Here is a 57,671-nt window from a genome sequence, read left to right on the forward strand (position 1 = left end):
TCAGCGTCAATCTCGCGAGCACCCCCATCGAGGTACTCGCTTACGCACCCAGCCGGGAACGGGTGAAGCGCGACGGAATGTGACGGGACTCCATAGCCGCCCCGGATGAGGCATGCTGGCTTCGTGGATGCAGGCGCCCCTGTGGAACGAGTCGATCCCATGGCAGGGCCTCCTCAGCCGGAGGAGGCACGGGACGCCGCGGAGCTGGTGGCGGCGCTACGCCGATTGCGGTTGTGGTCCGGGCTGACGTACCGCCAGCTGGAGGCTAAGGCTGCTGCGGCTGGCGCGGTGCTTCCGAGCAGCACGATCGCCACCGCCCTGGGCCGCCCCACCCTGCCCCGCGAACAGCTTGTCGAGATGCTGGTCAGGGCCTGCGGTCTCGGCAAGGCCGAGGTGGACCGGTGGCTCGCCGCACGCAAGCGCATCGCGATGCTGGACGAGGGCTCCCCACAGGCGGACGCCCAGACCGTGGCGATGAAGCCGACCGAGCCGTGGCCTGCTCTCTCGTCGACGCCTTCCGAATCTGGTACGTCGCGCGTCCGCCGATCACGTAAGCCGGTGCTCTTGACGCTTGTCGGGGCCCTGTTCCTGGTCGGACTGGGCATCGGCGGGTACGCGTCGGCCACCGATGACGACCGGCCGGCGACCGCGCGGACTCCGGCTGCCGGCGTCTCGGCGGCTGGGATGGGCCCGCCCATCGGCGATGCTGGCAGTTTCGTCCAGATCCGTGCGGCGCGATCCCCTGAGCTGTGCCTCAGCGAGGGGCGCGACGAGCGGGGCCGCTACCCGACCGCGGTCGCCGCCCTCCGGCCCTGCCCGGCCGCGCCCCCGCGCACCTTCCTGGAACCGGTCGGTGCCGAACTGGTGTTCATCAAGTGGCACAGTCCCACGGAGGGGATCGGCTGCCTCACGCTGCTCAGCGACGGCGTCGCCGAGGACATGCTCGAGCCGTGGAACGACTGCAGCGAGGCCCGTCTCCAACAGCTGTTCCGGTTCGAGCGGCTCGATCGGGGTCCGGTCGACCATTACCGGCTACGGTCCGCGTACAGCGGGCGGTGCATCGGTCTGCTCGACGGCACCGCCGCAGCGGGCAGGACAGCGGTGCAGGAAGACTGCACGGAAGGCCCTGAGCAGGAGTTCCTGATCGACCTGTTGCCGCCGGCCTGAGCCCGGGCCGGCACTGCCCGGGCCCGGTCTCGCGATCAACCGCACCTGCTGGTGTAGCCGGATCTGCTGTAGGACGTGCCATCGCTCAACGTGACCGTCACAGTCCAACTGGCCCCGCTACCACCGACGAACTCCCAGCCGGACCTGCTAGGGAAGTTGCCGGTGAAGGAGCGCCCGCTTGTGCTCAGCGAAACGGTGCCCGATGGCGATCCATAGCTCGGGTCGACACCGCTCGCGGAGTACGACACGTACGCGCTGCTGATGTTCAGCGTCGTATCCGCGATGCTGCCGCTGACATAGACCCCCCAACCGCCTGGATAGCCGGTTGCCTCACAGAAGCCGGAGGCGCTCACCACGGGGGTCGGCGCCGGCACCGGCGGACTGCCCTTGATCTGCCCGACCTCGCTGGCGGTGGCGGCATGATCCAGGACGTGCACGTCGTCGACCTCCCCCTTCCACCAGTACATCGGCGCTCCGTAGCCGCTGCCGAACTCGCGGCCCACGATGAATGCCCGGTCGGCGAACCAGGTCGCCCGGTAGCTGGTCGATCCCACCAACGAACCGTTGACGTAGAGCTTCAGGGTTCCGGCCGAATGGTCATACACCCCCGCCAGATGTGTCCACCCGCCTGCCTGTGGGGTTCCGCCCCGGGCAGCGGCGTACTCGTCGCTGGTCCGGCTGTCCTGTTTGGCCATGCGGAACGACCATGCGTTCGCGCTCTTGTCATAGAGCAGGCTGAACCCGCTGTCGTTGATCCCATCCTGGCTCAGTAGTGTGGCGGAGGCGTTCAGGTTGTCCAGGCGCCCCCAGCCCGCGACGGTGAAGCTGCGGCCCGCGGGGACGACCGGCCCGCCGGTTCGACCGTGCGCGCCGTCGTACACCCAGTCCGGTCTGGTCTGCCCCTCCAGGCGCAGTGCCTTGCCGGACGGGACGTCGATCCGGCTCGCGCGGTCGACCAGGGCCAGCGTGTGGTCGTTGTCGCTCACGTCGGTCGCCACCATGCCGCTGGCCTCGTCGAAGGTCCAGCGCGCGTTGGGACCCCACTTGGGCCAGTCCATCCACGTCTTGATCTCGGGAGCGGACAGGGCTTGTTGCGTCACGTGGACGTCGTCAATCGTTCCGGGCCAGGTGCCGACCCGGAAACCCTCGTCCTGCCAGCGCCCGAACACCAGCGAGCTGACGGCGGGTTGGGCGTTGGCGAACGGCGCGGTCCCGCTGAGCCGGCCGTTGACGTAGAGCCGGATCTGTCCCGCGGCCTGGTCGTACACACCGGCCAGGTGGGTCCAGACACCGACCTGCTCCGCGATGTCGCTCTGGACCCAGGCGGGCTGACTACCAGCGACACGATCGTCGGGAGTGTCGGCGGCGTTCGCCGCGAACACCCACCCGTTGGGCATGTCCCAGCCGCGGGAGACGCCGAGCTTGAACCGGCTGTCCCAGCGGCCGTCCTGGCTGACCGCGATGTACTGGTCCTGTACTGGCAGCCGGTCGAGTTTGACCCAGGCGGAAACCGTGTAGCCGGCGTTGGGTTCGATCACCGCACCGTCCGTGTGCGCCCAGCCGCCGTCGAACCGGGCCCCGCCGCCGTGCCGAGCGCTCGTCCAAGAGGCCTGGGAGTACAGCACCGCGGTGTGGCGGTTTCCGGAGCTGTCGGCCGCGGCGATGCCGCTGTTCTCGTCGAGTCGCCAGTGCCCTTCGTTGCCGGGCCGCTCCAGCCAGCCCATGTCGTTGCGGATCATCGCCTCGGACACCGCCGTGTCGAAGACAGTCACCTCGTCGAGGTCGCCGACCCACGCCGGGCTGTCGTGCAACGGCCCAATCCGGAAGGGCCCACTGGCCGTCCAGGGGGTGGTGAATGGCGCGGTGCCGCTGAGCCTGCCGTTGACGTACAAGCGGATCTGGCCGGAGGCCGGGTCGTGCACGCCGGCCAGGTGAGCCCACACGCCAACCTGCGCGATGGTGTCGGATGTCGCGACCACCTCCGGCGCATCGGCCGCCGGCCCCGTTCGCATGGTGAACTGCCAGTGCTTGCCGATCTTCTGGTATCGCATGGCGAAGCCGGTGCTGGAGTGGCCCACAAGGTTGAGGGCCGCACCGTTGTCGGTGTCGTCGGAGAGCAGCCGTACCCATGCCATGACCGTGAAGCTCTGCGCCGTGTCGACGGCGCTCTGCGCGGCCACACCACCAACGCCGGGCCCGTCCAGGTGTATGCCCTGCGTGTCGTGCCCGTCCGCCCAGGACACCCCTGGGGTGAGCGTCAGCGTGCCGTCGGCGCCGGTCGAGGAGGAGTCCGACGCCGTGTCTCCTGATGGGTCATCGGCGAAGTGCAGGTCGACGACGGCCGGCAGATCCTTGACCCGAAACTGGTATCGCGGGTTTCTCGGGCCCCGGTTGCCCGCGGCGTCCACGCACCACACCCATATCTCGTACATCGTCGACAGTCCGCCAACCAGCGGCCGGTAGGACAGCGAAGCGGCGGCACCCGGTGACGGGGCCATGACCCGCCCCTGTACCGGGGTCTGCTTGGGCACCCGGATCTCGTAGTCGTACCCGGCCACGTCCGGATCACCGCCTGCGCCGAAGGTGAACTGGCCGACCTGGTCGACCCGGATACCGTACTGGGCCTGTCCGGGTTTGACCTGGATGAAGTGCTGGGACGTGACGGTCGGCGCCCTGGCCGGCCCGGTGACATCCACGGTGAACGGGCACCACGGGCTGTACGGGCCGGTGTCGACGCTGTCGCTGGCTCGCGCCCGCCACTCGTACCGGCCGCCATCGACCAGCACCCCGTCGGGCATGTCGTCGTACACGTACGTGCCGGGCACGGTCCGCGGTGGGGTGTGGAACGGCGACGCGGCACCGGCCGTGCGGATTTCGAAATCGATGCCGTGGCGGTCGCCGGTGTCGGCGTCGGCGACCGTCACCGACAGCTCGGGGGTCAGCGTGGTGACCCACATCGCCGGTGTGCCGGCGCATCCGGGCATGGTCGTGGTCGGCCGCAGGACGGGTGCTTCCGGCACCGAGTTGTACACCACACCGATGCCGGGCACCTTGTAGTCGTAGCGGGCGTCGTTTTCGAAGACCTTGCCGCCCACGCCGGCCTCGTCGGCCGCGAGTGCCAGGGTGACGTGCTGCCATGACTGCGCGGCGGCCGTGGTGACCAGTGAGGTGGCGTCGAACTCGGCCACCGGCGTGCCCGGGCAGGCCTCGTGGCCGGCCTTGATGGTGGTGACCGGGGCACCCACCTGTGCGATTTTGTTCGGCGCGTTGCTCCAGGTGGTACCGGAGTTGATCGTGCCGGTGTGCCACAGATAGACCGGTTCGGCGGCGCAGCTGTGGGAGTACAGCAGCGTGGCCCGGAAGGTCGCGCTGATGATGTGTTTGCCGGCGGCGAAGGACGTGTCGAGCTCGAAGTAGGAGCGCCATCGGCCGCCGGCCGGATCGGCCGGGTCGGCACCCACCTGCGCGTGCCATGACGTGTTGTAGTAGCTCTGGTCGGGCAGCGCCGACCACACCATCGCCCAGTGCGGGCGGGGCGTCGGCACCTCGGGATCCAGGTACAGCGGGTAGACCAGGTCCGGGTCGGACAGCACCGCTGGATCCGGGACGACGGTCAGGCTGTCCCGGCCGGCCGCCACCTTCATGGGGTGCTTGCGGGCCCGCGGCGACGAGTCCCACATGAAGGCGGGCAGCCGATCGCCGGTCAGCGTCCAGTTCTCGGTACGCAGGCCGAACCGGATCCGCGACACCGCCGGATGCCGTGCGGCCTCGGGTGTGTGTACCACCAGCTTCTCCGTGAACCCGGTGGGCGTGGCGGTGACGACGAGGTCGACACCGGGCAGCACGGCCGGATACGTCGCGGAGTCACCGGCCAGGCGCGGCCCGGGAAGGCGGCCAGGCCAGCTCAGCTCGACCCGCCGGGCGCCGTCGGTGAGGCTGGCGAACGGGCCGTCACCGCCGGTGGAGAAGCGTACGTCCGCGGGGGACGCCTTCGGTGCGATGAAGCCGCCCGCCTGTCGCATCAGGGTGGTGTCGATGGGCGCCCAGCCGTTGCCCCGCCTGACCCGCACGGGGCTCGTCTTCACCTCGGCGTACATGGTGCCGTCGGGGCGGGCGAAGACCTGCCTGGTCGGGGTGGTCAACGCGGTCACCTCTACCGGGCGGCCGGTGCGGCGGGCGGTCGCCAGACCGACGACCTCCCCGACCGGGCCGGGTTCCTGGCCCGCGACCGGCTCGCGGGCCGGAGGGGATCCGGCGGGCGCGGTGCCGCCGGAGCCAGGGACGGTAAGGATGCCCAGGACAACGAGACCCGACAGGGCCGCCGCCACACCACGGTTCACGACGCGCCGCCTACCGGTGACGAAGCAACGACGACCCGAGACCGGGTAGCGATCCGATGCCCGGCAACGTACCGGAGTGGCGTGGCGGGTCCCAGATCATCGACGGCCATCGGCCCAGCGATACCGAGGTGACGGGGCGGAGGCTACCCCAGCTCGATCCCGAGGAGGACGAGGACGCGGAGGGGGACCACGACGAGAACGAGGACGAGTAGCCGATGACGGAGGTCCCGATGTGTGTCCCCGAGGACGACGAGGAAGTCCCGATGCGCGTCGCCGGGGACGACGAGACCGCAGTCGCGTCGCCGTAGTCGGCCACCCACCCGTACGGCCGCGGCGTCACGCACTGGCCGCCCCATCCCCCGCAGTCGGTCTGCTGGTAGGTGTACCGGACCTGCGGCTCGTCGTAGGTGTCGTCGTCGTAGCCGCCGAAGTCCCAGATGGTGTCGCCGTAGTACTCCCAGCCGCAGCCCTCGCACACGAAGTAGTCGTCGTACGGCTGGCTCAGGAGGCTGTCGATCACTATGCCGCGCAGCTTGTCCGAGACCTTCTTCGAGATGAGCGACGTCGACTGCTTGGCCTTGAGCCCGTCCGGGTCCGACATCGTCACCGGGCTGCCGTTGGCATAGGAGTAGCCGTGCATCTGCTGCGGGTCGGCGGTGTCGACGACCGGATCGGCGGAGAGGAAGCGGCCGATCGCCGGGTCGTACTCGCGCGCGCCCAGGTGAACCAGCCCGGCCGGTCCGGCGGTGCCGCCGACGAATCCCCGTTCGCCGTCCCACCAGGCGGGCGTGGTGCCGCGGGTGGCGCCGAACGGAAGCTGGTAGCGGCGGGCGGTGGGCTGGCCGGCCTGGTCGGCGACCGCGGTCGTGGCCGTGCCCTGGTGGTCGTCGACCAGCCAGCTCAGCCGTGACGGTGTGCGTACCGCGACGACACTGTCGCCCTGCCGGTAGTAGCGCGTGGCCGTGACCGACCCGGACGCGGCCCGATGCACCTCCGTGTCGGTGAGATAGACGGTGGTGCCGGTCGCGTCACGCCGGATGAGCCGGTTGCCGTCGGCGTCGTACACGGCGGTCTCGGTACCGCTGCTGGCCAGCCGTCCCTCGGCGTCCCAGGTGAGGGTCTGCCCGGGCCGTGAGGTGGTGTTGCCGGACGCGTCGTAGCCGTAGTTCGCGGTCGCGGACCCGGTGGTCACCGACCGCACCAGGTGCGGCTGGGTCGCCTGGTAGGCGTAGGTCCGCGTGGTGTCGCCGGCCGCTTCGTGCCGCACCTCGCCGAGCCGGTTGCCGATCCGGTCGTAGCTGTAGTCGTGCCAGTACGGCGCGGGGCCGTCGAGACCACCGGTCGTCGGCGCAGCGGTGCAGTCACCGGCCGGCGTCCAGGCCTGAACGAGCCGTTGGAGATGGTCGTACCGGAAGCACTGGCGGTCGGTGGTGTCGTCCAGGCTGTCCGTGATGGAGGTGACGTTACCCGCGGCGTCGTAGGTGTAAGCCCGATCGGCCAGCCTCGGCTGCGTCGCCACGTCGCGGTACGCCGCCGCGTACGACAGCCGTCGGGTGGCCGGATCCCAGCTGTAGTACCGGGAGACCTGCCGCTCGGTGGGACCGGACGAGCGCGAGTAGAGCTCAGCCAATTCGTCATAGGCCGTGTCGGCGACGTAGGGCGCGAGCCCGGTCAGCGTCGTCGGGTTGCCCAGCGTGTCGTAGCCGTGGGTCAGGGTTTCCTGCGGCAGGCCGCCGACCGCCGGCAACGTGGTGGTGGCGGGCTGGTCGTCCTCGTGGTAGGTGAACGTCGTGGTGTACGTGTCGGCCAGCCCGGTCTCGATCGCCGGAATGGCCACGGCCACGCCCTTGCGCCGGCCCCGCTCGTCGTAGCCGGTGACGGCCGAGACGTACGCCGCGTTGCCGGAGTACCGCGTCGACGACGCGAGCAGCCCCTTGCCGCCCGGCGCGGTGTCGTAGACCCACTCGGCCAGCGTGGTGCTGCCCTCGCGGACAGCGGTGCGCCGGTCCAGGTCGTCGTAGGCGTACGTGACGGTCCGGCCGCGTGCGTCCCTGCGGGAGACGAGCCGGTCGGCGTCGTCGTAGCCCAGGACGACCGCGCCGGTGTCCGGCGCTTCGGCCCTGATCTGACGCCCACGGCTGTCGTAGGTGTTGCGCCGTACGTTGCCGGCCGGATCGGTGATCGACTCGAGCTGGCCCAGCTTCGTGTACGTGTACCGGGTGGCGTCGTACGCGCCGGTCGGCGCGCCACCGGCATACTGCCGCAGCTCGACGGTCCGGCCGTGTCCGTCCAGCACGGCGGTCGTCGCTGTCCCACCCTGCGGCGGGTCGACGTCCACCCGGTCGCCACCGTACGCGGTCGTGGTACGCCACTGCTGCGCCCCACCCGAGTAGAGGGCTTCGACGATGACCCGCCCCGCCCCGTCATAGGTGTACCGCGTTTCCCGACCCGGGGCCTTGGGCGCGGCCAGCAGGCTCGTCCCCGGCGCCCCGGCGTCCCAATGATCGTCGATGTCCCGGGACGTCTGGCCGGCGCTGTCATAGATGGTGTCGCTGACGATGCGGCCGCCGCTCGGGGAGCTTGTCTGAGTCTGCGCCGGGCGCAGCAGGCCGTCGTACAGTTCGTGGCTGACCGGGCCGATCAACGGGCGGGTGGTCACTACCGACGGCCCGCTCGCGCGGACCAGGTACTCGTATCGCACGTTGGGGGTCGCCGTGGTGGCCCGACCCGGCCGCCAGACCGCCACGAGCCGGCCCAGCGAGTCGTAAGCGGTGCGCGTGACGTTGCCGTTGGCGTCCGCGGTGGCCGAGACGGACCCGCGCAACGGCTCGAAGTCGGTGGTCACGGTGTGGCCCGCCGGATTGGTCACCACGGAACGGGTCACCGGGCCACCGCTCGCCGGCGTGTACGTGGTCCGTGTGACATGGCCCAGCGCGTCGTGCTGCTCCAGTGGGCGGCCGTAGCGGTCGGGAACGGTACGGGAGGCGGTGACGAAGCCGGTACCGTTCCACTCCTCGACCTTGGTGAGATCACCGACGTCGCTGTAGGTGTTCTTGACATCAGTCAGCGTCGGTGCGGTCGCGTCGCACGCCGCGTCGAGGGTCTCCACCCGGCCGACGGTGTTGATGATCCAGGTCGTCGTGTTCTCCGTGTAGGTGTTGCGCACGCAGGTGTCGTCAGCCGTGGTCGAGGTGTCGCCGAGGTCGCTGGTGTGCAGCAGCCGGCCCCGGCTGTCGTAGCCGAAGCGCTTCTCCACGGTGCGGGTTCCCCCGCCCGTGAGCGTGATGACTCTGCGCACCGACACCTCGTCGGCCAGCGTCGCCTCCAGCGTGCCAGAGGCGCGCACCCGGGTCGCGGTGGTACCCATGAGCAGCGGCTGGGACGTGGTACGGCTGACTACGTTGGCCCCGTCGAACACGGTGGTCTGCCGGGCCATCCCGCTGAACGCCGCCCGGTCGTCGACGCCGTCCACCGTGATCAGTCGCCGGCTTCCGTCCGCCTTCTTGTCGTCGTACAGGCCGCGCAGGAACACATACTCGGTGGCCGACTGGCCGGTGCGCACCCGCACCCGCTGGTACCCGCGCCACTGCCCCCAGGACTGCCGCGTGGTGGGCAGGATCTCGGAGTCATCGTGACTCCACAGCACGGCCCCGGGATCGAGGTACTCGTACCGGGTGACCTTCGCCGCACGCCCTGCGACCAGGTCCTCCTCGACCACCTCGTTGACCACGTACTTGTGGAACCAGTCCAGCGCGGGCCCGGTGCCGCCGGGGCTCCAGAACGCGGGGAAACACCTGCGTACGTTGGCATCCGGACTCGGGGTGCTGCCCACACAGTCGACCAGGGAGTAGTTGATTTCGACCTGCCCACCGGTCTCGTTGATGATGCCCTGAACTCGGTACTTGTTCAGGGGGACCTTGCCGTCGATCGCCTCGAGGCGGTTGGGCTGCATCGTTCCCGCGAACCGGACAGGCGGGAGCGTGACGGTGCCGCCGACGTGCCCCGCATGGACGATCGACTCCAGCCACAGCGCGGGGGCCGCGTCGGCACCACCGCCGCCGGTGTCCGGGAACGAGTGGGTCAGCGTCCACGAGTCGACGTCGCGGAAGCCGCTGCCATCGTTGACCTGCGTGGTGATCTTCGCCAGGCGCTTCGTGGACCAGAACGTCGGCGCGGTGTACGCGCAACTGCTGGTGCCGCACTCCTGGTCGTAGGGGACGTCGGGAAAGTTAGCCGGCTCACTGCCGGCACAGGTCGACCCGGGCAGGCATCGACCGGCCGGGGTGAACACCACCCGGGCCGCACCACCGCCGTACTCGACACCGACCGGGTGACCACTTCGCACGTACGGGGTGATCACTCCGCCCCGGCGATAGTTGTTGGTCTCCTTCTCGTACGTGTAGGTGATGGCGTCACCGTGCGGGTCGACGACCTTGTCCAGCATCCACCGGTAGCCCTGCTGGCACCAGGAACCGGCAAACGTCGACTGGTGGCAGGGCTCGCCGCCGTCATCACCGTAGACCGGCACCGTCCAGGCCGAGCTGGCGGCGGCGCTGCTGCCGAAGAAGTACTGCACGCCACCGGGCGAGGTCAGCCGCCAGTACTCGCCGTCGTTGTCCCCGTTGGCCGCGCCGAACAGCTGCTCGATCCGCCACCCGCTCTCGCGCTGCGTCGCCCACTTGCCGGTCGCCTCATCGCGCACCAGCTCACCGGTCAGATCGGGCAGCACCGCGACGGCGTTGTGCGACAGATAGCACAGGTCAGCGACGCCGGCCTGGCCGTCCTGGTCACAGGAGTGGTAGGAGCGCTCGATGTAGCCGGTGCGCAGATCGAACCCCTCGCCGACCAGCGACGGCTGATTGTTGGTCGACCCGACGCGCCCGTCGACGGCGCCGGAATTGTAGGAGAGGCTCAGGTCCGGGACCGGGCCCGGCAGCTGGGGCACCGTGATCGGGTACGACCAGGTGAAGTCGCCCGAACCCAGGCCCACCTGCCAGGTCGCCGAAGGCGCCAGGCTCGTCGCCCGGTAGCTGCCCGCGCTGCTGTCGGACGCGGCGGCGAGCGCGTAGACGCCGTCGGCGCCGGTCGTGGTGACCCGGCCCCGGGCCGGGTCGTTGCGGCTGCTGACCGGCTGGCCGTCGAGGCGTACGAGCTTGAGGCGCGCCGCGTAGTCGCCGCCAAAGGCGTGCCGGAAACCGGTGTAGTCCACCTCGATCGGCGCTCGCCCGCGCAGGCCGGCAACGCTGAAGACGAGGCCGGAATCCTTGCCGGAGCGCATCAGCCGCACGGTCGCCGACCGCCCGAGCCAGATCGGCAACGCCCCGGCGCGGGCCAGCTTCGGAGCCTCCGCGTCGACCTTCTCGACGTCACGCGTGGGCACCTCGACCTTCGCCACGCCGGGCGCCGGCCAGGCGACCGGGGGCGCCTTGCGCCACGCGTTCCTGCTGGCCGGATCGTCCATCGGCGCCCGGGCGGACACGCCCGGTCCAGGTTTCCCACTCAGCGCCGGACGGCCGACCGGCTCGGTGGGCGCCGCCTGCGCGGGAAGGGGTTGCGCCATGAGGGATACGGCGCACAGCAGGATCAAGCCGAGACGTCGCACAGCCAGCCTCCATCAACGAGTAGCCCCGCTCCTGGAACGGGCGGCTACAGCGTCGCTAGGTGCCGCACATCACGGCGCACACCACGGCGCACACGGAGGATTGCCGCTGGTGGTGAATGGCGCGAGACCCAACAACAGCAGCGCGGTGGCGTGAGAACCGACGCCACCGCGCTGCTGTTGATGTGAGTAGCTACCTACCGGGTCGAGTTATTCTGTCCACCCACTTGAACGAGGCCCACAGGGCGAGTTGTGGCGCCGCTGCCCCACCCACGTCATTGACGAAAGCCAAGGCCGACGTCGCACAATCCTCACCCCGATCGCACGCGTCCCACGCGATGAAGGCTCCAGAACCGATTTGGGCGGCGGCGCCGGCCTTGCTGACTTGTGCGGCTGCGGCGGCGCAAGCATGCAATTGCCAGTACAGGCACCCGCCAGCGACAGCCGCGCCACCCCAGTTCGCTACGCCACCGATCTCGTGGACCCATTTCGCCGCGTTGACCCAGTCCTTACGGGTCGGTCCGCCCGAGTCGCCGCCCTTCTTCGGTGCCGGAGTCGTCGACTTCGTGCTCTTCGGTTTTGGCGTTTTGGTCGTTGGCTTGGTGCTCTTCTTCGGCGGCTTCACGCGCCCCTTGGCGACGTCCTCCTTGTCGTACCGTTCGTTCTTCCGCTTCCGCGCGGCCTCGTCGTCGCGGTTGCGCTTGCCGTAGACCTTGTCCTCCTTGTCCTGCCGTTCGTTCTTCCGCTTCCGTGCGGCCTCGGCATCGCGGTTGCGCTTGCCGTAAACCTGGTCTTCCTTGTCCACCCGCGGCCGCGATGCCTTCTTCGCCTGGGCCTCGCGCTTCTTCTTCTGAGCCGCCTCCCACTTCTTGCGCTTGGCCGCGTCCGCCTTCTGCTTCGCGGCGCTGCCGTCGCACTGGCGCGGGTTGGAGCACTTGTACTTCAGCCCGTCCGGGTCGGAGAACGTGACCGGAGAGTTGTTCGCGTATGCGTACCCGTGCATCTGCTGTGGGTCGGTGTCGTCGATGATCGGGTCGATCGAGATGAACCGGCCGATGTCCGGGTCGTACTCCCGTGCGCCGAGATGCACCAGCCCGGTCGACGGATCGTTGGTCCCGCCGACGAAGCCGCGCTGCGACGGCCAACTCACCGAGGTGCCGCGTGACTGACCGAACGGGGTCTGGTACCGCCTGGTCACCGACAGGTCCGACGCCTTGATGGCGATGTTGGCGGTGCCCTGGTGGTCGGAAACCAGCCAGGTCAACCCGGCCGAGGTGCGTACGGCGGAGTTGCCGTAGTAGCGGGTCGAGGAGAGGCTCCCGGTGGTACCGCGGTGGATTTCCAGCCCGCCGAGATAGAGGGTGGCGCCGGAGGCGTCGCGACGAATCAGCCGGTTGCCGTCGGCGTCGTAGAGAAACGAGGTGTTCCCGACCTTTTCGAGGTGCCCCTCCGCGTCCCAGGTGAGGTTCTGGCCCTGGCGGGTCAGCATGTTGCCGGTGCTGTCATAGGTGTAGGTGTCGGTCTTCGACCCTCCGGGGCCGGTGGTGGTCACCGATTTGAGGGTGTGCGGCTGCGCCGACCCCGCCGTGGGATAGGTGTACGCCCGGGTGGTGTCCCCACCCGCCGCGTGGCGGACCTCCGACAGCCGGTTCCCGGTCTTGTCGTAGGTGAACGAGTGCCAATAGGGTGCGGGTCCGTCCAGCGCCGACGCGGATCGCGCGTCGCCGCAGTCGCCGGACGACGGAGTCCAGGCGTCGGTCAGCCGGGTCAGGTAGTCGTAGCCGAAGCACTGCTGGTCGCCGGAGACGGCGTCCTCACTCGACAACACGTTGCCGACCGGGTCGTAGAGGTAGGTCACCGCCGACACGCTCGGGTCGTTGTCGTCCTGGCGGTCCATCGAGGCGAACTCCAGCCGCCCGGTCACCGGGTCGAACCCGAACCTGGACCAGACCTGGTGCTCTTCCGCGCCGTACGCGGTGCCGATCACGCGGCCAAATTCGTCGTAGGACGTGTCGCTGATGTAGCTGTCCAGCCCCGACAAGCTCTGCGACAGGTCGAGGTCGTTGTACCGGTGGGTGAGGGTCTCGTCGCGTAGTCCCGGAGCCGCCGGCAGCCCGGTCATGCTGAGCAGCCCGAACGCGTCGTAGGTCAGGCTGGTGGAGTAGGTACCGGCCAGGCCCTCTTCCGACTCGGGGATGGTGACCTTCGATCCCAGCGGGCGGCCCGTCCCCTGCTGGTACCCCGCGACCTCGCTGGAGTAGGCGTTTCCGTCGACGTACCGGATCGAGGCGACCGGCAGCCCCTTGCCGTTGGGGAGCGTGTCGTACGTCCACGCCGCCAGCTTCGTCTGTCCGTGGAGCTGGCCGGTCTTGCGACCCAACGCGTCGTAGGTGGTGGTCAGCGTGCTGCCGCGGGAGTCGGTGCTGGAGACGAGCTGGTCCTCGTCGTCGTAGGTGCGGACCGTCACCCCGGAGTCCGGGTCCTCGTCGCGGATCAGGCGACCGCGCAGGTCGTAGAAGGAGCGCCAGACGTTTCCGGCGGAGTCGGTCACACTCGCCTTCTGCCCGGTCTTGTTGTAGGTGTACCTCGTCGCGTCGTAGGCGCCGGTCGGCGAGTCGCCGTGGAACTGCCGCAGCTCGACGGTGCGACCTTCGAGATCGAAGACCTCCATGGTCGCCGTGCCGCCCGCGGGCGTGTCGATCGCCGTCCAGTTCGGGCCGTACGAAGTCCTGGTTCGCCACTTCTCGACGCCCTCCGACAGGAGGATCTCGTCGGTCTCCCGCCCCGCGGCGTCGAAGAGATACCGCGTCTGCGCCAGCACGTCGGTGTCCGACACCAGGAACAACGAGGTCGCGGGGGCGGAGTCGGCATTCCAATAGTCGTCGTTGGTTCTAAAGACACGGCCCTGGCTGTCGTAGAACGTGTCGGTGATGACCCGCCCGCCGTATGGCGACGGGCTCTGCGTCTGGCGCAGCCGCAGGAACCCGTCGAAGAGGTTCCGGCTGACCAGGTACGAACCGTTGGACAGCAGCGTGCTGCTGGTGACGACCGAGGGCGCGTTGCCGCGCACCAGGTAGGAGAAGGTCGCCGAAGGTGACTGCCCGGCTGACTTGCTGCGGCCGGGAGCCCAGCCCGCGGTGAGCCGGCCCAGCGGGTCGTAGGTCATGTCGGTCCGTACCCCGTTGGCATCGACCGTGGACCGGACGGTGCCCAGCAACGGATCGACCGAGGTGGTGTTGGTGTGCCCGAGGGCGTTGGTTTCCGCGACCGACGTCACTGGCCCCCCGGTCTCCGGGGTGTAGGTCACCGTGCCCTTGTCACCGGACGGATCCGTTGCCTCGATCGGGCGGCCGTGCACGTCGTACCGCGTAGCACCCGTCGACACGTAGACGCCCGGTTCGGACGCCTCCTCCGACTTCGTCAGATCGCCCTTCACCGGGGGTGTGGTGATGCTGGTCGCACCGTCGTAGTAGTGGCGCTGGTCGCCGATGAGGTCAGCGCCTTTCGGCGTCACGTCGCAGCCCACGCTGACCGTCTCCAGCCTGGCCACCGTATCGATGATCCACGAGGTGAGGTTCTGGGTGTACGACGTTCGCGCACACGTGTCGTCGTCCGGGTTCGATACGTCTCCGCGATCGTGGGTCTGGATCACCCGGCCGTAGTCGTCGTACGAGTAGAGGGTTTCGGTGACCCACACCCCGCCCGGATGCTTGGTGTACTCGCGCTCGGACCGCTCCTCGGTCAGGTACGCCTCCAGCGGCCCGACCGGCCGGTTGCGGGTGGCCGTCTTGCGGATCTCCAACGGTTCGGAGATGGTCTTGCTGAGCCAGTCGGTGCCGTTGAAGGCGGTCACCTCGCGGGTGAAGCCCCGCCGCACCGGCTTGTCCTCGATGGTGCCGCCCTGCGAGTCGCTCACCCACACGTCACGGCGTGCACCGCTGGACAGGAGGTCGTTGTCCATGCCCCGCAGGAACAGGTGCTCCTCGACGCTCTGCGTCCCGGTCAGCGGATCGCCGTGCTTGACCCGGGTGCGCTGGTAGCCACGGAACTGTCCCCATGACTTGAACCGGGCCGGTGTCAGCTCACCCGTGTCGTGGGTCCATCCGGCACCGCCGAGGTATTCGTATTCCGTGACCTCCGCCGCCTTGGTGCTGCCGGTCATGTCCCGCTCGACGACCCGGGTGACGACGCTCTTGTGGAACCAGTCCAGTGTCGGCTCGGTGGAGCCGCCCATCAGCCAGTACCCGGGATAGCAGGCCATCGCGTTGCTGTCGGGCACGGGGAGGCTCGATCGATGACAGTCAGGCTCCGCGTACGTGACCTCGATTCGGCCACCGGTCTCGTTGGTGATGGTGTTCAGGCGCCACTTGGCGAACGGGCGTGCCATGTCGAGCCCGTCGACCCGGTTGTCGCGCGGCTCCCCGTCGAACTGCACCGGCGGCATGGTCACCGTCCCGCCGACGTGCCCGGCGTGGACGATCGACTCCAACCACAACCCGGGAGCGGTGCCGTCGCCGTTCGCCGGAAACTCGTGGTTGAGCGTCCACGACGCCACATCGCGGTACCCGGAGTCGTGATGGACCTGCGTGGTTATCTTTGCCAGCCGCTTGGTCGTCCAGAACGTCGGGGTCGTGATGTCGCACGTCGTGCTCGTGCACTGCTGGTCGAACGGCACGTCGGGGAAGTTCTGCGGGTTGGTCGCCGGGTCGCAGACCGTGCCGGGGATGCAGCGCGGCACCGTGGTGAAGGTGACCCGGCCCGGAGCGGGGGCGGTCGAGCCGTCCCGGAAGCCGTACTCGATCCGGTTCAACTGCCCTGCGCGCACGTACTGGGCGCGGCTGTAGTAGTTGGTTTCGGTGTCGTAGTAGTACGCCATCGCGTCGCCGTGGGTGTCGACGACGTAGTCGAGGTTCCATCGGTACGCCTGGGTGCACCACGCGCTGGCGAACACCGACTGGTGGCACGGCTCGCCCGCGTCGTCGCCGAAGACCGGCACCGTCCATGCCGACTTCGCCGCCGCCGACCGGCCGAAGAAGTACTGCGTGCCATCCGGGGAGGTCAGCCGCCAGTACTCACCGTCGTTGTCGCCGTTCGGTGCGCCGGTGAGCAGCTCCACGCGCCATCCGCTGTCCTCCTCGGATTTCCAGACGCCGGTCGCGTCGTCGCGTACCAGCTCGCCGCTGATGCCGGGCAGCGCGACCGTCGCGTTCTGGGAGGCGAAGCACAACTCCTGCGAGGTGGCCTGCCCGTCCTCCTTGCACGACTGGTAGGAGCGCTCGATGAAACCGGCCTGCGAGTCGAAGCCCTCACCGATGATCGACGGTTGGTTGTTCGTCGCGGCCATCCGCCCGTCGACGCTGCCGGAGGAGTAGTTGAGGCCCAGGTCGGGGGTCAATCCGGGAAGGTCGGGCACCCCCATCGGGTACGACCAGCCGAAGTCACCGGAGTTCAGTCCGACCTGCCAGCTCAGCGACGGCGACAGGGTCGTGGCCTGGAAGCTGCCGTTGGGACCGCTGGATGCGGCGGTCACCGCGAACAGACTCGCTTGGGCGAAAGTCGGATCGTCATCCGCAGGCTGCCCGCTCGGCACGCGATACTTGGCCGGCAGCGGCAGCTCGGCCCGCAGCTTTCCGTTTCTCAGATCGTTACGGCCCGGGAACACCTTGCCGTCGTGGACCCGCACGAACTGCAGGCGCGAGGCCCAGTCACCGCCGTAAGCGTGCCTCAGCCCGCGGTAGTCGACCTCGACAGACGCGGTCTTGGCATTGTCGCTGGAGACTCGCAGGAGCAGGCCCTTGACGCCGGCACGGGTGGCGGTGGCGCGGTCGAGCACCTCCGCTCGTACCCCTGTGGGCGCGGCGACCGTGGCCTGCCAGGTCGCGCCCGGCGAGGTGCGAAGGAACCTGGCCTCCTCGCGACCCGGCCTGTGTCCGGCGGTCTGAGCGGCACTGGTGCCCGGCGTCGACGCCGGCTTGGGCAGGTCAGGACGGAGCGGGCGATCCGGTTTGGCCTGCGCCGGCACGGCCAGCAGCGTCGCTGCCAATACCGCCCCGGTCGCCGACGCCACAACCGCACGCCATCTCGTTACTCGTTTTCTCATGCGGGTAGGGTTGGTCGGTGCCGCACGCCTGTGCGCATTTCGGAGCGCACACCGCGCCGGTGTCCCGCCGCCAACCGCCTTGGTAGTGCGGCGCCGGACCAGACCCGAGCCGTACCTGCGGATCTCCGCGCAGGATGGCCCCGTACAGCGACGTCAACAGCGGGCTCGGCCGCGCTTTGAGATCGTTGGCCAGATAGCCACAGGCGCGCCGGTACGCGTCAACGGCGGCCGCGACATCGCCGCTGCTGCTACAGGCCACCATGAGGTGACCCCAGGCCCGCTCGCGATATGGCTGGCGGCCGAGAAAGGAATGCAACAGCAGGCGTGCACGATCAGGCTCGCCCGCCTCGATCAGCAGTTCGGCGTACTCCTCCATGGCGGACTGCCACAGGACGAGCAGGGCCTGCGCGTATCCGAACAGGGCCGGACCCTGCGGCACGTCGAGCATCGGGGAGTCGCGGTACAGCGAAACCGCATCAGCAAAAAACCTGATAGCCGAGGCCCCGTCCCCGGCGCGCCGCGCAGCACGACCTTCGTCGATCATGGCCTGGAACCGCAGAGCATCGACACTGCCCGCGATGGTCAACGACCAGCCGTAACGGCCCTGGAACAGTTGACCGCCCAGGTCCATCACCCACAGCCGCAACTCGGCAAGATAGCTGCGGAAGTTCGAAGCGGCCGAGGCAGGCACGGAGTCACCCCATAATTCGGTATAGGCCGTCGCCCGACGTAGCGTGCGCTCCCGATCAAGCAGCAGCATCGCCAGTAGGGTGCGCGCTTTCCCGGTCGGAATGGGTACCAGGCGACCTCGCTGCCGCACCTCCAGTGGGCCCAGCAAGTTCACCGCCAACTGCTCCATGGGAAAGATCGTCAATTCGTCGGGCGCCGGATGTCCACGGTCCCGAACGTGCCCGAACAAGCCCGAACAGCCAGGGCGAGCTCCGGACTACCGGGCCGTCGTGTGCCGCGTCGAAAGCCACGCGGCGCACGACGGCCCGATGCGTCAGATCTTCGGTGAGATGGTCGTAATGTCGCCGGGCACCTCGGCGGCGTTCGCCGCGGTGATCAGCTCGTCGAGCGTCATGTCGTGGGTGGTCGCGTCACACGGGTCCCAGACCTTGAAGGTGCTGGTGTACTTACCCGTCGCACCGGCGCTGCTGTCGACCGATCCATACCCATAGATCATCACGTAGTGGCGGAGCAGGCCGCTGCCGCCGGATGTACCCCAGGGCAGCAGCTGCGGCTTGACCAGCAGGATCGACGGCTGGCCCTGCTTGATGCCACGGCGGACCCGGTCGATGCCGTACTCCAGCGGCAGGTTGCTGTCGCCGAACGAGTACCACCCGTACAGGTCGTAGCCCATGCCGATCGGGGTGTGACCCGACAGGGTGGACGCCATGTCCGACGGCAGTGTGCCGGTGAAGCTGGTGTGGGACGCGGAGACAAACAACGAGAGGCGGTCGCCACCTTGAGGAGATGGTCACAATCGCCGCTGGCACCCTGAAGCGGCCGGAACCGGGGCAGGCCGACGGTCAGGGCCTGGCCAGGTCAGCGCAAAACTGCCGCGGAAAGGCCGGCTCCACGGCGAGAACCGTTCCGCAGCCGGCCTCCGTCGAGCTGGTGATCGTGGCCCACCCCTGCTGACCTGCCCAGCGGAGGAAGTAGCGGCGCACATTGACCGCCGGGTTGCAGCCCGGCCGCGCCTCGGCACCGCACGGCACCGGATCGAACGGCACTGTCATGACGAGCCACGTACCATCGCATCCCTCTGGCGAGCCGACGGAGTGCCGGGACACGTCCATCCCCCGAACCGCGACATCGATCCAGGCACGGGCACAGTGGTCCGCCGGCATCGGATCACAACCGAACGTGTCGTCGCAGCGGTGGTAATTCTCTCCGTCGCGTTTCCACGGCTCCTGGTTCAGCACGACGATCCGGCCGTCGATCGGCCCGGGCGCGGTCAGGTTCACCTCGCCCGGCGTGCGGGTGGGGCAGGCCCCGACCACCCCCGACAGGCGCGAGTCCTGCACCACGTTGGCGAAGATGCGGTTGTTCTCCTCGACGAAGTAGGTGATGCGCGGATCGCGAGAGCAACCATCGGCGTCCCCGAGCAGCGCCAGGATCAGCACGAGAGAGCGCGGGTCGTCGCTGACGCGTACGGCGGTGACGTCGGCCTGGTAGGTGGCCCAGCGGGTGTCCTCGGCGGAGCCGGGCGCCGCGGGCGCGGTCCCTGGCTTGGCGCAGCTGACGAGCGCGGCCAGGCACACCAGGGCGGTAGCGAGTCGACGCATGGCAATGAGTATGGCCGGCGTCCGACCCCTCACAACCGTACGGATACTCAGCCCGGACGCCTCAGACGCCGACGCGCTGCTCTGGGATCGAGAGGCCGTAGAGGGCCATCAGTTCGGGGCTGTCGATCCGGCTGCCGTCGGCCACCGAGTCGCAGGAGATGTCGACGATCTGGTCCTTGTGCGCCAGCAGGTACGGCCGGGCCCCGACGTCGGCGCTGGCCAGGGTCGCGATCCCGGACCAGTGCCGGCGACCGAACACCATCGGATAGCCACGCAGTCCGTCGTAGGTGGCGCAGACCAGCACGTCCGGGTACGGCAGGGCGGCCACCCGGCGGACCGCGCCGGTGGTGAGCCCGGGCATGTCCACCGGCACCACCACGACCGCCTCGATCCCCTCGTCGGTCAGCGCGGCCAGCCCGGCCCGGATCGAGGAGCCCACCCCGGTCCCCCAGGCCCGGTTGACCACCACCGTGGCCGCGGTCAGGTCCGCCGTCTCGCGGACCTGGTCGGCCGCCGCGCCCAGCACGACCACGACCTGCTCGCAGCCCGCCTCGCGCATCGTGTCGACCAGCTGGCTCAGCAGGGGTTTCTCCCCCTGGTGCAGCAACGCCTCGGGTCCGCCGATCCGACGGCCCCCACCAGCGGCGATGATCATTCCTGCGATCCGGTTCAGCGGTGCCCCCTCGACCAGGGGGACGGACCGAGGGCAGCCGCGCCCGGTCCGTCCCGTCGTACGCACACCGGACCAACGAGCGCCACCGGGAGCGGGTAGCGGGGCAAAACGGAAATTTGTGGTGACTATGCCGCGTCGGCGTAACAGTCAACGATGGACAGGTCGAGCGGAAACCGGACCGGGGTGTCCCCGAAGAGCAGCCCGGCGGCCCGGGCGCCCGCAGCGGTGACCGCCGCCGCCACCGTCTCAGCCTGCTCGGCCGGGCAGTGCACCATCACCTCGTCGTGCTGGAAGAACACCAGCTCGGCCCCGGTGCCGGCCAGCGCGGTGCGCAGGGTGGCCAGCAACGTGGCCGCCCACTCGGCGGCGGTGGCCTGGATGACGAAGTTGCGGGTGAACCGGCCCCGGGACCGGGCCGCCCGGGCCCGGGGACCCTGCGGGTCCGCCCCGGCGTCCGGGTCCGCCTCCTCCCCGTCGCCGAAGCCCACCGACCCCGGCGGGCAGGTACGCCCCAACCACGACCGCACCAGCCCGCCCGCCTCACCGGTGCGGGCCGCCGCCTCGACGTATCCGAACGCCGTCGGGTAGTTGCGCTTGAGCACCGCGAGGGCGGGCACCGCCGCGCCACCGGTCTGCCCATACATGGCGCCGAGCAGGGCCACCTTGGCGCGGGCCCGGTCACCGGCGAAGGCGTCCCGGGCCAGGGCGGCGTAGAGGTCCCCGGCGCCACCGGCGGCGGCCAGCCGGTCGTCCCCAGAGACCGCGGCGAGCACCCGAGGTTCGAGCTGCCCCGCGTCGGCCACCACGAACGCCCAGCCCGGGTCGGCCACCACCGCACGCCGGATCACCTTCGGGATCTGCAACGCGCCGCCGCCCCGGGTAGCCCAGCGGCCGGAGACCACCCCACCGGGCACGTACTCGGGATGGAACCGGCCACCGGAGACCCAGGCGTCCCGCCACGCCCAGCCGTGCGCCGTCCAGATCCGGTAGAGCTCCTTGTACTCGAGCACCAGCGGCACCGCCGGGTGCTCCACCCCGCGCAGCACCCAGGCCCGCGTGTTCGGCAGCTCCACGCCGGCCCGAGCGAACGCCTTCAACAGCTCGGCCGGGGAGTCGGCGTGCAACTGACGGACGCCGAACGCGTCGGCGATCCGGGCGGCCAGCTCGGCCAGCCGGCGGGGCGGCCCGCCGACCGGCGACGCCTCGCCGAGCAGGTCGGCGAGGATCGCGTCGTGCACGTCGGCGCGCCACGGCAGGCCGGCCGCCCCCATCTCGGCGGCGATCAGCGCACCGGCCGACTCGGCGGCGACCAGCAGCCGGAACCGGCCGGGCTGCGCAGTCGCCGCGATCCGGTCGAGCTGGTCCGCGTACACCCGGGTCAACGCCTCGATGCCCGGACCGGGCGGGCCGGACGGCGGGTCGAAGAGCGCGCCCTGGCCGTGACCGGGGGGTTCCGCCGGGCGGGGCGCCGGGTCAGGCGGCACCGGCGCGCCGGTGAGCCGGGCCCAGGCGGCGGCGAGCGACCGGGGCTCGCCCCAGCGGCCCGCGTAGCCGAGCAGCAGCGACTCGGTGAGCTCGACGTCGTGGCAGCGGTCCAGCCGTACGCCGGCGCGCAGCAGCGCCGGGTAGAGCGAGGCGCCGGTGGCCCAGACCCAGCGGGGGCGGTCGGCGGCCTCCCGGGCAGCCACCGCGGCGGCGAGGTCGGCGACCGGCTCGGCCGGGCCGGCTGGTCGGCCGGCAGGGTCGAGGGGTTGCAGCACTCCCCCGCCCCGCTCGTCCGACATCAGCGCCACCAGCACGGACGCGATTCTGCCTCGCCCCTCCGACACTCGCCGCGCCCCGCTCGGTCCCGGGCGCGGCGCGCCGCATGCATGGCCGCCGGACGCGCCCCACCGCCGCGGGTCGCCGCCGGAGCGCGTCGCAAGCCCGAGGGCCCTCCGTCACGGAAAGAGTGGCCATCCGACTCGGAATGGCCACTCCTTCCATGCATCCCCCTCGCCCAGCGGGAACGGGACGCCCGGGGAGGGGGCGGCGGCTTACTTGCCGACGCCGGCGGTGAGGCCGGACTGGACCTGACGCTGGAACACGATGTACACGATCAGGACCGGCAGCATGGCCATGGTGACGCCGGCGAAGAGGCCGGACCAGTCGGACTTGTAGCCCTGGTTGACGGAGAGTTCGATCAGCCCCTGGGAGAGCACCTGATGCTTCGGTTCGCCGGCCACCGACTGCATGAGCAGGGTCGGCAGATACCACTGGTTCCACTGGCCGAGCACGTTGAAGATGCCGATGCTGATCAGGCCCGGCTTGGCCATCGGCAGCATCACGCTGAAGAAGGCCCGGGTGTGCGAGGCCCCGTCGACCATGGCCGCCTCGGCGATCGAGTCGGGCAGCGTCCGGAAGAACGAGTGCATGAAGAAGATCGTGAACGACAGCGACCAGGCGACGTAGACCACGATCAGCATGAGGTGCTTGTTCGGGCCGAGCAGCGGGAAGGTGCTTCCCATGTTGTAGACGCCCTTGAACAGCGGCACCGCGGCCAGGTAGATCGGCAGGGTCAGGCCGGAGAGGAACATGTAGTAGATCAGCCGGTTGCCGCGGAACTCGTAGCGCGCCAGGGCGTAGGCGGCCATCGAGCCGAGCAGCATGGTCAGCGTGACGCTGCCGGCCAGCACCAGCACCGTGTTGAGGAAGAACGACCCGAGGTGCCCCTCGGTCCAGGCCCGGGCGAAGTTGTCCCAGTGCAGCTTGCTCGGGATCAGGGAGAGCGGCTCGCGGATGACCTCCGAGTCGTTCTTGAGTGCCGACATCACCACCCACACCAGCGGGTAGACCACCATCAGGGCCCAGACCACCAGGAACAGGTGGGAGAAGCCGTTGAAGATCCGGGCACCCACGCCGGCCCGGCGGGCGTCGGCCCGCCGTACGGGCGCCGGGCGGGACGGGCTGGCCTGGTCGGCCCGGCCGAGACCGTGCGTCGCCGTGCTCATCGTCGCGCCTCCTTCAGTACTCGATGCGGTCACGACGGGTGATCCTCAGCTGCAGCGCGGCGAGCAGGATCGTGAAGATGGCCAGCGCGACACCCATCGCGCAGGCGTAGCCGTACTGGCCCTTCTGGAACGCGGTGAAGTTGAGCACCGACGCGAAGATCTCGCTGGCATGGTTCGGGCCGCCCTGGCTCGGGGTCATGACGAAGACCAGGGCGTACATGTCCAGCGCGATGAAGCCCAGGTAGACCCAGGCGACCGAGATGGTGTCCCGCAGCAGCGGCAGGGTGACCCGGAAGAAGGTGTGGAACCGGTTCGCGCCGTCCAGGATCGCCGCCTCAAAGATGTCCTTCGGGATCGACTGCATCGCCGCGGAGAAGAGCACCATGTAGAAACCGGCCCCGCTCCACACCGCGATGAGCAGCAGCCACCACAGCACCGCCGGTACGCCGAGGAAGGGCGCCGGATCGGCGGTGAACGCGATCGGATTGTCCGCGTCGACCAGTCCGATCTTGATGAGCATCCCGTTGATCAGGCCCTGCCCGTCGGTCCGGTAGATCTGCTGCCACATGACGGCGATGACCACCAGCGACAGCACCTGCGGGAAGAAGAAGATGATTTTGTAGAGGCCGGAGCCGAACACCCCGCGGATGCCGGCCCTGTCCTCGCGTCCGCCCACATTGAGCAGGAACGCGAGGAACAGGGCCAGCGCGATGGTGAACAGCGGCACGGTGACCAGGAAGAAGACGTTGTGCCAGAACGCCTTCCGGATCAGCTCGTCGGAGAGCAGCCGGACATAGTTGTCCAGCCCGACGAAGTTCTGGGAGCCCGAGAACCCACCCCAGTCGGTCAGCGAGTATCCCGCCGCCTGCACGAACGGCCACACCACGTAGAACAGGTACAGCGCGACAGGCAGGGCCAGGAAGCCCGTGACGAAACGCGCGACTCCGTGCCGCATTGGACTGCCTCTCTCGAACGGATCAGGCGGTGCGGGTCTGCTTCTTGATCGACGAGTCCTTGGCGACCTTGTCGGCGGCCGTCTGCATCTTGTCGATGAACTGCTGCGCGGTGAGCCGGCCGGCCATCAGCTCCTCGGAGAGGTTCTGGCTCTCCTTGTCCAGGTCGGCGTAGAAGTCCTGGAACTTGACCGAGATGAGCTCGCTGCCGCCGTTCTTCATCAGGGCGTTCGCGCTGGACAGTGCCGAGTCCTGCACGTTGTCGCCGGAGCCCTTGGTGGAGGCCAGCGACTTGGTCAGCTCGGCGAACTTGGCCGAGCCCTCCTTCGACAGGATCGCCCGCAGGAACTCCTTGGCGGCGGCCTTGTTGGGGGCCTTGCTCGGCACGACGAAGCCCTCGCCGGAGGCGGCGAACACGTCCTTCGGCGCCTTGTCGCCCGGGTTGGACCAGTAGTCGGAGATCGTGAGCTCGAAGCCCGGCGGGATGGTCGCCGACATCTCGTTCTTCAGCCAGGTGCCGACCTGGATGAACGCCGCCTTGCCGTCGAGCCAGGCCTGCTGCGACTGGGTGTGGTCGAGCTTGCCCGGCAGCAGCAGCTTGTCCTTGACGAGCTTCTCCCACGGCTCCAGCGCCTTGAGGACGCCGTCGGCCTTCCACGCGTTGTCCTTGAGGTTGTCGATGTCGACGACCACCTGCTTGCCCGCGGACTTCCAGATGCTCGCCATCAGCGCCCACCGGGGGTAGTAACCGTGGACCGCGTCGTGGACGTAGGGCGCCATGCCCTTGGCCTTGATCTTCGGAGCGAGCGCGAAGAACTCGTCCCAGGTCGTGGGCGGCTGCCAACCCTCCTTCTTGAACAGGGCGGCGTTGTACCAGTTGCCCCAGACCGTGAACGCCACGTTGACGACGTAGAACTTGCCGTTCTGCGTGCCGTCGGACACCGTGCCGGGCAACAGGGTGTCGGCGACGGTGCCCTCGCCGTCCCACGCCGGGGCGGTGAGCAGGTCGTCGAGCGGCTCGATGGCACCCTCGTTGATCAGCGTGCTGCGGTCCATCATGTCCGCACCCGAGTTCATCACCAGGTCACTCGGCTGCGTCGCCATCTTCGGCTGCTCTTCGGTCTTGATCTTCTGAGTCGAGCTCATGTTGACCGTGACGTTGGCGTGCTTGGCGTTGAAGATGACCTTGTCTTCCTTCGCCCACTGGTCACCGAGGCCACCGTTGAAGATGACCACCTTGACCGCGCTGCCGTCCTTGACGCCGAACGGGTTGTCCTTGCTCTTCGCGCCGCCGGTGTCGTCGGACTTTTTCGGCTCGCTGCCGGCGCAGGCGCTGAGCAGGCCCATCGCCGGGGTGGCGAGCAGGCCGGCCGCAGCGGCCCGCCGCAGCAGCGTCCGCCGGCTGAGGTCGCCGAGGTTCTCGGGAGTAACCGACATCTTCGTCTCTCCTTGTGGTGTCGGGTCAGGCGGTGCGCCGGAGGCGCCCGGCGTACCGCGACTCGAGGGCGAGGTTGTGCTCGTCCCCACCGGGGACGTTGGCGGAGAGGTAGATAGGGGGTACCTCTCCGGCCTGGTGGAACCGTCGTACGACCTCGGCGGTCAGCAGCTGCGCCAGCAGCGCCGCGGTGACCGACGAGACCGCACAGACCGCGCCGCCGCCCTCGAGCGGCAGCAGTGCGTCGCCGTACGGCGCGCCGTTGTCCAGCACGACGTCGGCGAGGTCGGCGAGCCGGTGCCCGGACGGGTGCCGCGGGGCGACCCGTGCCGTGTGCTCGACCGAGGTGACCGCGATCAACGGATGGCCGTGCGCCCGGACCAGCGCCGCCAGCTCGACCACCGAGCCGTTGATGCCGGACTGGGAGGCGACCACGAACACGTCCTCGGGCTGCGGCGCCGCGAGGGCGTAGAGCTGGTGCGCCACGGCCGGGTCGCGTTCCAGCTTGGGGTCGGCGAGCACGTCGCGGGGCGCGTCACCGTGCAGCACGAGGTCGTGCAGGGAGAGTCGGTTGGTGGGCACCAGCCCGCCGGCCCGGGCCACCAGCTCGGCGGCGAACGCCTCGGAGTGGCCGGCGCCGAAGGCCTGGAGCACCCCGCCGGCGCGCAGCCCGGCGGCGATCAGGTCGGCGGCCCGGTCCACCGCCGCCGCCTGCGTGTCGACCAGCCGGTCGAGCACCGGCCGGACGGCGTCCGCGTACCGCTGGGCGCTGATCATGAAGTGCCCCCCTTCGCGGCCTTGTGCCCGTCGACGGCCTGGGCGGTACGCCGGAAGGCCGCGTGGGCGCGGTCGTGGGTGCGCTGCGCCACGGCGATGTAGAGCAGGTCGAGCACGACGAGCTGAGGGTGCCGGGCGGAGAGCGCGTCGGGCCGGAAGGTGGTGGCCTGGCTGGCGGTGACCAGCACGATGTCGGCAAGCTCGGCCAGCGGCGAGCGGGGGAAGCCGGTCAGCGCGACCGTGGTGGCGCCCCGGCTGCCCGCCTCCGCGAGCAACTCGATGGTCTCCCGGGTCTGCCCGGTGTGCGAGATGCCCAGCGCCACGTCGCCGACACCGAGCAGGGCGGCGCTGGCCAGGCCCTCGTGCACGTCGCTCCAGGCCCAGGCGGCCACCCCGATGCGGTGCAGGCTGAACTGCATCTCCTCGCCCACCAGGGCGCTGCCGCTGGCGCCGAAGATGTTCACCCGGCTCGCGCCGGCGATGGCCACCGCCGCCTTCTCCACCTCGGCGAGGTCGAGCAGCGCGGCGGTGTCGTGCATGGCGCGGGTGTCGGCGGCCATGATCTGGTCGAGGACCCGGGACAGCGGGTCACTGGGCTGGATCTCCCGGCCGATGTCGACGGTCCAGCCCGCCGAGCGCGCCCGGCCCGTCTCCGCGGCGATGCCGAGCCGCAGGTCGGCGTAGCCCTCGAAGCCCATCGCCCGGCAGAACCGGGTGATGGTCGCCGGTGAGGTGCCGCTGCGCTCGGCCAGTTCCACGATGGTGGCCCGGGCCGCCGCCTCCGGGTCGCTGAGCACGTGCTCGGCGACCCGGCGCAACGCCCCCGTCAGCTCCCCGGCCCCGGCCCGGACCCTGGCCAGCACTCCGTCGGAGGAGACCGCCACCGCACCCCGCCGGTCGACCGCGTCGGCGTCGACCACCGCGGTCCCCGCGGGGGTGTCCACCTCGTGATCAACCATGGGACGCCTTTCGGAAAAGAGTGTTTACTGTTAGTGGTAAAAGTTCTTACTGACGCCCCCTCTGTGTCAAGGCCGTGGGCGAAGTTTTCAAACTGTTACCTCGCGCACAGCCGCCGAACGGGCCGTGGATCTTGCCTCGGCGTTCCGGGCGGACCAGCATGAAGAGCCACTACGCCCGAGCCCAGGGAGGCCCAGCGGATGTCCGACACCGCCGTGGTCGGCCTCGACGTCGGGGGTACGTCCACCCGCGCCGCCGCCGTCAGCATCGACGGCGTACGGCTCGGCACGGGCCGGGCCGGCGGCGGCAACCCGACCAGCCACGGTGCCGAGCGGGCCGCCGCCGAACTGCTCGCCGCGCTGCGCGCCGCGCTCGCCGACGTCGACCCGACCCGGGTACGCGCCGGCGTGATCGGGCTGGCCGGGGCCGGCCGGCTCCTCGCCGACCCGCAGGGGCGGGCCGCCTTCGACCAGGCCTGGTCCGACGCGGGCCTGCGCTGCCCGTACGCGGTGCACGGCGACGCGCTGGTGGCGTACGCCTCGGGCACCGCGGCCACGGACGGCACCGTGCTCATCGCGGGCACCGGCGCGATCGCCGCCCAGGTGCGCGACCTGCGCCTGGACCGCACCGCGGACGGGCACGGCTGGCTGCTCGGCGATGCCGGCTCGGGGTTCTGGCTCGGCCGGGAGGCGGTCCGCCGGCTGCTGTCCGACCTGGACCGCGCCGACCCGCCCGGCGAGCTGGCCGGCCGGGTGCTCGCCGAGCTGACCGGCTCGGCCGAGGTGGCGGCCCGGCCGCGGGCGACCGCCGAGGCGGTCGTGCAGGCGGTGACCCAGCGACCGCCGGTGGAGCTGGCCCGGCTCGCGCCGCTGGTGGTGACCGCGGCCCGCGCGGGCGAGCCGACCGCCCAGGCGCTGATCGGCGAGGCCGCCGTGCTGCTCGCGGAGAACGCGGCCCGGATCCGGCCGCCCGGGGCGGCCGACCCGGTGGTGCTCGGCGGCGGGCTGCTCACCGGGGACACCCCGCTCGGCGCCGCGGTCCGTGCCGAGCTCGCCCGCCGGTGGCCGGACGCGCCGCTGCACACGGCCGGCGACGGGGCCGCGGCGGCCGCCTGGCTCGCCGCCCGCGAACTGCCCGAGGTCACCGACCCGGCAGCCCTGCACGCCCTCCTGGTTTCGACGACCACCTGACCCTCGCGCCGCCTGTGGCCCAACCGCGAATTTGATGACACAGCCGACTCAGCGTGGAGTCCGCCCCGCGCGGCACCGCCGACCCGGGGCCTGAATCGTTCACGTCATCAAGTTCGTAGCGTGTGAAGCGATACCGCCCTCGGCGCCGCGGGGGCCTGGAGTGCGAGAAGCCCTGGAGTGCGCGAAGGCCCGGAGGGCGGGAAGGCGCGGGGTCAGGGCAGGGCGGTGAGGGTCTGCTCGAGGCGGCGCCAGACGTGACTGCGCCAGCCGCCGTCAAGGAGCGTGAACGTGCGCCGCTGCACCGGGTCGTCCGGGTCGAAGCCGGAGTGTTCCAGGAACAGCCGGGTGCCCCGCCCCTCGGGCACCAGCGTCCAGCTGACCACCGTGTCCAGGCGGCCGCCCCGCCAGGCCCAGCGCAACCGGCGCGGCTCGTCCAACTCCAGCAGTTCGCAGTGGACCACGCCGTCGAAGCCCTGACCGGGTCGCGGGATGGTTCGGAAGCTGAACCGGTGCCCCGGGACGGGCCGGAAGTCGTTCGGCATGAGCCAGCGCGCCAGCAGGTCAGAATCGGTCAGCGCCCGCCAGACCTTGGTCGGCGGGTGGGGCAGGAACTGGTCGAGGGCGATCGCCGTCGACTCAGTCATCGGGCAGCCCGTCCAGCACCTCGCGCAGGTCGGCCAGGCGGGCCCGCCAGAACTGCTCGTACGGGCCGAGCCAGTCGGCCACCTGGCGCAACGGCTCGGGCCGCAGTGCGTAGAACCGCTGCCGGCCGACCGGCTGTTCGGTCACCAGGCCGGCGTCCTTGAGCACCCGCAGGTGCTCGGAGAGGCTGGGCCGGCGCATCTCGAAGTGGTCGGCGAGCCGCTGCACCGGCTGTTCACCCCGTTCGAGCAGCAGCCGGAGCACCTCCCGCCGGGTGGGGTTGGCCAGCGCCGCGAAGACGTCCCCCTCAGACACGGGTGGCCTGAAGCACGATGCCGTTGCCGTCCGGGTCGTCGAAGGTGACGTACCGGCCCCAGGGGGCGGTCTGGATGCCGTCGTCGGCGAAGACGACGCCCCGTTCGCGCAGCCGGGCCACGTCGGCGTCGAGGTCGTCGGTCTCCAGCACCAGGCCCTTGAGCGAGCCGGGTGGCATGGTGGGGAACCAGGTGACCAGGGTCAGCGCCGTCGCGGCGCCCTTCGGGGCGACCTGGACCCAGCGACCGCCGGGCCCCATCGGGTTGTCCCAGACGAGGTCGAAGCCGAGGACGTCGAGGTAGAAGTCGCGGGCCCGGTCCTGGTCGCTGACAGGCACGGAGAGGAGCTGCACGTGGGTCACGGTCATGCCACCACAATAGGTAGGAGATTTCCTACCGGTCAAGTCGAAGGGCGGGTAGCCGCCACCTCATTTGAGCTGGCCGGCGGTGAGCCCGGCCTGGATCTGCCGCTGGAACACCGCGTAGACCACCAGCACCGGCAGCGTGGCGATGGTCAGGCCGGCGAACAGGCCGCTGAAGTCCCCCTGATAGCCCTGGCTGACCGCGAGCGCGGAGAGTCCCTGGGCCAGGACGTACTTCGAGGGGTCACCCTCGAGGAGCACCGCCGGCAGGAGGAACTGGTTCCAGTGGCTCAGGAAGTTGAAGATCGCTACACTGATCAGTCCCGGACGCGCCATCGGCAGCATCACCCGGAAGAAGAGCCGGAAGTGACCACACCCGTCGATCAGGGCCGCCTCGGCGACCGCGGTCGGCAGGGTGCGGAAGAACGCGGTCAGGAAGAACACCGTGAACGGCAGCGAGTACGCCGCGTACACCAGAATGAGGCCGGGCCAGGTGCCGAGCAGGCCGGCGCTGCGGACGACGAAGAAGAGCGGCACGAGGGCGAGGAAGACCGGGAACATCATGCCGCCGACGAACAGGTAGTAGACGATCTGCCGGCCCCGGAACTCGTAGCGCGCGAAGACGTACGCCGCGGTCGCGCCGAGCAGCATCGTCAGTGTGAGCGAGCCGGCCACCACGATCGCGCTGTTGAGGAAGTACCGACCGATGTGCGCCTCGGTCCAGGCCCGGGCCCAGTTCTCCAGGCGCAGCGCGCCGGGCAGCCCCCACGGGTCGGCGAGGATCTCGCCGTCGCTCTTGAACGAGCTGAGGAACATCCAGAGCAGCGGCAGCACGGTCAGCGCGGCCCAGACCAGCAGGAAGGCGTGCGACGCCACGTTCACCACGCCCAACTCGGGGCGGGCCGGGCCCGGGGCGCGACGGGCCGGGCCCGGCTCCGCGCCCGTCGCGGCGGGCTTGTCCAGGGTGGTCATGAGTGCTCGATCCTCTCGCGTCGTGCGGCCCGCAGCGCCAGCACCGCCACCGTGAGGGTCAGGAAGAACATCACCACGCCGATCGCCGTGGCGTACCCGAACTTGTTATCGCTGAAGGCGGTCTCGTACATCCGCAGCCCGACCACGTCGGAGGAGAAGTTCGGTCCACCGTTCGTCATCTGCTGGACGAGGATGAAGCCGTCCAGCGCCGCGATGGCCAGGTAGATCCAGGCGACCTGCACGGTGTCCCAGAGCAGCGGCACCGTGATCCGGCGCAGCGTGACCCAACGGGACGCGCCGTCGAGCAGCACCGCCTCGTAGATGTCCCGCGGGATGGCGGACATCGCCGCGCCGAAGAGCACCACGTAGAAGCCGACGTTGCTCCACACCATCACCGCCAGCACGCACCAGAAGGCGGTGCGCGGATCGCCGAGCCAGGTCGGCGCGGGCAGGCCGAGAGCGCGCAGCGCGCCGTTGAGCAGGCCGTTGTTCGGGTGGTAGATCTCCTTCCAGAGCAGCGCGATGATCACCACCGAGAGCACCTGCGGGAAGAAGTAGACCAGCCGGTAGAAGGCGCTGCCGCGGACCCCGGAAACTCCAGCCCGGTCGCTCCGACCGCCCATCGAGAGCATGGTGGCGAAGAACAGGCCGAGACCGATGGTCAGCACCGGCACCACGGCGAGCAGGACGGCGTTGTTGCCGATCGCGTTCCACACCCGGTCGTCGTGCAGCATGGTGCGGAAGTTGGCCAGACCGACCGGGTCGGCCTTGGCCGAGTAACCCAGCCAACTCGTCGTCGAGATCTGGAACGCCTGCAGGTACGGCGAGATCACGAACAGGACGTAGAGCGCCAGCGGCGGCACCAGGAACGCGATGATCAGCGGGTACTTGCCATGTCGCACGAGGGGGATCCTCCTCCAACGGGCCAGGAAGGAGGGGGCGGGCCGACGCCCGCCCCCACCAGCTGGCTACGCGGCCCGCTTGTACTTCTTGATCGAGCTGTCCTGGGCGATCGAGTCGGCGCCCTTCTGGCACTGGTCGAGGAACTCGGCCGGGCTGATCCGCCCGCTGAAGAACTCGCCGCACGCGGCGTCGACGAGCTCCCGCTCCAACTTTCGGTAGTAGCTGTTGTAGACCCAGTTGAAGCCGTTGGAGCCGGACGCGTCCAGCGCCTTCGACACGGTGGACAGGCCGAACGGCAGCTCGACGCCCTCGGTGGCGCCGGCGACCACGGGCAGGCTGGAGACCTTCTTGGTGAAGTCCTGGGCGCCCTTCTTGGAGAGCATCACCCGCAGGTACTCCAGGCCGCCGGCGAGGTTCTTGGCCTTGGCCGGGACGATGAACGGCTCGCCCGCGGTGCCCCGGATCGCCTCGAACGGCAGCTTGTCGCCGGCCCCCAGGCTGGGCGTGGGCACGACGGTCATGTTGAAGCCGGCCGGGGTGACCTTCGCCTGCTCGTTCTCCAGCCAGGAGCCGCAGGAGACGAAGGCGGCCTTGCCCTGGCTCCAGGCCGTCTGCGACTGGATATGGTCCAGGCCCGCCGAGCCGTCCAGGATGTACTTGTCCTTGACGATCTGGTACCACGCGTCGGCAGCCGCCTTCATCGCGTCGGACTTCCAGGCGTTCGGCTCCAGGTTGTCGATCGCCACGCCGACCGACGGACCGCCGAACTTGATCGCGGTGGAGATCACCGGCCAGCTCATGTAGCGGGGGTGCACGCCGGGGTAGGTCCAGGGGGCGATGCCGGCGGCCTTGATCTGCTTGCAGAGCGCGATGTGGTCGTCCCAGGTCTTGCCGTACTGCCAACCCCGATCAGTGAAGAGCTTGGTGGAGTACCAGATGCCGTACGCCGTGTACGTGTAGTTGACGACAAGGAACTTCCCGTCGTACGAGCCGACCTCGACAGTGCCGGGCAGCAGCGTGTCGCGCACCTTCTTGCCTGGGATGTCGAGGCTTGGGGCGTCGAGCAGCTCGCCCAGGTCGGCGATGGCGTTCTGGCTGACCAGGCCGTTGAAGTCGATCTGGTCCTTGCCGGAGTTGTTCACCACGTCCGGCGGGCTGCCGTCCACGAAGCGCGGCTGCAGGGCCTTGCCGATCTCCTGGGTCGCCGAGTGCTTGATCTCCGCCTTCGGGTACTTCTCCTTGTACATGGCCTCGTGGGCCTTGGCGTACTCCTCGCCGAAGCCGCCGTTGAAGATCACCACATCGAGCGGGGCGTCCTCCTTGACGCCGAGCGGGTTCTGCTCGCTCTTGGTGCCCTTGTAGGTGTCGGTGTCCTTCTTGTCGTCGCCGCCGGAGGTGGCGCAGCCGGCGAGCAGGCCGACGGCGGGGGTGGCCAGCAGGCTGGCGGCGACGGTGCGCCGCAGGATCTCACGCCTGTTCATCGCATCTCCTCGGTTCGGGTACGGGCGGCCCGCCGAGGGTGGGGGTACGGCGGCCGCGACGTCGAGGCACGGTGGGGTTACGCGTTGCTTGTCTTCACTTCATTCCGTATTACTGAAGAATTTCTACGACAGGAGGGCGCGGACCACAAGACCCGACGACCGAACCGTTATCACCACGGACAAACTTCAGCTGGCATAACCTGGCGCCATGCGCCGCCTGCGGCAGCTCGCCGAGCGCACACCGCCCAGCCGGGAGCGCTACGCCGACCTGCTCCGGGCACTCGCCATCACCCTGGTCGTCCTCGGCCACTGGATCATCAGCGTGATCGGGCGTGACCAGGCCGGACACCCCACCGGGCACTCCGCGCTGGGCGACCTCCCCTGGGCCTGGCCGCTGACCTGGGGCGTCCAGGTGATGCCGGTCTTCTTCCTGGTCGGGGGTTACGCCAACGCCGCCGCGCTGACATCCTGGCGATCCCGAGGTGGGGACGCCACCGGCTGGCTGATCGACCGCAGCAGCCGATTGATCCGTCCCACCACCGCGCTGCTGGTGGTGCTGGCGGCCGGCGCGGCGGTGGCCCGGCTGCGCGGCGCCGACGCCGTCGAGATCCGCACGGTGGTCTGGTTCGCCACCATCCCGCTCTGGTTCCTCGTCGCCTACCTGGTGGTGGTCCCGCTGACCCCCGTCATGTACGCGCTGCACCGCCGCGCCGGCCTGGTCGTACCGCTGGTGCTGGTCGGGCTGGTCGCGCTCGGCGACCTGGGCCGGATCCTCGGTCCGGACAGGCTGGCCACCGGGAACTACCTCTTCGGCTGGCTGGCCGTCCACCAGCTCGGCTTCGCCTGGTACGACGCCCGGCGCGCGAGCCAGGCATCGGGCGGGGGTGACGGCGACCGGCCCGGACTGCGCCGGCGACGGCTGCCCACCTCGCGGCACGCCGGGGCGGTGCTGCTGCTCGTGGGGCTGGTCGCGCTGGTGCTGTTGACCCGCGTCGGGCCGTACCCGGTGGCGATGCTGAACGTGCCGGGCGAGCGCCTGGACAACACCGCCCCGCCCAGCCTGGCGCTGCTCGCGGCGGCCACCGCGCAGCTCGGGCTCATCCTGCTGCTGCAGAATCCGGCGCGACGGTGGCTGCGCCGCCGCGGCCCCTGGCAGGCGGTGATCGCGGTGAACGCGGTCGTGCTGACCGTCTTCCTCTGGCACCTGACCGCCGCCGTCCTGCTGGTCGGCCTGCTGGACACCCTGGGGGTGCTGCCCACCCCGCAGGGCGCCACGGCGGCCTGGTGGGCCTGGCGGGTGCCCTGGCTGCTCGCCCTCGCCGTGGTGCTGGCCGCGCTGGTCGCCGTGTTCGGTCCGATCGAAGCCCGCACCCGGCGGCACGCCCCGGCGAGCACCGCCGGCCCGATCCGGACCGCACTGGTCGCGATCGGCTACGCGGGCCCGGTCGCCGGGCTGCTGATGAACAGCCTCACCGGCAAGACCGCGCCGGAGCCACTGGGGCTGCCCGCCCCGGCGCTGGTGGCGTACCTGGCCGGGGCGGCGGTGCTGCGACTGCTCAGGTCTGGGTGGGGAAACCGAGGTTGACCCCGCCGTGCCGGGGGTCGAGCCAGCGACTGGTGACCACCTTGCCGCGGGTGAAGAAGGCCACCCCCTCAGCGCCGTGCGCGTGCAGGTCACCGAAGAGCGACGCCTTCCAGCCACCGAACGAGTAGTACGCCATCGGCACCGGGATCGGCACGTTGATGCCGACCATGCCGACCTCCACCTCGTGCTGGTACCGCCGGGCGGCCCCGCCGTCGTTGGTGAAGATCGCCGTGCCGTTGCCGTACGGGTTGGCGTTCACGAGGTCGACCGCCTCGTCGTACGAGCCGACCCGCACGACGCTGAGCACCGGACCGAAGATCTCGTCGGTGTAGATCGACATCTCCGGGGTGACGTGGTCGAAGAGAGTCGGGCCGAGCCAGAACCCCCCGCCGTCCCCCTCCGGGGTGACGTCCCGCCCGTCCACCACCGGCACCGCGCCGGCCGCGATCCCGGACTCCACGTAGCCGCGGACCCGCTCGGCGTGCGCGGCGGTGACCAGCGGACCCATGTCGCAGCCCCGCCTGCCGTCCCCGGTACGCAGCCGGGCCATCCGCTCGGCGATCTTCGCGACCAGGGCGTCGGCGACGGGCTCCACCGCGACCAGCGCGGAGATCGCCATGCACCGCTCCCCCGCCGAGCCGAAGCCGGCGTTGACCGCCGCATCGGCGGCCAGGTCGAGGTCGGCGTCGGGAAGCACCACCATGTGGTTCTTCGCCCCGCCCAGCGCCTGCACCCGCTTGCCGGCCAACGCGGCGCGCTGGTGCACGTACCGGGCCACCGGGGTGGACCCGACGAACGACACCGCCTTGACCCCGGGGTGATCGAGCAGGGCGTCGACCGCCTCCTTGTCGCCGTTGACCACGTTGAGCACACCGTCCGGCAGGCCCGCCTCGCTGAACCACTCGGCCAGCAGCAGCGCCGCGCTCGGGTCCTTCTCGCTGGGCTTGAGCACCACCGCGTTGCCACAGGCGACGGCGACCGGCACGAACCAGAGCGGAACCATCGCCGGGAAGTTGAACGGCGAGATCACCGCCACCACCCCCACCGGCTGGCGCAGGCTGTACGAGTCGACCTCGGTGGAGACGTTCTCGCTGAAGCCGCCGCGCAGGGCGGACGGGATGCCGCAGGCGTACTCGATCACCTCCAGGCCCCGCTGCACCTCGCCGGCGGCGTCCGCGAGCACCTTGCCGTGCTCGGCGGAAATCGCCTCGGCGAGCCGGTCACGCCGGGCGTGGACCAGCTCGCGGAAGGCGAACAGCACCGCCGTCCGCTTGGCCAGCGACGCGTCCCGCCAGGCCCGCCCGGCCCGCTCGGCGGCCTCCACCGCGCCCGCCACGTCGGCGGCGGAAGCCAGCGCCACCAGCCCGGTACGCCGGCCGGTGGCCGGGTCAAAGACGTCCCCGCGCCGCTCCGAGTCGCCGACCACCCGCTTGCCGTCGACGAAGTGCCCGATGACCGTCGTGCTCACGCCGCCACCTCCGCCGCCGCGCAACTACGGATCGCGTCGACCAGGATGGCCAGGCCCTCCCGCGCCTCGTCCTCGGTCAGCGTCAGCGGCGGGCCCATCCGCACCACGTTGCCGTAGAGGCCGCCCTTGCCGACCAGCAGACCGCCGGCCCGGCACGCCTCGAAGACCCGGGCGGTGAGCGCCGGGTCGGGCTCGCCGGTGCCCGGCCGGACGAACTCGACGCCGAGCATCAGGCCCTTGCCGCGGACCTCGGCGACGCAGTCGAGGTCGGCCAGCGCGGCCCGCAGGCCGTCACCGAGGATCGCGCCCACCCGCTCGGCGTTCGCCTGCAGGTCGTGCTCGAGCAGGTAGTCGAGGACCGCGTTGCCGGCCGCCGTAGAGATCGGGTTGCCGCCGAAGGTGGAGAAGCTGATCGCCGGCACCGCCTCCAGCACGTCGGCCCGGCCGACCACGCCGGCCAGGGCGAAGCCGTTGCCGATGCCCTTGGCGAAGGTGAGCAGGTCCGGGGTGACGCCGTGCGCCTGGTAGCCCCAGAAGTGCTCGCCGGTCCGCCCCCAGCCGGTCTGCACCTCGTCGCTGATCAGCAGAATGCCATGCTCGTCGAGCACCTTCTTCCAGCCCGCGAAGAGCCCGTCCGGGCCGTGCACGAACCCGCCGACGCCCTGGATCGGCTCGGCGATCAGGCAGGCCACGTCGCCGGCGGTCTGGGTGACGAGCACCTCGCGCAGGTCCTCCACCGCCGCGTCGATCCGGTCCGCCTCGTCGAGCCGGGCCAGCAGACCGCGCAGCCGCTCGCCGGAGTGCAGCCAGGCCACCTGGAGCGGGTTGAGCGCGCTCGCCGACCAGCTGCGGTTGCCGGTCACGCCCATCGCCGCGTACGACCGGCCGTGGTAGCTGTTGCGCACCGCGAGAATCTGGTGCGAGCGGCGGTAGTTGGTGGCCACCAGCAGCGCCGCCTCGTTCGCCTCCGTACCGGAGTTGGTGAAGAAGACCCGCGCGTCGGGGATGCCGGAGACCCGGGCGATCTTCTCGGCCAGCTCCACCTGCTGCCGGATCAGGTAGAGGGTCGAGCTGTGCACGATGCCGGTGCGCAACTGCCGCTCCACCGCGTCCCGGATCTCCGGGATGTCGTAACCGATCATGTTGGTCAGCACGCCGCCGAAGAAGTCCAGGTAGCTGCGGCCCTGGGCGTCGGTCACCCGGCGGCCCGAGCCGCCGACCAGCTCGATCGGTTCGGCGTAGTAGAGCGGCATCCAGGACGGGAGCACGGCCCGGTGCCGGGCCAGCAGATCGTCGGAGGTCATCGTCGCACCCTTCAGCGGCGGTTGGTCCTCGCACGCTCTCACCACCCGATGAGGGGAACAACTGTCACTGTGTAGCGCAGCGAGCCCGCCCGCCTAACACCGCGTCAACCGTCCCGCTGCGGTTTCCGCAGTCGAACCCGGGCAATTCTCCGGGTAGTCACGATCCACAACGGCCGGTGTCCGCGTACGGACGGGCGGTAGCATCCGCCGGGTGCGGACGACGGAGGTGGCGCTGCCGGCCGGCGCGGCGGGAACGACCGACGGGGAACTCGCGGCAGGGGTACAGGCCTGGGTGGACTCGCCGCCGCTGCGCGCCCTGGTAGGGCACTTCGGCGGTGACTGGCCGGCCGGGGACCTGCCGGCGGTGCTGGCCGGGCTGGACGACTTCTCCGCCCGACACTGGGACTTCCGGCAGGGCCGGGAACGGCCCGAAGCCCGGGAGCCCGCCTTCGACCCGGCCACCACCCGGCTGGTGCTCGACGCCGCGGCGGCGCTGGGCCTGGTCCGGCCCGTCCCGCCGGCCCTGCCCCGCTACGCCCACCTGCTGGTGCTCGGCGGGCTGGCGCACGCCTGCCTGCGACGCACCGCGTACGCCGCGCACCTGGCGCGCACGGTCGCCGGGATCTCCGGCGAGGTGGCGGCGCTGGGCAGTTGCCGGGCGCTCTCCCCGGCCGAGTCGCGAACGCTCGCCCATGCCGGGATCACCGGCTGCGTCACCGAGGTGGACGCCCTCGACGCGGGCGTACGCGCCGCGTTTGGAGTGACGACGCCGAGCGAGGAGACCGGCGAGGGGGCGGACCACCCGCACCGGGCCTGGTCCTCGCGCACCTACCGCCCGGCCGGGCTGCCCCCGGTGCGGGTGCTCGCCGCCCCGTCGAGCGAGCCGGACCGGCGCCGGGCGCACACCGCCGACACCCAGCGGTTCTGGGCGGAACACGTCCGGCTACGGGCCGGCGACCCGGTGCTCATGGTGACCGCCCCGATCTACGTGCCGTTCCAGCACTGCGACGCGCTGCGCACCCTCACCGTCCCGTACCGGTGCGGGATCGACACGGTCGGGGTGGACCCGACGCTGGCGGCAGTGGCCGGGCTGCCGGAACCCACGCTGACCCCCGGCCGGTACCTGCAGGAGATCCGGTCCGCGATCCGGTCCATGCGCGCCCTGCACGCCGCCCTGCCGGCCCGCCCCTGACAGCGAGGCGGCACCCGACCGACGTTCCCGGCTACAGTCCGCCCGTGTCCGCCGCGGAGATCACCCGCTTCCTGACCGCGCTGCACCGCATCCACGACCGGCTCGGCGCCGCGATGGAAGACGTCCACCAGGTGCGAACCACTGGGGAAGGCGGCGAGATGAGCCCCTGCTTCGACATCGAGGACACGGACGCCGGCGTACACGTCGGCAGCCGGTACGTCCTCCGCAGCGTCGCCTCCCTCGGCGACCAGTGGGACTTCGACGCGCGGGACGACGTGTCCGAGATGACGGTGTCGGCGGCGGTGCTGATCGGGTCGGCCCACTGCGAGGCGTCGGTAACGGTCACCGCGACGATGCGGGACCCGGCGCTGTCCCCGTACCCCCTCGGGCACCATGTGCTGCACGAGGCCAGGCGGGTCTGCGCGGACGGCGGGGCGGCGATCGACGCCCTCACCGCCCTGGTGGACGACCTGGCCTCCCCCGTGACGTTCCTCCAGCGGCTGGGGCTGGTGGTGCAGCGGTGACCGGCGCCGACGCGGACCTGGCCCGACTGCTCGCGGCGTTCCTGCACGCCCACCGACGCCTCCTCGCGTACGCCAGGACACACCTCGCCGTTCGGGAAAGCGAATGGGACCCGGGAGGACACGTTTACCTGACCAACTACCGGACCACGGACGGGTACCACCGCCGTGCCCCCGTCGAACGCCACACGCTGCTCCGCAGCGACGTCGGGATCACCGTGTCCGATCCGGACGGGGACACCTCGGAGGTCAACGTCGAGGCCGTCGTGCGGCCGTACCCGACCGGCTTCGAGGTCTCGGTGGAGCTGCTGCTCGGGGCCGGCGAGCAGTCGACCACCGGCTGGCCGGCAGGCCTGCACCTGCTGCACGGGGAACGACGCCACTGCGCGGACGTGCCCGAGGCGCTGACCAGCTTGGCGGCCTTCGTCGACCGGCTCTACGCCATCGAGGACCCGCTGGCGTCGGTGCGCTGGACCCGTCGCTGATCCGGCGTCAGCGGGCGGTGTCGGCGACCGCCTGCGCGAAGACCTCGGAGCGGTGCTCGAAGTTGCGGAACTGCCCGTAGCTCGGCGCGGCCGGGGAGAGCAGCACCACCCCGCCGGCCGGGGTGAGCTTGCGGGACAGCCCCACCGCGGCGACCAGGTCCTCGGCGAGCTCGGTCCGCACCGCCGGCAGCCCGGCGAGCGCCTCGACGATCCGCGGCCCGCTGTCCGGGATGCCGATGACGGTGATCTCCCGCTCAGCCAGGTGGTCGCGCAGCGGGGTGTAGTCCAGGCCCCGGTCCGTCCCGCCGACGATCACGGTCAGCGGCCGCCCTTCGTACGCGTCGATCGCGTGCATGGCCGCGTACGGGCTGGTGGCCAGGGTGTCGTCGACGAAGGTGAGACCGGACGGGTCGGGGATCTCGGTGAGCCGGTGGGCCAGGCCCTGGAACTCGGCGACCGCCACCGCGAGGGTGTCCTTGGCGGCCACCACGTCCACGCCGAGCGCGTCCAGCACGGCGAGGGCGACGCAGAGGTTGCCCTCGTTGTGCCGGCCGACCAGCGGCAGCACCGCGCGCGGGAAGAGCGGCTGGTCCCGCAGGTGGAACCAGGGGACGCCGTCCGGACCGGCGGCGACGTGGGCGGCGTCGGGCAGCCCGGCCCGCACCGCGGCCCGGTCCCCCAGCTCCAGCGCGAGCCGCGGGTCCGCGCCGTTGACCACCACGGTGTGCGGGCCGTGCGCGAGCAGGTTCAGCTTGTCCCGGTAGTACTCCCGCTCGCCGCCGTGCGCGTCGAGGTGCTCGGGGAACAGCGCGGTGACCACGGCCACCCGGGGAGAGTCGGTCAGGTCGGCGCACTGGTAGCTGGACAGCTCCAGCACGTACAGCTCGGCCTCGGGCAGGTCGAGCAGCGGCACGCCGATGTTGCCGCCGAAGACGTTGGGCCGGCCCGCCGCGGTCAGCAGGTGGCTGATCAGGCTGGACGTGGTGCTCTTGCCCTTGCTCCCGGTGACCCCCACCGTCCGGTCGGCGTGGTCGGCCATCCAGAGCGCGCTGCCCTGGGTGATCGGGACGTCCCGATGCCGCAGCTCGACCAACCACGGGTGGGTGTTCGGCACGCCGGGCGAGCGGACCACCACGTCGGCCGCGACCAGCCGCTCGAAGCCCGCCTCCCCGGTGACCAGCGGCGCGGCCTCCGCCAGCGCCCCCTCCCAGGGCAGCGTGAGGAAATTCGCACTGTCGTCGACCACGACCAGCTCGGCCGGGCCGTGCGCGGCGATAGCGGTCACCGCGGCCCGGCCCTCCCGGCCGGCTCCCCAGACGGCGACATGACGTCCGCGCAGATCAGACAGGCGCACAGGCTCTCCTCGTTGACTTCCTCCCCCTCTTACGGAATGAGGGGGAATCCAGCCTATACAGGCCGAGTTCCACGGGCGTTCGAACGGCTGGTGGCCGCTGTCGCCCCTCCGGCACCGGCTGTTCGCCGGGGGCAGGGGATTCCGCCCTGTCCTGCCGCGACGGACCTGCATCCCGCCCGCCAGCACCCGTCCCGCCCCGACCCTGACGGCGGTGGTTGGGTGGGCGTCGACCGCGGCCTTGCCGCTCTCGTCGTGGCTGCCGACACCACCGGCCGACAGTGGCTGCGCGTCACTGATCCGCCGCGCCCGCTGCGGGCCGCCCTGCCGAGGCTACGGCGTCTAGCCCGCCAGGTCACCCGCAAACAGCGCGGCTCGCGCAACCGGGCCGAGGCTGTCGCCCGGCTGGCTCGTGCCCACCATCATGTCGCGAATGTGCGTCGCCACTTTCTGCACAAGGTCGCCAACCGGCTGGTCAAGACCCACGACCGGCTGGCTCTGGAAGACCTGTACACCGCCGGTCTGCTGCACAACCGGCGTCTGGCCGCCGCCATCTCCGATGCGGGTTGGGCTGACCTGGCCCGCATCATCGGCTACAAACAACGCTGGCGAGGCGGGCAGGCCACCATGGCACCCCGCTGGTACCCGTCCACCAGAATGTGCAGCGCCTGCCGCACCATCGGCCCCGCCCTACCCCTGTCCACACGCATCTTCCGCTGCGACGAATGCGGGCACACGGCGGACCGAGACGTCAACGCGGCGGTCAACCTCGCCGTCTGGGCCGAACAACACCACGCCCAGACCCGGGACCCCGAAGCACGAGGCCCGGTCATCAACGCCTCCCGAGGGGACGGCTCTGGCCGGCGCCCACGCGCCGGTGAAACCAGCCCCGATGACGGAGGAACCCTGCCGCCACGAACATCCGTGACGGCAGGGACGCCCGAGAAGGGCGGTGTCTCATGACCCAACGGACTATTGAGACACGCTGTAGTATTGCGTGTGCCCAACGAGCAGCTCCGGCGGATGGACGCCTTCACCTTCCCGTCCTACTCGATCGACTTCGCCACCGGCGAGGCGTTGTTCGACTACGCTCTCACCGGCCCGGAGGGCGAGCAGCGGTTCACCGAGGTGATCACCTTCCCGCTGCCGGCCGAGCCGGTGTCGGACGAGACCGCGGCCACCGTCAACCGGGTCCTGGACCTGCTGCACATCGTCGCCGGGGTCAGCTACTACAAGGCCGCCGCGCCGCCCCGGCTGGTGCTGCCGGCGCCGCTGGGTGCGGCCGCCGTCGAGCTGGTCACCGCCGTCTACACCAAGGGCCTCGCCGAGTACGCGTACCGCAACCAGCTCCCGCCCGTGCTGGAGCTGCGCCCGGAGGTGCCGGCCGGCGAGGTCACCCCACCTCGGCTGTACGACGACTCGGATCGGCGCCCGCTGTGCGCGGTCGGCGGCGGCAAGGACTCCATCGTCAGCCTGGAGGCGCTGCGCCGGGCCGGCTTCGACCCGGTGCCCTTCTCGGTCAACCCCAACCACGTCATCGTCTCGGTCAACGAGGCGTCCGACCTGGTGCCGCTGGCCGCCCGGCGGCGGATCGACCCGGTGCTGTTCGACCTCAACGCGGCCGGCGCGCGCAACGGGCATATTCCGGTCACCGCGATCAACTCGCTGATCGCGGTCGCCACCGCCGTGCTGCACGGCCTCGGCCCGGTGGTGATGTCCAACGAGCGCTCGGCGTCCGACCCGAACCTGGTCTGGCAGGGGCACGAGATCAACCACCAGTGGTCCAAGGGCGTCGAGGCGGAGGGGTTGCTGCGGGCGGCCCTCGCCGAGTACGCCGGGCTCTCCGAGCCGTACTTCTCGCTGCTGCGGTCGCTGTCGGAGCTGCACATCGCCCGGCTCTTCGCCGAGATCGACCGGTACGACGCCGTGGTGACCAGTTGCAACGCCGCGTTCAAGCTGCGCGACGCGAGCGAACGCTGGTGCCGGAACTGCCCGAAGTGCCGGTTCGTCTTCCTGGCCATGGCTCCGTTCATGCCCCGGGAGCGGCTCACGAAGATCTTCGGCGGCGACCTGCTCGCCGACGAGGCGCAGATCCCCGGCTACCGCGAGCTGCTCGGCGTGGACGGGCACAAGCCGTTCGAGTGCGTCGGCGAGGTCGAGGAGTCGGTGGTGGCGCTCAGCCTGCTCGCCGAGCAGGACCAGTGGCGCGACGCCCCGGTGGTGCGGGCCCTGGTGGCGGCGGTGCCCGACACCGCCTGGTCGGCCGCGGCCACCTCGGACGTCTTCACCCCGGCCGGCCATACCTTCGTCCCCCCCGCCTACGCCAAGGCCCTGACCACCCTCACCTGACCCCACCCGCCTGGCCCCGACCTCATCCGCGCGCCGCCCGTCGGCGTTGACCATGAGGTTGGCTGGACGATTTGTCCGATCCGCCGCCGCCAACCTCATGATCAGCGCCCCCGAGGGGGCAGGGGTTAGGGGGTGCGGACGGCGTCTAGGGCCAGCAGGGCGACGTGGAGGGAGAGGCACGCCTCGACCGAGTCGAGGTCGACGTCGAGGATCCGGCCGATCCGGGCCAGCCGCTCGTAGAACGCCGGCCGGGACAGGTGCGCCGCGGCGGCCGCCGCCGACTTGTTCCGGCCCTGTTCCAGGTACGCCCGCAGGGTGCCGAGCAACTGCTCCCGGGGATGCCGGGCGTCGTACGCCAGCAGCGCGCCGAGTTCCCGTTCCACGAAGGTCTGCAGGCGCGGCTCGTCCCGCAGCAGGTGCAGCAGGCCGGCCAGGCCGACGTGCGGCAGCCGGAAGATCGGCAGGTCCCGCCGGTCGCGTCGGGCCGCGTCGGCGATCTGCCGCCCCTCGACCAGCGAGCGTCCCGCCTCCCGCAGGCTGGCCACGCCCGACCCGGCGGCGATGATCACGGGTGCCGGACCGGCCACCCGCGGCGGGACCGGGGTCGAACGGGGCGAGCCGTCGCTACCGCGGGGCGCGCCGACGGCGACGGGACGGGCAGCCGCGTCCACCGGGCGCGGGGCGGGCCGGGGGCCCGGCGGGCGGGCCGGGGTGGCGTCGAGGCGTACCCGGCGGAGCGCGGCGGCGAACGCGGCGAGCGCCTTCTCCTCGGCGGCCGGGTCGGCGAGGGCGAGCAGCACACCCACCGCCTGGTCGTCGACGGCGCTGGTCAGGGCGGTGAGCTTGGCCTCCCGGAGGGCCTGGCCGACCGACTCGGCGAGGTCGCGCAGCCGGGCCAGGCCGGCGTCCGGGCCCGGCTCCCCGACCTCCGCCGCGTCGTCGGCCCGGTACCGCACCACGACGCCGACCAGGTGGCGGCGGTCCAGCGTCACGCCGAGCGCCTTGGCCCGCAGCGCGACCTCGTCGACCGGCCGGGAGTGGTCGATCAGCGCGGTGAGCAGGGTCCGGTGGATCTGCCGTTCCAGCCCCTCGGCGTCACGCCGGATCAGCCGGCCGAGGGCGAGCGTGGAGGCGGCCCGCTCGACGAGGATGGTGAGCCGGGTGGGCGGGGTCCCCGGCCCGACCGGGGCGACGTCCCGGCCCGGCGGTGCGGGCCACCCCGCCACCGGTGCGGCACCGGACCCGGGGATCACGTCGGCGGGCGCCGGGTCCGTCCCGGGTGTGTCCTCGCGCTGCGGGCCGTCCGGCCGCCCGGCGTCGGTCCCGTCGACCGGCGGCGCGTCGTCGGTCGCCACCAGCCGGTCGGGGCCGCCGGTGGTCAGCTCGCCGCCGGCCGGCCAGCGCAGCAGCAGCCGCCCCCAGTCCTCGCCCCGGGCCCCCACGGTGGTGACCAGCCACCCGCTGTCCGGGTCGTACGCGGTCCGCCCGGCGGGACGGATCCGCCGCGAGTGCTGCTCCCAGCCGTCGAGCAGCAGCTCGGCGCTCTCCCCCGCCGGGTCGTACGCGAGCACCCGCCGGGAGAGGTTCTCCAGCACCACCGGGCATCCGGACAGCTCGGCGGCCTGCCGCACCACCTCTTCCGGGCCGGCGCCTTCCACCGAGAGTTCGGTGAACCGTTGATGGATCTCCTCGGTGGCCCGCAGCTCGGTGAGCTGGGCGTCCACGATCAGCGCGTGCACCGCCTCGGTGATCCGGACGAACGGGGTGGCCCGGCGCAGCTCGACCAGGGGCAGCCCGCGCCGCTCGGCGGCGGCCACCATCACCCGGGGCACCCCGCTGATGTAGCGGCGACCGAGCTCGACCACCAGCCCGGAGACCCCGACGTCGGCCAGATCACCGATGAACGCGCGCAGTCCCGCGTCGTCCGCGGGCAGCCCGATGCCGGTGGTGAGCACGAGTTCCCCACCACCGAGCAGGGTGGCGATGTCCGGCACCTCGGCCACGTGCACCCAGCGGACCGGCCGGTCCAGGCCCGCGTCGCCTGCGACCAGGCGCGGGGCGCCGTGGCGTACCGGCACCAGCGCGAGGACTTCACGGACGGTAGGGAACACGGGCGACACGCTACCCTGCGTCACCGCCGATCTCGACTACCAGTTGTCTGCCCGGCCGCCGGCCGTGTCGCGGGGCCCAGGGCGACCATGACCAGCCGAAAGGGCAGGTCGCCCGGGGGCGGCACCCGTCGGCCCCGGGTCACAGCGGGTCATCACGGCCCAGTTCCCAGCAGGCCACCGCGGTGGCTGCGGCGACGTTGAGCGAGTCCACCCCGCGCCGCATCGGGATCACCACCCGCACGTCGCTGGCGGCCATGGCGGCCCGGGTCAGCCCGGCGCCCTCGGCGCCCATCAGCAACGCCGCCCGGGCCCGCTGGCCGGCGTCCAGCCGCTGGATCGGCACCGCGTCCGGCGCGGGCGTCATCGCCAGCACCGTGAAACCCGCCGACCGGACCTGGGCGAGGCCGTCCGGCCAGGGCTCCAGCTTCGCGTACGGGATGGCGAAGACCTCACCCATGCTGACCCGGACGCTGCGCCGGTAGAGCGGGTCGGCGCAGGTCGGGGAGAGCAGCACGGCGTCCACGCCGAGCGCGGCCACGGCCCGGAAGATCGCCCCGAGGTTGGTGTGGTTGTTGACGTCCTCCAGGATCACCACCCGGCGGGCGGCGGCCAGCACCTCGGCGGCGGCGGGCAGCGGCTTGCGGTGGAACGAGGCGAGCACCCCCCGGTGCACGTGGAAGCCGGTGGCGCGCTGCAGCACTTCCGGGGTGGCCGCGTAGACGGGGGTGTCGCCGGTGTCGAGGTCGGCGAGCTGGTCGACCCGCTTGGCGTCGACCAGGTACGACCGGGCCGGGTAGCCGGCCCGCAGCGCCCGCCGCAGCACCAGTTCCCCCTCGGCGATGAACAGGCCGTGCGGGGGCTCCCAGCGGGTCCGCAGCTCCACGTCGGTCAGCGCGCGGTAGTCGGCGATCCGGTCGTCGTCGGGGTCGGTGATCTCGTGGACGGGCACCGGACGATTGTGCCTGGCCGGCCCGCGTGCCCCGGGTGCCGGGCAGGTGCCGCCGGCCGTCCTCGGGTGGTGGGCGGCTCGGGCCGCCCCACCCACCTCACGCCCGTACGTAGCGCAGCAGCACCGACCGGCCGTCGAAGCCCCGGGTCTCCATCAGCCGCAGGTCGAGCCGGTCCTTGTCGGGGAAGACCGGGGTGCCGCCGCCGAGCACCACCGGGTGCACGACCACCTGGTACTCGTCGATGAGGCCCAGGCCGGTCAGCGCTGCCGCGGCACCGGAGCCTCCGGTGAGCAGCAGCTCTGTCCCGGGCTGGGCCTTCAGCTCGGCGATCTCGGTGGCGAGGTCGCGGCCGATCACCCGGGCGTCGTACTCGGCGCTCTCCAGGCTCCGCGAGATGACGATCTTCGGGGTACGCCGCCAGATCGGGGCGAACCGCAGGTTGTGCGGATCCTGGGAAATCTGCTCCGCACGCGGCCAGTACCAGGACATCAACCCCCACACCTTGCGGCCGTAGAGGAAGGCGTCGGCCTGGTCGCACAGCTCGATTGAGTAGGCCGAGAGCTCCGGCCCCATGGCCGGCCAGTCGAACTCGCCGTTCGGTCCCTCGATGAAGCCGTCGACGGACTGGTGCACCCAGTAGACGAGCTTGCGCATGGTGTCCTCCTGCTCGGTGGCGCCCGGCGGGCGCGGTCACCGGTGGGTCGGAGCCGCCGGACGGGATCCGACACCCCGCGCGGAATTTTTTCCGACCGCAGTTGCGTCCGGCGGCTACCGTGCCGACCCGTGGCCCGTTCCGTGATGATCGCCCTGGTCGGGGTCGACGGCTCCGGCAAGAGCACCCAGGCCCGAGCGCTCGCCCGCCGGCTGACGGCCCGAGGCTTGCCGGCGGCCTACTTCGAGAACGCGGGCGGGCGGCCGCTGTGGAACCGGCTCGCCCGGGCGCTGGGCCGCCCGGACGGGGTGGCGCTGTTCGGCCGTACCCTCTATCCGGCGCTGGAGGCGACGGTCCGCGCGGTCGCGATGGCCCGCACGGTGCTGGTCAGCCGGCTGACCGGGCGGACGGCGGTGCTGGACCGGTGGACCTGGTGCCAGTACGTGATCATGGCGGCTCGCGGCGACCGGGGGCGGCGGGCGGTCCGGGCGGTGTACCGGATCTTTCCGCGACCGACGGTGGTCTGCTTCCTGGCGACCACGCCGGAGGTCGCCCGGCGGCGGGTCCTGGCCCGTGGCATCGACACCGAGGAGCTGGCTCACCTGCGCGCGCTGGACGCCGCCTACCGGGCACTGCCCGAGTTCGGGTCGTTCGTGGTGGTCGACGGCGACGGCGACCCGGACGAGGTCGCGGCGGCGTTGGACCGGATGGTGTCGCCCATGCTCCAGCGCTGACCGGGCTAGATTCCGAAGGTGGAGTATCTCCTGGTCGACCGGCTGCCCACGGTCGAGGAGTTCGTCGCCGTCACCACCGCCGTCGGCTGGACCGAGGCCTACGACCCGGCGGCCATCCCGGCCTCACTGGCCGCCTCGCTGCACGGGGTGGTGGCGGTCGAGGGCGACCGGGTGATCGGGATCGGCCGGCTGATCGGCGACGGTGCGATCTACTACTACCTGCAGGACCTCGCGGTGGTGCCGGAACGGCAGCGGCGCGGGGTGGGCGCGGCGATCCTCGACCGGTTGGAGGAGTGGATCGCCGGCCGGGCCTCGTCCCGCACCTTCGTCGGCCTGTTCGCCGCCGGGGAGTCGGTCAGCCTCTACCGCCGCTTCGGCTACGCCGTCCACGACGAGATGACCGGCATGTTCCGCGTCGGCCCCGCCTTGCGGGCTGAGCGGTAAAGGAGGGGCTCCCGGCCAGCGCCTCTGGTGGAGAGCCGGGGCATCGTCCTGACCACTCAGCCGCGGCCGCGGCCCTGGAGCCAGCGTAGGAGGTCCTGCGGGATGCCCTGGTCCTGCTGCTGTCGCTGCTGCGGGCTCGGCTGCGGCCGGGGGCGCTGCGGGTCGCCGGCCAGTTCCTGGCTCGGCGCGGTGAAGTCCTGCACCGGCTTGCCGTTCACCGCGGTCCGGATCACCCGGGCGACCGCGTCGATCACCTTCGCCTGGACCGCCGAGCCGACCAGGTCGGTCGAGTCGTCGGGGTTGGCCGCGATGCCCGCTACGGCCACCTGCGGGGTGAACCCGACGAAAGTCTCGGTGGCGTTCTGCTCGGAGCTACCGGTCTTGCCGGCGACCGGCCGGCCGACGATCCCGTCCACCGAGGTGGCGGTGCCGCCGTTGCACTGCCCGTACGCGGACTGCTGGCCGACCGGGCAGCGGGCCGCGTCGGTGGCGGCCCGGGCGATGTCGGTGTCCAGGACCTTCCGGCAGGACGGCTGGCCGACGTCGGCCTTCTCGCCGTTGGCCGCGGTCACCGAGACGACCGGCAGCGGGGAGCAGTACGTCCCCTCGGCGGCCACGGTGGCGTACGCGTTGGCCAGGTCGAGCGGGGTGGTGGCGGCGACGCCCAGGGTGAACGCACCCCAGTTGGCCGCGTTGTCCCTGGCGAAGGCGGCGTCGGACGCGGCCCGGAAGGTGATGCCGAGCCGCTGCGCCATCTCCACCACCTTGTCCTCGCCGACCTGCTCGGCCAGCCAGACGAAGTAGGTGTTCACGGAGCGGCCGAAGCCGTCCCACATCATCCGGTAGCCGTCCATCCACTGCGGGTTGGCGTTGGCCGGGCACCACTTGCCGTCGCAGTTGCCCTCCGCGTCCGAGGCGTAGCGGGTGGGCAGCTTGGCCGGCGCGTCGAAGCCGGTGGCGAGCGGCTTGCCGGCCTCCAGCGCGGCGAGCATGGTGAACAGCTTGAACGTCGACCCGGCCTGGTAGCCGTCGACGCTGGCGCCGCCGGAGATCAGCGGGTTGACGGTGTTCGGGTGGTTGGCCTGCCCGGCCGGGTTGTCGGCCAGGCTGTAGTGCCGGTTGACCGCCATGGCGAGCACCCGGCCGGTGCCGGGCTCGACCGCCGCGATCGGCAGGGCGCGCTTGTTGTCGTACCCGTAGACGGCGGTGGCCCGCTGCTGCGCGGTCGCCTGGATCTTCGGGTCGAGCGTGGTGATGACCGTGTAGCCGCCACGGCGCAGCGCCTGCTCGCGCTCCTTGACGGTGTTGCCGAAGGCCGGCTGGGTCAGCCACCACTGGCGCAGGTAGTCGCAGAAGAAGCCCCAGTCGTCGTGGCCCTGGGCGACCGCGGTGCAGCCGTTGGGCTGGGCGGTCGGGTGCAGGGCGAGCGGCTCCGCCTTGGCCGCGGCGGCCTGCTGCGCGGTGATCGCGTGGGTCGCCACCATCGAGTCGAGCACGTACGCCCGGCGCTGAAGCGCCTTCTCCTTGTTCCCGTCGATCGGGCTGTACTCGTCGGGCGACTGGACCAGGCCGGCGAGCAGGGCCGCCTCGCCCAAGGTCAGGTCGGCGGGCGCCTTGCCGAAGTAGCGCTGGCTGGCCGCGGCGACGCCGTACGCGCCGGAGCCGAAGTAGGCGATGTTGAGGTAGCGGTTGAGGATCTCGTCCTTGCTGAGGGTCTTCTCCAGCGCCGACGCGTACCGGATCTCCTGGATCTTGCGCCCGACGGTCTGCTCGGTGGCCGCCTGCCGCTCCTCGGCTGTGCGGGTGGGGTCGGTCTTGAGCACGTTGCGGACGTACTGCATGGTCAGCGTGGAGCCGCCCTGCTCGGTGCCGCCGCCCTTCACGTTGGCGACCAGGGCGCGGACCATGCCGCGCAGGTCGGCGCCGCCGTGGGAGTAGAAGCGGCGGTCCTCGGCGGCCACGATCGCCTGGCGCATCACCGGAGCGATCTCCGCCAGCGGCACGTCCGTCCGGTTGACGTCGTAGAACGTGGTGATCAGCGTCTTGCCGTCGTTGGCGTAGAGGTAGGAGCGCTGCGGCTGCGCGGGGGTACGCAGCGCGTCGGGCAGCTGCGCGTACGCGCCCAGCACCGACTTGGTGACCAACCCGCCGATCAGATTGCCGGGCAGGGCGGCGACCGCGAGGACGAGCCCGGCGAGGACGCCGGCGAGGAGCACGGTGAACAGGCGCGACAGCGGCGACCGGGGAGACGGCATGGCCACCAGGATTGCCGCAAACACCGCTATCCGACCACCCCGCCAGGCAACTGTCAGTTACCTCACGGCGACCTCCCAGCCACCCCCGGTCGCGTTGATCATGAGGTTGCCGGCGATGTCGATCTCCCGGCCGCCGCCAACCTCATGATCGGCGGCGGCTGGGCCGGGGCGGTCAGGTGGGGAGGGGGCCTTCGGGGGTGGTGGGGGTGGTGGGATTGGTGGGGGCAGCCACGACACTGGCGGCGATGGCGTCACGGGCGATGGCGGCGGGCACCAGGCGCCCGGACCGGTAGCCGATACCGATCCCGGAGACCAGCACGAAGATCGCACCGAAGGTCTGCAACGAGCCGATCAACGAGCCGGCCAGGCCGAGCAGCGGGGCGGCGATCATCAGCATGATCCCGTCGCCGTAGGAGAACATCCCGGACCGGGCGACCGACCATCCGGTCAGGAACCAACCCAGGCTGTAGCAGGTGGCGCCGAACAGGACAAGGGTGCGTGCGGTGGTGCCGAAGACGGGCGCCTCCTGGGCCATCCCGGCGAAGGGCAGCATCAGCACCGTGCCGGCGATGCTCACCAGCAGCCCGGCCGCGGCGATCCGCCGGCACCGGGTGGCGGCGAGCAGGCCGGTGAGCGCCAGCAGCGCGAGCAGCCCGAGCCAGACCGCGGCCACCCAGCCGACCAGGTAGAGCGGATTGCCGTCGGCCGGGTACGGGTCGTTGCCCACCCCGCCGTCGCTGGCCATCGCCACCAGGCCGTAGAGGATCGCGTACGCGGGCAGCAGCCAGACCGCCGCGCGGGCGAACCGGCGTACCGACCAGGCCCAGCTGGCGTTGGTGGCGGGGGCGGCCGGACCCGGCTCGGAGACGAACGGCAGCACCCCGAACCCGCCCCCGGTACGCCGGCTGCCGAGCGGTCCGGCGGGATCGTGCGCGCCGGGGAACTGGTCCTTGGAGAACAGCTCCTTGGAGAAGAGGTCCTTGGAGAACAGCCTGTTCGCCGGATCCTTCATGCCTCACCTCGTTCCGCCCGCGGGCGGCGCGGAACGCGTACGGCGCCCCGGTTCCTGGTCACCACCCGTCCTCAGACCGATCGTGGCAGGCACCGGGGCGCCGTATGAGGCTTTCTCGCTTTTGCCGTCCGGGCTCGGACGGCGGTCCGGCTCAGCCCCGTTCGCGCTGGTCCGCGGGGTCGTTGAGCAGGCTCTCCGGGGAGACCGGCTCGGGGGCCGGCAACCCCTGCGGGCCCTTGCCACCGGTGGCCTGCGCCTCGGCGACGCGTACCTCGTCGTGGATCTCCTGCGCGGCGGTGGCGGCAGCCTGCGCGGCCTCGGCGGCCTCCCGCTCCACCTCGCCAGCGCCCCGGCTGGCCTCCGGCGACGGCACGTCGCCGACCATGTTGGCCAGGCCGCCCAGCGCGCCGCCCATCCCCTCCAGCGCCTTGGTCAGCTCGGCCGGGACGATCCAGACCTTGTTGGCCGAACCGTTGGCGATCTGCGGCAGCGCCTGCAGGTACTGGTAGGCGAGCACCTTCTGGCTCGGGTTGGCCTGGTGGATCGCGTCGAAGACGGTACGGATCGCCTTGGCCTGCCCCTCCGCCTGGAGGATCCGGGCCTGCCGGTCACCGTCGGCGCGCAGCACCGCGGCCTGCTTCTCACCCTCGGCGGTGAGGATCTGCGACTGCTTGAGACCCTCGGCGTTGAGGATCGCGGCGCGGCGGTCCCGCTCGGCGCGCATCTGCTTCTCCATCGAGTCACGGATGCTCGGCGGCGGCTCGATCGCCTTGATCTCGACCCGGGTGACCTTGATGCCCCACCGGCCGGTGGTCTCGTCGAGCACGCCGGACAGGTGCCGGTTGATCTCCTCCCGGCTGGTCAGCGCCCGCTCCAGGTCCAGCGAACCGATCACGTTGCGCAGCGTGGTGACGGTGAGCTGCTCGATGGCCTGGAGGAAGTTCGAGATCTCGTAGGTGGCGCGGACCGAGTCGACCACCTTGAAGTAGAGCACGGTGTCGATCGAGACGACGAGGTTGTCCGAGGTGATCACCGGCTGCGGCGGGAAGCTGACCACCTGCTCCCGCATGTCGACCTTGGTACGCACGGCGTCGATGTACGGCACCAGCAGGTTCAGGCCCGGGTTCAAGGTCCGCTTGTACCGGCCCAGGCGTTCCACCACGTCCTGGCGCTGCTGCGGCACGATTCGCACCGCCTTGACCAACGTGACCACGACGATCACGGCAACCGCGATCAACACGATCGCTGCAAACTCCATACCGCTCACCTTTTCGCTTCGGGCAGCCCGCCCGGGGTGGAAATGTCGTCCTGCCAGACCAGGGCGATGGCGCCCCGGACCTTTATCACCTGCACCCGCTCACCAGCGGCGTAGCTACGCGTCGCGTCGTACGCCCGGGCGCTCCACAGCTCACCGTCGATCTTGACGAGACCCCGCTCGGCGTCCACCGGCTCCAGCACCAGGGCCGTGGCCCCCTCGAGCGCCTCGATGCCGAACGACTGCCCGCCGCTCTCCAGCGAGGGGCGGGCGTGCCGCCGGATCACCGGCCGGACCACCGCCACGCAGAGCGCGGAGACCACGGCGAAGACCAGCGCCTGGACCGCGACCGGGGCACCGAGCGCGGCAGCCCCGGCGGCGGCGAACGCCCCGGCCGCGAACATGATCAGGAACAGCGTCGTCGTGAAAATCTCGGCGACCGCCAGCACCACACCCAACACGATCCACAACACGGCGTCCACCCCACGATCGTGACACGTCCACGCACGCGATAACGAACCGAGATGATCGAGATGCGTAGCGCGCACACCGCCGGCCTCAGCCGGGGGGTGGGGATTGCCGGTCAACCCCGCGCGGACAGTAGATGGCACGCGGCTGTATATTGTTCTTGTGTCCGTGACATTGCGGTCGAACAGCAACGTCGTCTTCCAATGCGCCTTCCATGTGGTGTGGTGCTCGAAGTACCGGCGCCGGGTGCTTGGCGGGCTGGTCGAGGAGCGGTTGAAGCAGCTAATCGGTGAGGTGGTGGAGGAGAAGGGCGCGTGGCTGGTGGGGTTGGATGTCATGCCCGACCAGGTGCATCTTCTGGTGGAGGTCGACCCGCAGTACGGCGTCCATAAGTTGGTCAAGGCGGTCAAGGGGCGCACGTCTCGGGTGTTGCGGGAGGAGTTCCCGTCGCTGCGTTCGCGGCTGCCCACCTTGTGGACGAACTCGTACTTTGTGGCGACCACCGGTGGTGCTCCGTTGGCTGCGGTGGACGAGTATGTCGCGCAGCAGAAGGGTCGTTGAGTGCTGACCGGTCGCCGCTACCTGCTCGCGTTCACGCCGGAGCAGGCTGCCTACGCGGAGACGGTGGGCGCGATCTGCCGGACGGTGTGGAACACCGCGTTGGAGCAGCGCCGTGAGTACCGCCGCCGTGGCGCATTCGTCGGCTACAACGAGCAAGCCCGGCAGATGGCTGAGGCGAAGAGGGACCCGGACTGTACGTGGCTGGCCGACGCGCCGTCGCACACGTTGCAGCAGACCCTGCGGGACCTGGAGCGGGCGTGCAAAACGCACGGGACGTGGAAGGTGCGGTGGCGGTCCAAGGCGCGTACCGCTCCGTCGTTCCGGTTTCCCGACCCGCAGCACATTGCCGTACGGCGACTCAACCGGCGGTGGGGTGAGGTGCGGCTGCCGAAGTTCGGGCCGGTGCGTTTCCGGTGGTCCCAACCATTGGGTGGCGCTGTCCGCAACGCCACGGTCTCCCGCGACGGTGGCCGCTGGTACATCTCGTTCTGCGTCGAGGACGGCCTTGCCGAGGCCGCGCCGAACGGTAAACCGCCGATCGGCGTCGACCGGGGTGTGGCCGTCGCGATCGCCACATCTGACGGCGGTCTGGATGACCGCGCTTTCGTCACCCCGGGCGAGGCCGCAAGGCTCAGGCGGTTGCAGCAGCGCCTGTCCCGGTCACTACGGGTTCATGGCCGTAACCGCGGATCGAACCGCCGCGACAACGTACGCGCCGAGATCGGCCGGCTCAACGCCCGCATCCGGCACCGGCGGGCCGACTTCGTCACGCAGGAAGCCGTACAACTCGTCCGCGATCATGGCCTGGTCGCCGTCGAGCGACTGCGGATCAAGAACATGACCGCCAGCGCACGGGGCACAGTCGAGCAGCCCGGTCGCAACGTGCGTCAGAAGGCTGGCCTGAACCGGGCCATCCTGTCGAAGGGTTGGGGCGGGTTCCTGCTCAAGCTGGAACACGCCGCCCGCTACCACGGAGCACACATCGAGAAGGTCAACCCCGCGTACACGTCGCAAACCTGCAACGCCTGCAAGCATGTCGCCCCGGAATCCCGCGAGAGCCAAGCGGTCTTCCGATGCGTGGCCTGCGGGCACCAGGACCACGCCGACGTGAACGCGGCCAAGAACATACTCGCCGCCGGGCTGGCGGTAACAGGGCGTGGAGACCTCGCCGTTGGGCGGTCCGCGAAGCGCCAACCACCCGCAAGGCTCACGGCGTGAACACGCCTCAGCCACGGAAATCCCCCGCCGGCAGGCATGGGGAGGAAGTCAACTCCTATGCTCGGCACCGCCGATCGCGACGAGGAGGACCACCATGGCTCTGCTGCCCGAGACCGCCGGACAGGTGGACGCGCTGGTCGCGCGGGCCCAGGCGGAGGGGCGCGGACCGTCGCTCGCCCTCGGGGTGATCCGGGACGGCGCGCTCGCCCACCTCGCGGTCGCCGGCGAGCACCCCCGACCGGACGAGGACCTGCAGTACCGAATCGGCTCGATCAGCAAGACCATGACGGCCGTGCTGGTCATGCAGCAGCGCGACGCCGGCCGGCTGGCCCTGGACGACCCGCTGGAGCGGCACCTGCCCGGCACCCCGGTGGGCGCGCTTACCCTGCGCCAGCTGCTCGGGCACGCCAGTGGCCTGCAGCGCGAGCCGGACGGGCAGTGGTGGGAGCGGACCGCGGGCGTCGACCTGGCCACGCTGCTCGCCGGGCTGACCCCGGAGAAGATCGCCCATCCGCCGCACCGCGTCTACCACTACTCCAACCTGGCGTACGGGCTGCTCGGCGGGGTGCTGGAACGGATCACCGGGACCCCCTGGGCCGAGTTGCTCCGCGAGCGGATCCTTGAACCGCTGGGGATGCGGCGCACCACGTACCACCCGACCGAGCCGTACGCCCGGGGCTACGTGGTCCACCCCTGGCACGACACGCTGCGCGAGGAGCCCCGCACCGACACCGGCGCGATGGCCCCGGCCGGCCAGCTCTGGTCGACGGTGGCGGACCTGGGCCGGTGGGCGGCGTTCCTGGCCGACCCGGCCCCGGACGTGCTCGCGCCGGCCACGCTCACCGAGATGTGCGCGCCCGTGGTGATCAGCGACATGGACTCGTGGACCGGCGGCCACGGTCTCGGCTTGGAGCTCTACCGGGTCGGCGACCGGGTGTACGTGGGGCACGGCGGCTCGATGCCCGGGTACGTCGCCGGCCTCGCCGTGCACCGGCCCGGCCGGACCGCCATCGTCGACTTCGCCAACGCGTACGGCCTCAGCCGGGGCCACCACGTCGTCGGCCTGGCCCGCGAGGTGCTCACCCTGGTGCTGGACGCCGAGCCGGCCCCGCCCACCCCGTGGCGGCCGGCCGCGGCGCCCGCGGCGGGCCTGGCCGAGCTGGCCGGCCGCTGGTGGTGGATGGGCCTCGAGTACGAGCTGCGCCCCGACCCGGCCGGCGACCTGCTGGCCGGCCCGGTCGGCCGGCCGATCCTCCGGTTCACCGCCGAGGGCCCGGACCGCTGGCGGGGCCGGTCCGGCTCCCAGGACGGCGAGATCCTCACCGTGATCCGCGACGAGGCCGGCCGCCCGGTCGCCCTCGACCTCGCCACCTTCGTCTTCACCCGCACCCCCGACCAGCAACCCTGACCCACCACCCGCCCGGCACGACCCGCCACGGCAGCCCGCCGGAGACGGAGGCACGGCACAGCCCCCGACGGACCGTCGCCGGGCCAGCCGGTCTTGAGCTTCCCGCCCAGCCGTGGCCGGCCCCGCCCAGCCGTGGGGGCGGCCCCGCCAGTCATGGCCGGCCCGCCAGTCATGGCCAGCCCGGCCGGGCCGGGCCGACAGAAGGGGATCCAGCCGCTACGAACTTGATGACGTGAACGACTCACCCCCGATCCGTTCACGTCATCAAGTTCGTAGCCAGAACGAAGACCCACTGACCCGGACCACCATGCCCACGGGCAGCGCACAGCCGACAGCTCAACCACCGCGACCGGACCGCGCAGCCGAGACACGACAGGCCGGGGGCGACCGTGACCGGCGGAGGGATCAAGCCTGACCGCCCGGAGCCGGGCACGGTCGCCCCCGGCCCCGGAGCGCAACCACCGCCGGAGCGCAAGCAGGAACTATGCCTCGGTCACGAAATCGATCAACCGTTCCATCGCGTTGATCAACGGCGTCTCCACGTCCGCGAAGCTGTCCACCCGGGACAGGATTTGCCGCCACATGTCCGCCGGCTCGGCCACCCCGAGGGCCGCGCAGACCCCCTCCTTCCAGGGCCGTCCCGGCGGCACCACCGGCCAGGCCGGGATGCCCAGCGCCGTCGGCTTCACCGCCTGCCACACGTCCACGTACGGGTGGCCGGTGACCAGCACGTGCGGCGAGGTCACCGCCGCCACGATCCGGCTCTCCTTGGAGCCCGGCACGAGGTGGTCGACGAGCACGCCGAGCCGGCGGCCCGGACCGGGGTCGAAGGCGCGTACCTCGGCGGCCAGGGCGTCGATGCCGTCCAGGGGCTCCACCACGACGCCCTCGATCCGCAGGTCGTCGCCCCAGATCCGCTCGACCAGCGCCGCGTCGTGCACCCCCTCGACCCAGATCCGGCTGGCCTTGGCGACCTGGGCCCGCACGTTGTCGACCGCGATCGAGCCGGAGGCGGTCCGCCGCCGGGCGGCGGGCACCGGGGCGCGTACCGGGCGGCGCAGGGTGACGGGCTGGCCGTCGAGCAGGAACGCGGCCGGGAGCAGTGGGAAGTTGCGTCGCCGGCCGTGCCGGTCCTCCAACACCACCGCGCCGGACTCGAAGCCGACGACCGCGCCGCAGAACCCCGAGTCGGCGTCCTCGAC

The 57,671-nt window shown here is 71.2% G+C and carries 42 protein-coding genes and 2 pseudogenes (1 of these 44 only partly in view); 13 read left to right on the forward strand and 31 right to left on the reverse strand.

What is annotated here, in order from left to right:
- The first annotated feature begins 123 nt into the window (after nucleotides 1-123).
- Nucleotides 124-1,167, forward strand: coding sequence for an XRE family transcriptional regulator (locus ABZ783_RS24060; RefSeq protein WP_357441916.1), 1,044 nt, complete (start codon nucleotides 124-126; stop codon nucleotides 1,165-1,167).
- 35 nt (nucleotides 1,168-1,202) lie between these two features.
- On the opposite strand, the gene ABZ783_RS24065 is transcribed toward ABZ783_RS24060, so the two are convergent.
- The 13 genes from ABZ783_RS24065 to ABZ783_RS24125 form a co-directional block, all read right to left on the reverse strand.
- Nucleotides 1,203-5,507: a LamG-like jellyroll fold domain-containing protein gene (locus tag ABZ783_RS24065; protein ID WP_357441918.1), complete on the reverse strand. Its 4,305-nt coding sequence runs from the start codon at nucleotides 5,505-5,507 to the stop codon at nucleotides 1,203-1,205.
- 10 nt (nucleotides 5,508-5,517) lie between these two features.
- The gene (locus ABZ783_RS24070) at nucleotides 5,518-10,986 is read right to left on the reverse strand and encodes an RHS repeat-associated core domain-containing protein (RefSeq protein ID WP_357441920.1); all 5,469 of its coding nucleotides are present in this window, start codon (nucleotides 10,984-10,986) and stop codon (nucleotides 5,518-5,520) included.
- A 313-nt stretch (nucleotides 10,987-11,299) separates the two neighbouring features.
- Nucleotides 11,300-16,939, reverse strand: coding sequence for an RHS repeat-associated core domain-containing protein (locus tag ABZ783_RS24075; RefSeq protein WP_357441921.1), 5,640 nt, complete (start codon nucleotides 16,937-16,939; stop codon nucleotides 11,300-11,302).
- Between the two features lie 148 nt (nucleotides 16,940-17,087).
- Nucleotides 17,088-18,065 (reverse strand): BTAD domain-containing putative transcriptional regulator, encoded by a 978-nt coding sequence (locus tag ABZ783_RS24080; RefSeq protein WP_357441923.1) that lies wholly within the window; start codon nucleotides 18,063-18,065, stop codon nucleotides 17,088-17,090.
- A gap of 144 nt (nucleotides 18,066-18,209) precedes the next feature.
- Complete coding sequence (locus tag ABZ783_RS24085) at nucleotides 18,210-18,605, reverse strand: hypothetical protein (RefSeq protein WP_357441925.1); 396 nt, start codon at nucleotides 18,603-18,605, stop codon at nucleotides 18,210-18,212.
- Between the two features lie 133 nt (nucleotides 18,606-18,738).
- Nucleotides 18,739-19,473, reverse strand: a complete 735-nt coding sequence (locus ABZ783_RS24090) for a hypothetical protein (RefSeq protein WP_357441926.1) — start codon at nucleotides 19,471-19,473, stop codon at nucleotides 18,739-18,741.
- Nucleotides 19,474-19,558: 85 nt separating this feature from the next.
- Nucleotides 19,559-20,152: an NTP transferase domain-containing protein gene (locus tag ABZ783_RS24095; protein WP_073836720.1), complete on the reverse strand. Its 594-nt coding sequence runs from the start codon at nucleotides 20,150-20,152 to the stop codon at nucleotides 19,559-19,561.
- Nucleotides 20,153-20,295: 143 nt separating this feature from the next.
- Nucleotides 20,296-21,999, reverse strand: a complete 1,704-nt coding sequence (locus ABZ783_RS24100; protein WP_357441927.1) for a bifunctional 3'-5' exonuclease/DNA polymerase — start codon at nucleotides 21,997-21,999, stop codon at nucleotides 20,296-20,298.
- A gap of 207 nt (nucleotides 22,000-22,206) precedes the next feature.
- Entirely contained in the window at nucleotides 22,207-23,010 is an 804-nt protein-coding gene (locus ABZ783_RS24105) for a carbohydrate ABC transporter permease (protein WP_357442001.1), read from the reverse strand.
- 163 nt (nucleotides 23,011-23,173) lie between these two features.
- Entirely contained in the window at nucleotides 23,174-24,115 is a 942-nt protein-coding gene (locus tag ABZ783_RS24110) for a sugar ABC transporter permease (RefSeq protein ID WP_357441929.1), read from the reverse strand.
- A gap of 22 nt (nucleotides 24,116-24,137) precedes the next feature.
- Nucleotides 24,138-25,550, reverse strand: a complete 1,413-nt coding sequence (gene ngcE, locus ABZ783_RS24115; protein ID WP_357441931.1) for an N-acetylglucosamine/diacetylchitobiose ABC transporter substrate-binding protein — start codon at nucleotides 25,548-25,550, stop codon at nucleotides 24,138-24,140.
- 25 nt (nucleotides 25,551-25,575) lie between these two features.
- Nucleotides 25,576-26,325, reverse strand: coding sequence for an SIS domain-containing protein (locus tag ABZ783_RS24120; RefSeq protein WP_357441933.1), 750 nt, complete (start codon nucleotides 26,323-26,325; stop codon nucleotides 25,576-25,578).
- The gene (locus tag ABZ783_RS24125; RefSeq protein ID WP_357441935.1) at nucleotides 26,322-27,284 is read right to left on the reverse strand and encodes a MurR/RpiR family transcriptional regulator; all 963 of its coding nucleotides are present in this window, start codon (nucleotides 27,282-27,284) and stop codon (nucleotides 26,322-26,324) included. The genes ABZ783_RS24120 and ABZ783_RS24125 overlap by 4 nt, the downstream gene beginning before the upstream one ends.
- A 198-nt stretch (nucleotides 27,285-27,482) precedes the next feature.
- On the opposite strand from ABZ783_RS24125, the gene ABZ783_RS24130 reads away from it, so the two are divergent.
- Nucleotides 27,483-28,472: a BadF/BadG/BcrA/BcrD ATPase family protein gene (locus ABZ783_RS24130; protein WP_357441937.1), complete on the forward strand. Its 990-nt coding sequence runs from the start codon at nucleotides 27,483-27,485 to the stop codon at nucleotides 28,470-28,472.
- A 212-nt stretch (nucleotides 28,473-28,684) separates the two neighbouring features.
- Here the strand turns inward: ABZ783_RS24130 and ABZ783_RS24135 are convergent, their stop codons facing one another.
- The 6 genes from ABZ783_RS24135 to ngcE (ABZ783_RS24160) form a co-directional block, all read right to left on the reverse strand.
- A complete protein-coding gene (locus ABZ783_RS24135) occupies nucleotides 28,685-29,116 on the reverse strand; it encodes an SRPBCC domain-containing protein (protein ID WP_357441939.1) in 432 nt (143 codons plus the stop codon).
- Nucleotides 29,109-29,429: a metalloregulator ArsR/SmtB family transcription factor gene (locus tag ABZ783_RS24140; RefSeq protein ID WP_357441941.1), complete on the reverse strand. Its 321-nt coding sequence runs from the start codon at nucleotides 29,427-29,429 to the stop codon at nucleotides 29,109-29,111. The genes ABZ783_RS24135 and ABZ783_RS24140 overlap by 8 nt, the downstream gene beginning before the upstream one ends.
- Nucleotides 29,422-29,796, reverse strand: a complete 375-nt coding sequence (locus ABZ783_RS24145; protein WP_357441943.1) for a glyoxalase superfamily protein — start codon at nucleotides 29,794-29,796, stop codon at nucleotides 29,422-29,424. The genes ABZ783_RS24140 and ABZ783_RS24145 overlap by 8 nt, the downstream gene beginning before the upstream one ends.
- A 60-nt stretch (nucleotides 29,797-29,856) precedes the next feature.
- Nucleotides 29,857-30,762, reverse strand: a complete 906-nt coding sequence (locus ABZ783_RS24150) for a carbohydrate ABC transporter permease (protein WP_357441944.1) — start codon at nucleotides 30,760-30,762, stop codon at nucleotides 29,857-29,859.
- Entirely contained in the window at nucleotides 30,759-31,664 is a 906-nt protein-coding gene (locus tag ABZ783_RS24155; RefSeq protein WP_357441946.1) for a sugar ABC transporter permease, read from the reverse strand. The genes ABZ783_RS24150 and ABZ783_RS24155 overlap by 4 nt, the downstream gene beginning before the upstream one ends.
- Nucleotides 31,665-31,730: 66 nt before the next feature.
- Nucleotides 31,731-33,146 carry an N-acetylglucosamine/diacetylchitobiose ABC transporter substrate-binding protein gene (gene ngcE, locus ABZ783_RS24160; RefSeq protein ID WP_357441948.1) on the reverse strand — a complete coding sequence of 472 codons (1,416 nt, stop codon included), beginning with the start codon at nucleotides 33,144-33,146 and terminating at the stop codon, nucleotides 31,731-31,733.
- 208 nt (nucleotides 33,147-33,354) lie between these two features.
- On the opposite strand from ngcE (ABZ783_RS24160), the gene ABZ783_RS24165 reads away from it, so the two are divergent.
- Nucleotides 33,355-34,731: an acyltransferase gene (locus tag ABZ783_RS24165; RefSeq protein ID WP_357441950.1), complete on the forward strand. Its 1,377-nt coding sequence runs from the start codon at nucleotides 33,355-33,357 to the stop codon at nucleotides 34,729-34,731.
- Here the strand turns inward: ABZ783_RS24165 and ABZ783_RS24170 are convergent.
- Both ABZ783_RS24170 and ABZ783_RS24175 read right to left on the reverse strand, forming a co-directional pair.
- Nucleotides 34,703-36,199: a CoA-acylating methylmalonate-semialdehyde dehydrogenase gene (locus ABZ783_RS24170; RefSeq protein WP_357441951.1), complete on the reverse strand. Its 1,497-nt coding sequence runs from the start codon at nucleotides 36,197-36,199 to the stop codon at nucleotides 34,703-34,705. The two genes, ABZ783_RS24165 and ABZ783_RS24170, sit on opposite strands and share 29 nt — an antisense overlap.
- A complete protein-coding gene (locus ABZ783_RS24175) occupies nucleotides 36,196-37,503 on the reverse strand; it encodes an aspartate aminotransferase family protein (protein ID WP_357441953.1) in 1,308 nt (435 codons plus the stop codon). The genes ABZ783_RS24170 and ABZ783_RS24175 overlap by 4 nt, the downstream gene beginning before the upstream one ends.
- A 211-nt stretch (nucleotides 37,504-37,714) precedes the next feature.
- On the opposite strand from ABZ783_RS24175, the gene ABZ783_RS24180 reads away from it, so the two are divergent.
- The 3 genes from ABZ783_RS24180 to ABZ783_RS24190 are packed head-to-tail and all read left to right on the forward strand — an operon-like array spanning nucleotide 37,715 to nucleotide 39,701.
- Complete coding sequence (locus ABZ783_RS24180) at nucleotides 37,715-38,695, forward strand: hypothetical protein (RefSeq protein ID WP_357441955.1); 981 nt, start codon at nucleotides 37,715-37,717, stop codon at nucleotides 38,693-38,695.
- Between the two features lie 44 nt (nucleotides 38,696-38,739).
- A complete protein-coding gene (locus ABZ783_RS24185) occupies nucleotides 38,740-39,219 on the forward strand; it encodes a hypothetical protein (protein WP_357441956.1) in 480 nt (159 codons plus the stop codon).
- Nucleotides 39,216-39,701 (forward strand): hypothetical protein, encoded by a 486-nt coding sequence (locus tag ABZ783_RS24190; protein WP_357441957.1) that lies wholly within the window; start codon nucleotides 39,216-39,218, stop codon nucleotides 39,699-39,701. The genes ABZ783_RS24185 and ABZ783_RS24190 overlap by 4 nt, the downstream gene beginning before the upstream one ends.
- Before the next feature lie 7 nt (nucleotides 39,702-39,708).
- On the opposite strand, the gene murD is transcribed toward ABZ783_RS24190, so the two are convergent.
- Nucleotides 39,709-41,055 carry a UDP-N-acetylmuramoyl-L-alanine--D-glutamate ligase gene (murD, locus tag ABZ783_RS24195; protein WP_357441958.1) on the reverse strand — a complete coding sequence of 449 codons (1,347 nt, stop codon included), beginning with the start codon at nucleotides 41,053-41,055 and terminating at the stop codon, nucleotides 39,709-39,711.
- 36 nt (nucleotides 41,056-41,091) lie between these two features.
- Between murD and ABZ783_RS24200 the strand changes: the two genes are divergently transcribed.
- Nucleotides 41,092-42,015, forward strand: coding sequence for a transposase (locus ABZ783_RS24200; RefSeq protein ID WP_357442002.1), 924 nt, complete (start codon nucleotides 41,092-41,094; stop codon nucleotides 42,013-42,015).
- A 36-nt stretch (nucleotides 42,016-42,051) separates the two neighbouring features.
- Nucleotides 42,052-43,401, forward strand: a complete 1,350-nt coding sequence (locus ABZ783_RS24205; RefSeq protein ID WP_357442003.1) for a hypothetical protein — start codon at nucleotides 42,052-42,054, stop codon at nucleotides 43,399-43,401.
- Nucleotides 43,402-43,526: 125 nt separating this feature from the next.
- On the opposite strand, the pseudogene ABZ783_RS24210 reads toward ABZ783_RS24205, so the two are convergent.
- From ABZ783_RS24210 to ABZ783_RS24225, 4 genes and pseudogenes are all read right to left on the reverse strand, one after another.
- Nucleotides 43,527-44,573: pseudogene (locus tag ABZ783_RS24210) on the reverse strand (helix-turn-helix domain-containing protein); the annotation flags it as partial.
- A gap of 225 nt (nucleotides 44,574-44,798) precedes the next feature.
- A pseudogene (locus tag ABZ783_RS24215) lies at nucleotides 44,799-45,512 on the reverse strand (PucR family transcriptional regulator ligand-binding domain-containing protein); the annotation flags it as partial.
- Nucleotides 45,513-45,651: 139 nt separating this feature from the next.
- Nucleotides 45,652-46,461 (reverse strand): RNA methyltransferase, encoded by an 810-nt coding sequence (locus ABZ783_RS24220; protein WP_357441959.1) that lies wholly within the window; start codon nucleotides 46,459-46,461, stop codon nucleotides 45,652-45,654.
- A 97-nt stretch (nucleotides 46,462-46,558) separates the two neighbouring features.
- The gene (locus tag ABZ783_RS24225) at nucleotides 46,559-47,116 is read right to left on the reverse strand and encodes a dihydrofolate reductase family protein (protein WP_357441960.1); all 558 of its coding nucleotides are present in this window, start codon (nucleotides 47,114-47,116) and stop codon (nucleotides 46,559-46,561) included.
- Between the two features lie 129 nt (nucleotides 47,117-47,245).
- Here ABZ783_RS24225 and ABZ783_RS24230 point away from each other — a divergent pair, with 129 nt between their 5' ends.
- The gene (locus ABZ783_RS24230; protein ID WP_357441961.1) at nucleotides 47,246-47,848 is read left to right on the forward strand and encodes a dTMP kinase; all 603 of its coding nucleotides are present in this window, start codon (nucleotides 47,246-47,248) and stop codon (nucleotides 47,846-47,848) included.
- Between the two features lie 18 nt (nucleotides 47,849-47,866).
- Nucleotides 47,867-48,292 (forward strand): GNAT family N-acetyltransferase, encoded by a 426-nt coding sequence (locus ABZ783_RS24235; protein ID WP_357441962.1) that lies wholly within the window; start codon nucleotides 47,867-47,869, stop codon nucleotides 48,290-48,292.
- Nucleotides 48,293-48,348: 56 nt separating this feature from the next.
- Here ABZ783_RS24235 and ABZ783_RS24240 read toward each other — a convergent pair whose 3' ends face one another.
- From ABZ783_RS24240 to ABZ783_RS24255, 4 genes are all read right to left on the reverse strand, one after another.
- Nucleotides 48,349-50,547, reverse strand: coding sequence for a transglycosylase domain-containing protein (locus ABZ783_RS24240; protein WP_357441963.1), 2,199 nt, complete (start codon nucleotides 50,545-50,547; stop codon nucleotides 48,349-48,351).
- A gap of 172 nt (nucleotides 50,548-50,719) precedes the next feature.
- Complete coding sequence (locus ABZ783_RS24245) at nucleotides 50,720-51,559, reverse strand: hypothetical protein (RefSeq protein ID WP_357441964.1); 840 nt, start codon at nucleotides 51,557-51,559, stop codon at nucleotides 50,720-50,722.
- Between the two features lie 151 nt (nucleotides 51,560-51,710).
- Nucleotides 51,711-52,817 carry an SPFH domain-containing protein gene (locus tag ABZ783_RS24250; RefSeq protein ID WP_357441965.1) on the reverse strand — a complete coding sequence of 369 codons (1,107 nt, stop codon included), beginning with the start codon at nucleotides 52,815-52,817 and terminating at the stop codon, nucleotides 51,711-51,713.
- Between the two features lie 5 nt (nucleotides 52,818-52,822).
- A complete protein-coding gene (locus tag ABZ783_RS24255) occupies nucleotides 52,823-53,296 on the reverse strand; it encodes an NfeD family protein (RefSeq protein ID WP_073838265.1) in 474 nt (157 codons plus the stop codon).
- 148 nt (nucleotides 53,297-53,444) lie between these two features.
- Between ABZ783_RS24255 and tnpA the strand changes: the two genes are divergently transcribed.
- The 3 genes from tnpA (at nucleotide 53,445) to ABZ783_RS24270 (ending at nucleotide 56,469) form a co-directional block, all read left to right on the forward strand.
- A complete protein-coding gene (gene tnpA, locus ABZ783_RS24260) occupies nucleotides 53,445-53,843 on the forward strand; it encodes an IS200/IS605 family transposase (RefSeq protein WP_357441966.1) in 399 nt (132 codons plus the stop codon).
- A complete protein-coding gene (locus ABZ783_RS24265) occupies nucleotides 53,844-55,061 on the forward strand; it encodes a transposase (RefSeq protein WP_357441967.1) in 1,218 nt (405 codons plus the stop codon). It abuts the gene before it with no gap.
- Nucleotides 55,062-55,155: 94 nt separating this feature from the next.
- Nucleotides 55,156-56,469: a serine hydrolase domain-containing protein gene (locus ABZ783_RS24270; protein ID WP_357441968.1), complete on the forward strand. Its 1,314-nt coding sequence runs from the start codon at nucleotides 55,156-55,158 to the stop codon at nucleotides 56,467-56,469.
- A 482-nt stretch (nucleotides 56,470-56,951) separates the two neighbouring features.
- On the opposite strand, the gene ABZ783_RS24275 is transcribed toward ABZ783_RS24270, so the two are convergent.
- Nucleotides 56,952-57,671 carry the 3' portion of a DUF3097 domain-containing protein gene (locus tag ABZ783_RS24275; protein WP_357441969.1) on the reverse strand. The gene runs 90 nt beyond the window's last position, so the window shows 720 of its 810 coding nt (coding positions 91-810); its start codon lies off the right edge, out of view; its stop codon occupies nucleotides 56,952-56,954.

This window comes from Micromonospora sp. NPDC047738, from assembly GCF_040642675.1.
In the GTDB taxonomy this organism is placed as follows: domain Bacteria; phylum Actinomycetota; class Actinomycetes; order Mycobacteriales; family Micromonosporaceae; genus Micromonospora.

Bases quoted from the DNA above. Each gene is read 5' to 3' on its own strand.
- ABZ783_RS24130 (WP_357441937.1), top strand. From the start codon at position 27,483: ATGTCCGACACCGCCGTGGTCGGCCTCGACGTCGGGGGTACGTCCACC.
- ABZ783_RS24165 (WP_357441950.1), top strand. From the start codon at position 33,355: ATGCGCCGCCTGCGGCAGCTCGCCGAGCGCACACCGCCCAGCCGGGAG.
- ABZ783_RS24240 (WP_357441963.1), bottom strand. From the start codon at position 50,547: ATGCCGTCTCCCCGGTCGCCGCTGTCGCGCCTGTTCACCGTGCTCCTC.
- ABZ783_RS24150 (WP_357441944.1), bottom strand. From the start codon at position 30,762: ATGACCACCCTGGACAAGCCCGCCGCGACGGGCGCGGAGCCGGGCCCG.
- ABZ783_RS24175 (WP_357441953.1), bottom strand. From the start codon at position 37,503: ATGACCTCCGACGATCTGCTGGCCCGGCACCGGGCCGTGCTCCCGTCC.
- ABZ783_RS24125 (WP_357441935.1), bottom strand. From the start codon at position 27,284: ATGGTTGATCACGAGGTGGACACCCCCGCGGGGACCGCGGTGGTCGAC.
- ABZ783_RS24110 (WP_357441929.1), bottom strand. From the start codon at position 24,115: ATGCGGCACGGAGTCGCGCGTTTCGTCACGGGCTTCCTGGCCCTGCCT.
- ABZ783_RS24145 (WP_357441943.1), bottom strand. From the start codon at position 29,796: ATGACCGTGACCCACGTGCAGCTCCTCTCCGTGCCTGTCAGCGACCAG.
- ngcE (WP_357441931.1), bottom strand. From the start codon at position 25,550: ATGTCGGTTACTCCCGAGAACCTCGGCGACCTCAGCCGGCGGACGCTG.
- ABZ783_RS24095 (WP_073836720.1), bottom strand. From the start codon at position 20,152: ATGATCATCGCCGCTGGTGGGGGCCGTCGGATCGGCGGACCCGAGGCG.
- ABZ783_RS24270 (WP_357441968.1), top strand. From the start codon at position 55,156: ATGGCTCTGCTGCCCGAGACCGCCGGACAGGTGGACGCGCTGGTCGCG.
- ABZ783_RS24085 (WP_357441925.1), bottom strand. From the start codon at position 18,605: ATGGCGTCCACCCTGTCGGGTCACACCCCGATCGGCATGGGCTACGAC.
- ABZ783_RS24080 (WP_357441923.1), bottom strand. From the start codon at position 18,065: ATGGAGCAGTTGGCGGTGAACTTGCTGGGCCCACTGGAGGTGCGGCAG.
- ABZ783_RS24120 (WP_357441933.1), bottom strand. From the start codon at position 26,325: ATGATCAGCGCCCAGCGGTACGCGGACGCCGTCCGGCCGGTGCTCGAC.
- ABZ783_RS24200 (WP_357442002.1), top strand. From the start codon at position 41,092: ATGAGGGGGAATCCAGCCTATACAGGCCGAGTTCCACGGGCGTTCGAA.
- ABZ783_RS24105 (WP_357442001.1), bottom strand. From the start codon at position 23,010: ATGGTGGTCTACCCGCTGGTGTGGGTGGTGATGTCGGCACTCAAGAAC.
- ABZ783_RS24225 (WP_357441960.1), bottom strand. From the start codon at position 47,116: ATGCGCAAGCTCGTCTACTGGGTGCACCAGTCCGTCGACGGCTTCATC.
- ABZ783_RS24135 (WP_357441939.1), bottom strand. From the start codon at position 29,116: ATGACTGAGTCGACGGCGATCGCCCTCGACCAGTTCCTGCCCCACCCG.
- ABZ783_RS24250 (WP_357441965.1), bottom strand. From the start codon at position 52,817: ATGGAGTTTGCAGCGATCGTGTTGATCGCGGTTGCCGTGATCGTCGTG.
- ABZ783_RS24245 (WP_357441964.1), bottom strand. From the start codon at position 51,559: ATGAAGGATCCGGCGAACAGGCTGTTCTCCAAGGACCTCTTCTCCAAG.
- ngcE (WP_357441948.1), bottom strand. From the start codon at position 33,146: ATGAACAGGCGTGAGATCCTGCGGCGCACCGTCGCCGCCAGCCTGCTG.